At 72.6% G+C, this 57,671-nt stretch carries 37 protein-coding genes (1 of these 37 only partly in view); 22 read left to right on the top strand and 15 right to left on the bottom strand.

The window, feature by feature from the left end:
* Both AB8A24_RS14620 and AB8A24_RS14615 read right to left on the bottom strand, forming a co-directional pair.
* A protein-coding gene (locus AB8A24_RS14620) for an aminotransferase class I/II-fold pyridoxal phosphate-dependent enzyme (RefSeq protein WP_369475965.1) crosses the window boundary here: on the bottom strand, positions 1-4,395 show its 5' portion. 474 nt of this gene lie to the left of the window's left edge; only the first 4,395 of its 4,869 coding nucleotides appear in the window; it begins with the start codon at positions 4,393-4,395; its stop codon lies beyond the left edge, outside the window.
* Positions 4,396-4,474: 79 nt separating this feature from the next.
* Positions 4,475-6,760: an MMPL family transporter gene (locus tag AB8A24_RS14615; RefSeq protein WP_369475963.1), complete on the bottom strand. Its 2,286-nt coding sequence runs from the start codon at positions 6,758-6,760 to the stop codon at positions 4,475-4,477.
* Positions 6,761-7,047: 287 nt separating this feature from the next.
* On the opposite strand from AB8A24_RS14615, the gene AB8A24_RS14610 reads away from it, so the two are divergent.
* The 8 genes from AB8A24_RS14610 to AB8A24_RS14575 all read left to right on the top strand — a co-directional run bounded on the left by AB8A24_RS14610 (position 7,048) and on the right by AB8A24_RS14575 (position 26,317).
* On the top strand, positions 7,048-7,323 hold the full coding sequence (locus AB8A24_RS14610) for an isoamylase early set domain-containing protein (RefSeq protein ID WP_030384091.1): 276 nt from the start codon (positions 7,048-7,050) through the stop codon (positions 7,321-7,323).
* A 297-nt stretch (positions 7,324-7,620) separates the two neighbouring features.
* Entirely contained in the window at positions 7,621-8,679 is a 1,059-nt protein-coding gene (locus tag AB8A24_RS14605; protein ID WP_369475961.1) for a FecCD family ABC transporter permease, read from the top strand.
* A complete protein-coding gene (locus tag AB8A24_RS14600) occupies positions 8,676-9,737 on the top strand; it encodes an iron chelate uptake ABC transporter family permease subunit (protein ID WP_328964372.1) in 1,062 nt (353 codons plus the stop codon). Before AB8A24_RS14605 ends, AB8A24_RS14600 begins: the two co-directional genes overlap by 4 nt.
* A 46-nt stretch (positions 9,738-9,783) precedes the next feature.
* Positions 9,784-10,623, top strand: a complete 840-nt coding sequence (locus AB8A24_RS14595) for an ABC transporter ATP-binding protein (protein ID WP_266388445.1) — start codon at positions 9,784-9,786, stop codon at positions 10,621-10,623.
* Positions 10,624-10,736: 113 nt separating this feature from the next.
* The gene (locus tag AB8A24_RS14590) at positions 10,737-11,798 is read left to right on the top strand and encodes an iron-siderophore ABC transporter substrate-binding protein (protein WP_328964373.1); all 1,062 of its coding nucleotides are present in this window, start codon (positions 10,737-10,739) and stop codon (positions 11,796-11,798) included.
* Complete coding sequence (locus tag AB8A24_RS14585) at positions 11,795-13,588, top strand: ABC transporter ATP-binding protein (RefSeq protein ID WP_369475958.1); 1,794 nt, start codon at positions 11,795-11,797, stop codon at positions 13,586-13,588. Before AB8A24_RS14590 ends, AB8A24_RS14585 begins: the two co-directional genes overlap by 4 nt.
* A 56-nt stretch (positions 13,589-13,644) precedes the next feature.
* The gene (locus AB8A24_RS14580; protein WP_369475956.1) at positions 13,645-24,630 is read left to right on the top strand and encodes an amino acid adenylation domain-containing protein; all 10,986 of its coding nucleotides are present in this window, start codon (positions 13,645-13,647) and stop codon (positions 24,628-24,630) included.
* A complete protein-coding gene (locus AB8A24_RS14575; RefSeq protein WP_369475955.1) occupies positions 24,617-26,317 on the top strand; it encodes an ABC transporter ATP-binding protein in 1,701 nt (566 codons plus the stop codon). The genes AB8A24_RS14580 and AB8A24_RS14575 overlap by 14 nt, the downstream gene beginning before the upstream one ends.
* A gap of 36 nt (positions 26,318-26,353) precedes the next feature.
* On the opposite strand, the gene AB8A24_RS14570 is transcribed toward AB8A24_RS14575, so the two are convergent.
* Genes AB8A24_RS14570 through AB8A24_RS14545 form a run of 6 tightly spaced genes read right to left on the bottom strand, consistent with a single transcriptional unit; the run spans position 26,354 to position 32,708 of the window.
* Complete coding sequence (locus tag AB8A24_RS14570) at positions 26,354-27,445, bottom strand: alpha/beta hydrolase-fold protein (protein WP_328964377.1); 1,092 nt, start codon at positions 27,443-27,445, stop codon at positions 26,354-26,356.
* 40 nt (positions 27,446-27,485) lie between these two features.
* Entirely contained in the window at positions 27,486-28,388 is a 903-nt protein-coding gene (locus AB8A24_RS14565) for an STM4011 family radical SAM protein (protein ID WP_328964378.1), read from the bottom strand.
* A gap of 5 nt (positions 28,389-28,393) precedes the next feature.
* Positions 28,394-29,770, bottom strand: coding sequence for an STM4012 family radical SAM protein (locus AB8A24_RS14560; RefSeq protein WP_328964379.1), 1,377 nt, complete (start codon positions 29,768-29,770; stop codon positions 28,394-28,396).
* Positions 29,767-30,573, bottom strand: a complete 807-nt coding sequence (locus AB8A24_RS14555; RefSeq protein WP_328966067.1) for an STM4013/SEN3800 family hydrolase — start codon at positions 30,571-30,573, stop codon at positions 29,767-29,769. The genes AB8A24_RS14560 and AB8A24_RS14555 overlap by 4 nt, the downstream gene beginning before the upstream one ends.
* A gap of 37 nt (positions 30,574-30,610) precedes the next feature.
* Complete coding sequence (locus tag AB8A24_RS14550; protein WP_328964380.1) at positions 30,611-31,735, bottom strand: STM4014 family protein; 1,125 nt, start codon at positions 31,733-31,735, stop codon at positions 30,611-30,613.
* Between the two features lie 13 nt (positions 31,736-31,748).
* Complete coding sequence (locus AB8A24_RS14545) at positions 31,749-32,708, bottom strand: STM4015 family protein (protein ID WP_328964381.1); 960 nt, start codon at positions 32,706-32,708, stop codon at positions 31,749-31,751.
* A 198-nt stretch (positions 32,709-32,906) separates the two neighbouring features.
* Here AB8A24_RS14545 and AB8A24_RS14540 point away from each other — a divergent pair, with 198 nt between their 5' ends.
* From AB8A24_RS14540 to AB8A24_RS14490, 11 genes are all read left to right on the top strand, one after another.
* Positions 32,907-33,233 carry a hypothetical protein gene (locus tag AB8A24_RS14540; protein ID WP_328964382.1) on the top strand — a complete coding sequence of 109 codons (327 nt, stop codon included), beginning with the start codon at positions 32,907-32,909 and terminating at the stop codon, positions 33,231-33,233.
* Between the two features lie 34 nt (positions 33,234-33,267).
* A complete protein-coding gene (locus AB8A24_RS14535; protein WP_328966068.1) occupies positions 33,268-34,302 on the top strand; it encodes a DUF6745 domain-containing protein in 1,035 nt (344 codons plus the stop codon).
* 1,203 nt (positions 34,303-35,505) lie between these two features.
* The gene (locus tag AB8A24_RS14530; RefSeq protein WP_369476002.1) at positions 35,506-37,008 is read left to right on the top strand and encodes an aldehyde dehydrogenase family protein; all 1,503 of its coding nucleotides are present in this window, start codon (positions 35,506-35,508) and stop codon (positions 37,006-37,008) included.
* A gap of 2 nt (positions 37,009-37,010) precedes the next feature.
* Complete coding sequence (locus AB8A24_RS14525; protein ID WP_369475951.1) at positions 37,011-38,567, top strand: GMC family oxidoreductase; 1,557 nt, start codon at positions 37,011-37,013, stop codon at positions 38,565-38,567.
* Positions 38,564-39,679, top strand: coding sequence for a glycine betaine/L-proline ABC transporter ATP-binding protein (locus AB8A24_RS14520; protein ID WP_328964383.1), 1,116 nt, complete (start codon positions 38,564-38,566; stop codon positions 39,677-39,679). Before AB8A24_RS14525 ends, AB8A24_RS14520 begins: the two co-directional genes overlap by 4 nt.
* An 82-nt stretch (positions 39,680-39,761) precedes the next feature.
* Complete coding sequence (locus AB8A24_RS14515) at positions 39,762-41,759, top strand: ABC transporter permease subunit (protein WP_328964384.1); 1,998 nt, start codon at positions 39,762-39,764, stop codon at positions 41,757-41,759.
* 1 nt (position 41,760) lies between these two features.
* Complete coding sequence (locus AB8A24_RS14510; RefSeq protein WP_328964385.1) at positions 41,761-42,735, top strand: ABC transporter substrate-binding protein; 975 nt, start codon at positions 41,761-41,763, stop codon at positions 42,733-42,735.
* Positions 42,736-42,910: 175 nt separating this feature from the next.
* The gene (locus tag AB8A24_RS14505; protein ID WP_328964386.1) at positions 42,911-43,447 is read left to right on the top strand and encodes a hypothetical protein; all 537 of its coding nucleotides are present in this window, start codon (positions 42,911-42,913) and stop codon (positions 43,445-43,447) included.
* Positions 43,375-44,985, top strand: coding sequence for an alpha/beta fold hydrolase (locus AB8A24_RS14500; RefSeq protein WP_369475947.1), 1,611 nt, complete (start codon positions 43,375-43,377; stop codon positions 44,983-44,985). Before AB8A24_RS14505 ends, AB8A24_RS14500 begins: the two co-directional genes overlap by 73 nt.
* Positions 44,986-45,101: 116 nt before the next feature.
* Positions 45,102-45,932, top strand: coding sequence for a PP2C family protein-serine/threonine phosphatase (locus AB8A24_RS14495; RefSeq protein ID WP_328964388.1), 831 nt, complete (start codon positions 45,102-45,104; stop codon positions 45,930-45,932).
* Positions 45,933-45,993: 61 nt separating this feature from the next.
* Complete coding sequence (locus AB8A24_RS14490; RefSeq protein WP_328964389.1) at positions 45,994-46,977, top strand: MASE1 domain-containing protein; 984 nt, start codon at positions 45,994-45,996, stop codon at positions 46,975-46,977.
* 129 nt (positions 46,978-47,106) lie between these two features.
* On the opposite strand, the gene AB8A24_RS14485 is transcribed toward AB8A24_RS14490, so the two are convergent.
* The 5 genes from AB8A24_RS14485 to AB8A24_RS14465 form a co-directional block, all read right to left on the bottom strand.
* Positions 47,107-47,361, bottom strand: coding sequence for a hypothetical protein (locus AB8A24_RS14485; protein ID WP_328964390.1), 255 nt, complete (start codon positions 47,359-47,361; stop codon positions 47,107-47,109).
* A 586-nt stretch (positions 47,362-47,947) separates the two neighbouring features.
* Positions 47,948-49,135, bottom strand: a complete 1,188-nt coding sequence (locus AB8A24_RS14480; protein ID WP_369475944.1) for a cytochrome P450 — start codon at positions 49,133-49,135, stop codon at positions 47,948-47,950.
* Positions 49,132-50,205, bottom strand: a complete 1,074-nt coding sequence (locus AB8A24_RS14475) for an MAB_1171c family putative transporter (RefSeq protein ID WP_369475942.1) — start codon at positions 50,203-50,205, stop codon at positions 49,132-49,134. Before AB8A24_RS14475 ends, AB8A24_RS14480 begins: the two co-directional genes overlap by 4 nt.
* Positions 50,202-50,324 (bottom strand): hypothetical protein, encoded by a 123-nt coding sequence (locus AB8A24_RS14470; protein ID WP_328964393.1) that lies wholly within the window; start codon positions 50,322-50,324, stop codon positions 50,202-50,204. The genes AB8A24_RS14475 and AB8A24_RS14470 overlap by 4 nt, the downstream gene beginning before the upstream one ends.
* 254 nt (positions 50,325-50,578) lie before the next feature.
* The gene (locus AB8A24_RS14465; protein ID WP_328964394.1) at positions 50,579-50,956 is read right to left on the bottom strand and encodes an FKBP-type peptidyl-prolyl cis-trans isomerase; all 378 of its coding nucleotides are present in this window, start codon (positions 50,954-50,956) and stop codon (positions 50,579-50,581) included.
* A gap of 462 nt (positions 50,957-51,418) precedes the next feature.
* On the opposite strand from AB8A24_RS14465, the gene AB8A24_RS14460 reads away from it, so the two are divergent.
* The gene (locus AB8A24_RS14460; protein WP_369475939.1) at positions 51,419-52,810 is read left to right on the top strand and encodes a DUF5685 family protein; all 1,392 of its coding nucleotides are present in this window, start codon (positions 51,419-51,421) and stop codon (positions 52,808-52,810) included.
* A gap of 441 nt (positions 52,811-53,251) precedes the next feature.
* Entirely contained in the window at positions 53,252-54,751 is a 1,500-nt protein-coding gene (locus tag AB8A24_RS14455) for a DHA2 family efflux MFS transporter permease subunit (RefSeq protein ID WP_369475937.1), read from the top strand.
* 356 nt (positions 54,752-55,107) lie between these two features.
* On the opposite strand, the gene AB8A24_RS14450 is transcribed toward AB8A24_RS14455, so the two are convergent.
* Positions 55,108-56,166, bottom strand: a complete 1,059-nt coding sequence (locus AB8A24_RS14450) for a tetratricopeptide repeat protein (protein ID WP_328964397.1) — start codon at positions 56,164-56,166, stop codon at positions 55,108-55,110.
* Positions 56,163-57,422, bottom strand: a complete 1,260-nt coding sequence (locus tag AB8A24_RS14445; RefSeq protein WP_369475935.1) for a 26S protease regulatory subunit — start codon at positions 57,420-57,422, stop codon at positions 56,163-56,165. The genes AB8A24_RS14450 and AB8A24_RS14445 overlap by 4 nt, the downstream gene beginning before the upstream one ends.
* 62 nt (positions 57,423-57,484) lie before the next feature.
* On the opposite strand from AB8A24_RS14445, the gene AB8A24_RS14440 reads away from it, so the two are divergent.
* The coding region (locus AB8A24_RS14440; RefSeq protein WP_369475933.1) for a hypothetical protein at positions 57,485-57,671 on the top strand (187 nt) is incomplete at its 3' end.

Below are 57,671 nucleotides of genomic sequence, written 5' to 3'. Positions count from 1 at the left end.
GGACAGGGTGCCCGACCACAGGTCGACGGCCGAGCGGTCGATGCCGTAGTACTCGCCGATGCCGCGCCCGGTCCGCCCGATCGTCCCGATGCTGTGCGCCTCGTCGATCATCAGCAGCGCGCCGTGCCGGCGCTTGACGTCGACGAGGGCGGGCAGGTCGGCGACGTCCCCGTCCATGCTGTAGACGCCTTCCACGACGACGAGGACCCGCCGGTACTGGTCGCGGACCTGCGTCAGCAGGGCGTCGAGGGCGTTGGCGTCGTTGTGGGGGAAGGGCCGCCGGGTCGCGCCGGAGAGCCTGCACCCCTGCAGGATGCTGTCGTGGGCGAGGGCGTCGTGGACGATGAGGTCCCCGGGCCCGACGAGGTGGCCGATCACGGTGACGTTGGTGGCGTGGCCGTTGGCCAGGGTGATCGCCGCTTCGCAGCCGAGCAGGTCGGCGAGCTCGCTCTCGAGTTCCAGATGGAGCCGTCGGCTGCCGGAGAGCAGCCGGCTGGCGGAGACCGAGGTGCCGCAGCGCTCTATCGCCTCGTGGGCCGCCTCGTTCACCTGCGGGTGGGTCGCCATGCCCAGGTAGTTGTAGCTGGAGAAGGAGAGGAGTTCCCGGCCGTCGATCACGGTGGTGTCCGTCAGCGCGCCCTCGTGGACGAGGAAGTACGGATTGGGCAGCCCCAGCTCGGAGAGCGTCGCGACGCGCTCGGTGTGGGCGGTGACCTCCGGGAAGCACTCGATCCGGGTGTGTTCCTCGGGGAGCGGGGTGGCGACCGGGTCCGTGGCCGCCGGAAGGTCGACGGGCGGAGCGGCGGGCGGCGCGGAGACCGCGTCGACGGGCGGCGGTGCCGCAGCCTCGTCGGCTCCGGAGCGCTGCTCGGGGACGGGGCCGGGGACGAGGGCCGGCACGGTGTCGCCGCAGCCGCTCGCGATCATTGCGGCGATCCCGGCGATGGTCGGCCGGTCGGTGGCCGTTTCGTCGCGCGTCCACCGGGGCCACTGCCGCTTGAGCGAGGTGAACAGGTCGGTCAGCATCAGCGAGTCGAAACCGAGGTCGTCGATCAGCAGCTGGTCGTCGTGCAGATGAGCCACGGGGAAGGCGCTGACCCGGGCCACGTGCGCGAGCACGGACTCCCGGACGGTGGTGACGTCGTCCCCCGGCCGTGCCGGTTCCTCGTCGACGGGCGCGTCCGGCACGGCCGGGGCGTCCGGCGCGACCGAAGCCGCAGGGGCCACCGGCGTGGTGTCGGCCGTCGCCGGGGCGACGGCCTCAGCGGGCCGGTTCCGCTCGGGGAGCTCGGGGAGCTCGGGGAGCTCGGGGAGCTCGGGGAGCTCGGGGAGCTCGGGGAGCTCGGGGAGCTCGGGCAGAGTCTCGGCGAGGCGGGCCGGCAACGTCGCCTCCGTGGCCGCGTTCGGCCGGGGAAGCGTTTCGGCGAGGCGGGCGAGCAGCGCCGTCTGCTGCTGGACCAGCCGGCGCAGCTCGTCCATCGGCTGGAGCGGCGAGTCGTTCATCGTGATCTCCTCGGGGGATACGGACGGGGCCCGGGACCGGACCCGGTGGGCGGGCGCGGGGACGGGGTCGCCCGTCTTCCCCGGGCGCCGTCGGGGGACCCAGTAGGACTGGGTGGCGAGCTTGGCCACCGGCAGGTCGAGCAGTCGGCGCTCCTCCTGGGGGACCAGCGCGCGCGGGTCGACCGGGGCGCCCAGGACCGCGAGCCGGGCGAGGGCCCGGACGAGGCCCCGCCCGCCGTCCGGCGCCACCCCGGCGACGGGGACGACGTGGACGTCGCCGTGGTCGGCGAGGTTGCGGCGGACCGAGGTGAGCAGCGAGTTGCCGCCGGTCACCTGGAGGAAGACGCGGGCCCCCTGGTCGTAGGCGGTGCGCACGGCGTCGCCGAACAGGACCGGCGCGGACGCGTGCCGGGCCCACAGCTCGCGCAGCCGCTCGGGGTCGGTGCAGACGGCCGCGTTCACGGACGAGACGAACGGCACGACGGGGCTGCCGACTTGGCGGTCGGCGAGGTCCGCGCGCATGGTCTCGTCGGCGGTGGCGAGCCGCGGCGAGTGGAAGGCGTTCGACACGTCGAGAGCCACCGTGACGACCCCGGCCTCCGCGCAGGCCTGCCGCATGGCGTCGAGACCGTGCGGCGTACCGCTGACCACGACCTGACGCGGCTGGTTGAAGCAGGCGAGCCACACGTCGTCGATGCCGTTCACCAGCCGGCGGCAGGTCTCCTTGTCGGTCTGTACGGCGAGCATCCCGCCGCGCAGGCAGCTCTCGGCCTCCCGGAGGGTCGCGCCCCGGTGCACCAGCAGCCGTACCGTGTCCTCGTCGGTGAGGGCGCCGCCCGCCGCGGCCGCGGCGAACTCCCCGACGCTGTGGCCGAGGACCAGGTCGGGGGCGATGCCGAAGCCGGCGAGGAGCCGGGTGGCGGCGATCTGGACGGTCCCGAGCAGCGGCTGGCACACCTCGGTGGAGGCGAGCCGGCGCCCGATCTCCCCGGCGTCGTCGCTGTCGCTGTCGCCGTCGGTGGTCGCCGGCCCGCCGTACAGCAGGTCGCCGATGTCGGGGCCGGCGTCCTCGCGGGCCGCGGCGCCGAGGCCGTCGACGGTCCCTCGGAAACCGGGGAACCGCTCGTAGAGGTCCCGCATCATGCCCGGCCGCTGACTGCCCTGACCGGGGTAGACGAAGGCGAGGCGGCGCTGCTCGGCCGGCAGCGGGGCGTCGGCGGCGTAGGCCCCGTCGCCGAGGTCGCCCCGCCCACCCTCGACGAGCTGCCGGCGGGCGTGGCGCAGCCGCTCGACGAACGCCTTCGTGTCGTCGGCGACGATCGCGAGCCGGGCCGTCAGCGGCCGGCGGGAGCCGAGGGTGTGGGCCACGGCTCCCAGCGGGGCGGGGTCCGCCGTGTCGAGTGCGTCGAGAACGTCGCCGATGTACCGGTCCAGCTCGGGACCGCCGGCCGAGAGCAGGACGAGCTGAGGGCCGGCGTCCGGGGTGTCCCCGCCGGGAGCCGGGGCGGGGGCGGCGGCGGGCCGCTCCTCCAGGACCACGTGGACGTTCGTCCCGCCGAAGCCGAACGAACTGACGGCGGCCCGGCGCGCAGTACCGGAGTCCGGAAAGGGCCGCGCCGTGTCGGCGAGCCGCAGGCCCGCGGCGTCGATGCCCAGACCCGGGTGCGGGGCGGTCTTCGGCTGCGGCACGATCGTCCGGTGGTGGACCACCAGGGCCGTCTTGATCAGTCCGGCGATGCCCGCGGCGGACAGCGAGTGTCCGATGAGGGCCTTGCCCGCGCCGACGTAGCACAGCGAAGGGTCGTCGTCGGGGTACTCGGTACGTAGTCGGCGCAGCGCCTCGACCTCGGCGCGGTCGCCGGTCGCGGTACCGGTGCCGTGGGCCTCCAGGAAGCCCACCGAGGACGGGGCGACCCCGGCGTCGTCGTAGGCCCGGCGCATGGCGCGCAGCTGGCCTTCGGGAGCGGGCGCCAGCGGCCCGGGGGACGCGCCGTCGTTGGCCGAGCCGATGCCCTTGATCACCGCGTAGACCCGGTCGCCCGCCGCGAGCGCGTCGGCGAGCGGCCGTACGACGACGGCGCCGGCGCCCTCGCCGAGGACGAAACCGTCGGCCGCCTCGTCGAAGGGGCGGCACATCCCGGTGGCGGAGAGCGCCCGGAGCGTGGAGAAGCCGATCAGGCTGTCGGGGGTGAGGTTGAGGTACACGCCACCGACGACGGCGATGCGGCAGCTGCCCTGGCGCAGCTGGGCCAGGGCCTGGTCCAGGGCGACGAGCGAGCCGGAGCAGGCGGCGTCGACGGCGAAGCTTGGCCCGCCGAGGTCGAAGTGCCGGCTGACGGTGCCGGGGGCCATGTTGAGCAGGCTGCCCGGCAGGCTGAAGGCCTGGACGGTGCCGAGCGATCCCGCGTGGTCCTTGACGGCGTCGAGGAGGTCGCCGGGGTCCGCCGCGGCCTGCTGGGCGTCCTCGGCCAGGGCGATGGCCCGGATGGGGGCCGACATGAGGTCCTTGTAGTCGGACACCGACATGCCGCAGAAGACCCCGGTGTTCTCCCGGTCGAAGTCGCCCCGGCCCAGCCCCGCGTCGTCGAGGGCCTCGCGGGTGACGTCCAGCAGCAGCCGGTGCTGCGGGTCCATGGCCCGGGCGCGGGCGGGCGGTACGCCGTAGTGCAGGGCGTCGAAGCGGTCCACGTCGTCCAGGAAGGCGACCTGGTCGGTGTACGCGGCATGGGGGGCCGACGGATTGCCGGGCTCGTGGAAGGTCTCATGGTTCCAGCGCTCCTTCGGCACGGCGGAGAACTGTCGTTCCCCGCTCAGCAGGAGCTTCCAGTAGGCGCTGATGTCGGGAGCGCCGGGGAAGCGGCAGCCGAGTCCGGTGATGGCGATGTCGGTCATGGGAGTTCTTCCTTGCCGTGAGGGTCGTGCGGGACGTGGACGGTCGTACGGGGGACGGGGTACGGGTACGGAGCGGTGGTCAGTGGCGGGCGCGGGCGCGGGCCGGGGTGCGCGGGGCGGGCCGGGCCGCGGGACACCTGCGGACAGGGGCCGGCGGCGGACGGGACGCCCGCAGCGGCTCCTTGAGCCGGATGGGACGCGGCGCCCACCAGTTCAGGCCGCCCGCCAGGCGCATCAGCGCGGGTACGAGGACACCCCGGACGAGCGTGGCGTCGAGGAGGACGCCGAGGCCCGCACCGATCCCGAAGAACTGCAGGAGGGACACCTGCGAGGTGCCGAAGCTCAGGAGCGTGAAGGCGAGCAGGGCGCCGGCGGTGGTGACGATGCCGCCCGTGCGGGCCATGCCCGTGACGATCGAGCGGGCGTTGTCCTCCCCGGCGTCGTGCGCCTCCTTGATACGGGCGAGGACGAACACCTCGTAGTCCACCGAGAGCCCGAAGACGATGCAGAACAGCAGGACCGGCATGGTCGTACTGAGCGGTCCCGGAGTGAAGCCGAGCAGCTGGTGCAGATGGCCCGACTGGAAGACCCAGACCATGGCGCCGAGGACGGCCGCGAGACTCAGCGCGTTCAGCACGATGGCCTTCAGCGGGAGCAGCAGGCTGCGCGTGAAGCCCAGCAGCAGTACGAAGGTGGTGACGGAGATCAGCGCGAGCGCCAAGGGGATCCGGTCGCCCACGGTGGCTTTGGCGTCGACCAGGACGGCGCTCGGTCCGCCGACGAGGACCTCGGCGCCCGCCGGGCCGGGGAGCGCGCGGATGTCGTGGACGAGCTGCTGGGCGGCGTGCGACCGGGGGTCGACCAGCGGTACCACGGAGAGCCGCACCGGGCCCCGGGCGGCGGGCCCGGCGGGCCGGACACCCGCTCCGGCCGAGCTGGCGACGGCCGAACCGGCGACCGCCGTGGTGGCCCGCTCGCCGTACCGGAAGCCGCCGTCGGGTCCCACGACCTGGGCGACCTGCGGGAACGCGGACAGGCGGCGGGCGTACTGCGCCCGCTCCCCCGGGGAGACGCCGCCCGTGGTGACGACCGTCAGCGCGCTCGCGCCCTTCATGTCGAAGCGGTCGCGCACCAGGTCACCGGTCTGTCGGGCGGCCGCGCCGACCGGCAGCGCCCGGTCGTCGGGCGTGGCGAAATCGGCGTGCGCGAAGGGCGCGGCGAGCAGCGTCAGCAGTCCGATCACCGGCAGCGCCGCGATCAGCGGGCGGCGTACGACGATCCGCGCCAGCCCCTCCCAGAACCCGGACCGGGAGCCGGAGCGGACCGAGCGGCGCCACGGCACGGACCAGGCGTTCACCCGCTTCCCGAGCAGGGCGAGCAGGGCGGGCAGTACGGTCACGGCGCTCACCGCCGCGATCGCCACCACGGCGATCCCCGCGTAGGCGAAGGAGCGCAGGAAGTAGGGCGGGAACACCAGCAGCGTGGCGAGCGCGGCGGAGACCGTCGCGGCGCTGAACGCGATGGTGTGACCGGCGGTGCGCACGGTCCGTACGGCGGCGGTCCGCGGGAGGAACCCGGCGGCCAGCTCCTCGCGGAACCGGGAGACGACCAGCAGCCCGTAGTCGATGCCGAGCCCCAGGCCGAGGGCCGTGGTGAGGTTCAGCGCGAACACGGACACGTCGGTGACACTGCCGAGAACGCTCAGGACCAGCAGCGTCCCGGCGATGGCGAGGACCCCGATCAGCAGGGGCAGGGCGGCGGCGACCACGCTGCCGAACACCAGGACCAGCAGGATCAGGGTGCCCGGCAGGACGACGGACTCGGCCCGCTTCAGGTCGGACTCCGAGATGTTCTGGAGCTCGGCGTCGACCAGGGCGCTCCCTCCGACGTGCACCGTCAGGGGCTTCCCGGCGTCGGCCGGGGCGGCCAGCTCCGCGCGCAGCCGCTCGGCCCGCGCCGCGAGCTCCTTCCCCTCGCCGTCCACGTGCGCGACCAGCATCGCCGCGTGGCCGTCGCGGCTGCGCAGCTCCGCCGCGCGGTCGGTCCAGTACGAGGTCACGGCGCTCACGTGCGGCTGCGCGGCGAGCCTGCCGGTCAGCTCCTCGCCCGCGCCGCGGGCGGCCGGGTCGTCCACGGAACCGCCGCCGCTCCGAGCGACGAGGACCAGGTTGGGGGAGGCGCCCAGGCGTTCGCCCGCCAGTCGAGCGGCGCGGCTGGACTCGGACCGCGGATCGTCGTATCCCTGCGTCTTCAGCCGGCCGGCCGCATCCATGCCGAACACGACGGACAGGACGAGGAAGAGGAGCGCGCCGACGAGGACGAGTCGGGGGTGACGGGTCACGAAGGCCCCTGCGCGGCGGAACATGGATGCCTCCGGTACGGACGGCGATTCGTTCCTGCTCTTGCGCAGGAAGGTCGTTATCCACCGTGCCCGGGGGCGGGACGAGGCCGTAGTCCCGGCCATTCGTACCTTGACAGGAGCGGAGGGGGACGCCCCCCGAGGGCGCCGACACGCAGGGTGACATCGCGTGCCCGCGAGTCACTCGATGTGGTGGGTCCGTGGTGGGAGTGGCGGCGCCGGGGTGCGTCCGGTGCGTCCGCCGCCGACTATGGGCGGCGTACCACCCCCACTGCCGTTGTCAGGAGCTCACCATGCTGGAGCGCAAACTGCGCAAGGACCGCACCGAGGTCACCTTCATCCTGCCCGTCGACACCCCGCCGGGACCGGTCAGTGTGGTCGGCGACTTCAACGACTGGCAGCCCGGGGTCCACACCCTGGCCCGCAGGAAGGACGGCAAGCGCGCCGTGACCGTCGAGCTGCCCAGCAAGAGCACCCATTCCTTCCGGTACCTGGCGGCCGGCGACTACTGGTTCAACGACGAGAGCGCCGGCGACCAGGACGGCCCGAACAGCCGTCTGCACACCTGACGGGCCGGACTCCTCGCGGACCCGGAGCGCGCCCCGGCCATGGGCCGCGTTTGCGTGCCGCCACCCAGGCCAAGTAAGGTTAGGATTACCTAATCGCTCAACAGTGCATATTTGAGGGCGAGTTGGTTGTTCGCCACCCCCTCCTGACCGTTTTGTCTATCGACAGCGTGCCATGGAATCAGCTTAGCTTTGCCTAAGTTTCGGTCGCGGCTGCGTCGGCGTGCCGACCCGATCGGGCGGTGGCGGGTGCCACCGGCCGTGCCACCCCGGTGGATCGAAGGGATGACGTAGAGCGACATGGGCACGATCGCAGTGGAACGCCCCGTGCCCGGGGGCGTGACGGAAGCCCGTCGGCGGCGGGTCGTGGGCTCGGTCGCCCTGGTGCTGGTCCTCCTGGCCGCCATGGTGGTGTCGCTGGCCGTCGGCGCGCGGGCGCTGACCCCCGCCGAGGTGTGGCGCGGGTTGTCGGCGGCGCCGGACCCCGACCAGCGGCTCACCGAGATACGGCTCATCGTGCGGACCGTACGGGTGCCGCGCACGGTGCTCGCGGTCGTGGCGGGCGTGGCCCTGGGGGTCGGCGGAGCGCTGATCCAGGGGTACACGCGCAATCCGATCGCCGACACGGGCCTGTTGGGCGTGAACTCCGGCGCCTCCTTCGCCGTGGTGCTGGTGATCGCCCTGTTCGGGTTCGCGAACCCGTTCCAGTACGTCTGGTTCGCCTTCCTGGGCGCCGCGGTCGCCGGCGTCGTCGTCTTCGGACTGGCGAGCATCGGCCGGGGGGCCGGTAACCCGCTGACCCTCGCGCTGGCCGGACAAGGGGTGACGGTGTTCCTCGCCGCGATGACCACGGCGGTCGCGCTGTCCGACAAGGCCTCGCTGAACGCCCTGCGGTTCTGGAACGCGGGCTCCGTGGCCGGTGTCGGGTTCGACGTCATCTGGCCGGTGATCGCGTTCATCGCCGTCGGGCTGGTGCTCGCGCTGATCACGCTGCCCGCCCTCAACCTGCTCAACCTCGGCGACGACGTCGCGCGGGGGCTGGGGGTGAACATCGTGCTGAGCCGGACCCTCGGCATCGCCGCCATCACCCTGCTCGCGGGAGCCGCCACGGCGGCGTGCGGCCCCATCGCCTTCCTCGGTCTGATGGTGGCCCACACGGCCCGGTACCTGACCGGGCCGGACTACCGCTGGCTGGTGCCGTACGCGGGCCTGCTCGGCGCCATCGTCCTGCTGGTCTGCGACATGGCGGGGCGCCTGCTGGTGCGGCCCGGGGAGTTGGACGCGGGGGTCGTCGTGGCCCTCCTCGGGGCCCCGTTCTTCGCGGCCCTGGTGTGGCGCGGAAAGTTCAAGAGCGCATGACCGGGACCGAGGTGAAGGCATCGGTGACGCCGGGCGTGCGGCTCGGCCCGGTCTCGTTCGTCTGGCGGCCGTGGGTCGTGTGCGCCACGCTGCTGTTGGCGGCGGCGACCTTCCTCGTGTTCTGCGTGTCCATCGGCGTCGGGGACTTCCCCATCGGCCTGTCCCGCGTGATCGCCACGGTCGTGGGCGGGGGCGAGCAGGTCGACCGGTTCGTGATCATGGACCTGCGGATGCCGCGGGCCCTGGCCGGTCTGGTGGTGGGCGTCGCGCTCGGGGTCTCGGGGGCCATCACCCAGTCGATCGCGCGTAATCCGCTGGCCAGCCCGGACATCCTGGGGATCACCGGGGGCGCCGGCGCGGTCGCGGTGTTCCTGGTGACGGTGTCGGGCGGGACCGCCGCGGCGGTCGTCAACTCCGTGGGCCTGTCCGGGGCGGCGCTCGCGGGCGGGCTCGGCACGGGACTGCTCGTCTACTTCCTGGCGTGGCGGCGCGGGATCGACGGCTTCCGGCTCATTCTCATCGGCATCTCGGTGAGCGCCGTGATGGAGGCGATCACGACCTGGTTGCTGGTCACCGCCGACATCAGGGACGTCGCCCGGGCCCAGGCCTGGCTGGTCGGCTCGCTCGACAACCGGTCGTGGGACGACGTGGGCGTGGCGCTGTGGTGCACCCTCGCCCTGATGGTCGTCGTGACGGTGGTCGCGTTCCAGTTCAAGCCGCTGCACCTCGGCGACGACGTGGCCGCGGGCCTCGGTGTCCGGTACACGAGGGTGCGCGCGGTGCTGCTGCTGTGCGCCGTGTTGCTGGCCGGCGTGGCGGTGAGCGCGGCCGGCCCGGTCCCGTTCGTCGCGCTGGTGGCGCCCCAGGTGGCGATGCGGCTGGCGAAGTGCCCGACACCGCCGATGGCGGCCTCCGGGACGGTCGGGGCCCTGCTGCTGATCGGCGCGGACCTGGTCGCCCGTACGGCACTGCCGATCACCCTCCCGGTGGGCGTGGTGACCGCCGTGATCGGCGGCCCCTTCCTCATCCATCTGCTGGTGCGGGCCAACCTGCGCTAGCCGAGGGTTCGATGCCTCTTCAGACATGCCTACCTCAGGGGGAGTTGTGGCTGTATCGCAGATCGCCGGAATCGAGTCTGACGGGGACGAGGCCGTACGGCTGGCGGCCAGAGGGGTCACGGTCGGGTACGGCGGGCGGGTCGTCATCGACGACCTCCACGTGTCGATCCCGCCACGGGTGATCACCACGATCATCGGCTCCAACGGATGCGGGAAGTCCACCCTGTTGCGGACCCTGTCCCGGCTGCTCAAACCGAGCAGCGGATCGGTCGTGCTCGACGGCGAGGACATCGGCCGGCTCAGGACCCGGGACGTGGCCAAGAAGCTCGGCCTGCTCCCACAGGCTCCGGTGGCGCCGGAGGGGCTCACGGTGTCCGACCTGGTCGCCAGGGGACGCCATCCGCACCAGAGTTGGCTACGACAGTGGTCCTCCGACGACGCCGAGGTCGTGGCGCGGGCCCTGGCCATGACCGGGGTCTCCGACCTGGCCGACCGCCCGGTCGACGCGCTGTCCGGCGGTCAGCGGCAGCGGGTCTGGATCTCGATGACGCTGGCCCAGGGCACCGACCTGCTGCTGCTGGACGAGCCGACCACGTATCTGGACCTGGCGCACGCGATCGACGTGCTCGACCTCGTGGACGACCTCCACGAGTCGGGATGCACCGTGGTCCTGGTGCTGCACGACCTCAATCTGGCCACGCGCTACAGCGACAACCTCATCGTGATGAAGGCCGGTTCGATCCTCGCGCAGGGGCATCCCCGTGACGTGATCACCGCTGAGTTGTTGTACGAGGCGTTCGGCCTGCGCGCCAAGGTGATCGACGATCCGGTCGGGGACCGGCCGCTCATCGTGCCCATCGGCCGCGCCCACGTGCACACCCCATAGATCAAACAAAGTTACGCCGCAAGTAAGGCTAGGCTAGCCTCACTTAGGCGCGGTAGGGTTTGGCTGCCCCCGGGCGGAACTGCAATGGACGGCACGAAAGCAAGGGATTTCGGATGCTTTTCCATCGATCGACACGTAGGAAGCCCTGGCAGCGGTTGGCGGCCGGAGTCTCCGCCGCGACCCTCGGTGTCGGCCTCCTGGCCGGATGCGGGTCCGATTCGGCGGACCAGGCCGACAAGAAGAGCGACAACTCCCCGGCCGCCGGCGGCGCCTTCCCGGTCACCGTGGAGCACGCCTTCGGATCGACCAAGGTGGAGAAGGCCCCCAAGCGGGTCGTCTCGGTCGGCTACACGGACGACCAGGCCATCCTGGCGTTCGGCATCAAGCCGGTCGGCATGGTCGACCAGTACCCGAACCCGCCGGGCACCTCCCCCGACATCAACACCCAGTGGCCGTGGGTGAAGGAGAAGTGGGGCGACACCCGCCCCGAGGTCATCATGAACAACGGTGATGCCGGCCCGAACTACGAGAAGATCGCGGCCCTGCGGCCGGACCTGATCATCGCGGTGTACTCCGAGATCGACCAGGCCGGCTACGAGAAGCTCTCCAAGATCGCCCCCACCGTGGGCCGTACCAAGGCCGAGAAGGAGCCGTTCAGCGCCCCCTGGCAGGACAACGCCGTCCACATCGGCAAGGCGCTCGGCCAGGAGGCCAAGGGCACCGAGCTGGTGAAGGGCATCCAGGACAAGCTCGACGCGGCCAAGAAGGCGCACCCCGAGTTCGCGAACCAGACGGCCGTCCCGCTGTCCTGGTACAAGGACTCGGTGGCGCCCTTCACCACCACCGACGTGCGCGGCCGACTGGTGACGGGCATCGGCTACAAGGGCCAGGCCGAGATCGACAAGATCGCGGACGGCAAGTTCTACACCACGCTCTCCCCGGAGCGCATGGACCTCGTCGACGTCGACCGCATCTTCGTCATCGCCGACAAGGCGGACCAGGAAGCCCTGAAGAAGTTCCAGCTGTTCACCAACCTGAACGCGGTCAAGAACGGCAAGGTCTCCTACCTCCTCGACAGCGAGGGCCCGGCCGTCGGCGCGGCCATGTCCCAGGGCACCCTGCTCTCCCTGCCGTACGCCATCGACGAACTCGTCAAGTCGGTCGGTCAGGTGTGAGCATCACCGCCACGCGCGTCGCCCCGTCGACCCTGCGCACGACGAGCGGACGCGAGGCCACCCGCTGGGTCGTGGCGCACTGCCGCGAGGTGCCGTGGCTGACCTTCGCCACCGTGTTCACCACGGTGGCGGGGGCGGCCCTCCAAGTGCTCCCGCTGCTCCTGCTCGGCCGGGTCGTCGACGGGGTGGTCGCGGGCGGACCGCGCTCGATCCTGGTCACCACCGGGGTGTTGATGGTGGCCGCCGCGCTGCTCGGCGCGGCGGGCACCGCCCTGTCGACCTACCTCATCGGGCGGCTCGGCGCGGACCTGCTCGCCCGGCTGCGCGAAGGCGCGGTCCGGGCGGTGCTCGGGATGCCGAGCGCCCGGATCGAGCAGGTCGGCCGGGGAGACGTGCTCTCCCGGGTCGGCGACGACGTGGCCGTGCTCTCCAAGGGCATCAGGACGGCCGTCCCCACCGTGTTCTCGGCGGGCGTGCTGGTCTTCATCGCCACGCTCGGCATGTTCGGCCTGGACTGGCGGCTCGGACTGGCCGGCGCCTGCGCGCTGCCCGCGTACGGCCTGGCCCTGCGCTGGTACCTGCCCCGCTCCGCCCCGCTCTACCAGAAGCAGCGGGCGGCCCAGGCCGACCGGGCGCAGGCCCTGATCAGCGGACTGAACGGGATCGACACGGTCCGGGCGTACCGCCTCGAAGGCGCCGTCCGCGAGAAGGTCACCCAGGAGTCCTGGCGGGTACGCGACCTCGGCGTCGAGGTCTTCCGGCTCTTCGGCCGGTTCGTCGGCCGGGAGAACCGCGCCGAGTTCATCGGCCTCACCTTGATCATCGTGGTCGGGTACGCGCTGCTGGAGGCCGACGCGGCCACCCTCGGCGAGGTCTCCGCGGCCCCGCTGCTCTTCCACCGCCTCTTCACCCCGCTGGGCTCCATCATGTTCACCTTCGACGAGGCGCAGAAGTCGGGCGCGAGCCTGACCCGCCTGGTCGGAGTGCTGGAGGAGGAGGCGGAGGACCGGCTGGTGGGCGCCCTGGCCGTGGCGGGCGCCACGGACGCGCCGCAGCCGGTGGCCATCGAGGTCGCGGGGCTGACGTTCCGCTACCCCGACTCCGAGGAGCCGGTCGTCCGCGACGTCGACCTCACCATCCCGGCCGGCACCTCGCTCGCCCTCGTCGGGGCGACGGGCGCCGGCAAGTCCACCCTGGCCGCACTGATCGCGGGCATCGGCACCCCGCAGAGCGGATCGGTGCGCATAGGGTCCACCGACCTCGCCGGCCTCGACGAGGCCGGGGCGCGCGCCCTGGTCAGCATCCTGACCCAGGAGACGCACGTCTTCTCCGGTCCGCTCGCCGAGGACCTGCGCCTGGCCGCGCCGGAGGCGACCGACGCCCAGCTGATGGACGCCCTGCGCACGATCGGCGCCGACGGATGGGTCGACGCGCTGCCCGAGGGGCTGAACACCCCGGTCGGCGAGGGCGGCGAACGCCTCGACGTCACCAAGGTCGCCCATGTCGCCCTGGCCCGGCTGGTGCTGGGCCGCACCCCCGTGGTGGTGCTCGACGAGTCCACGGCGGAGGCGGGCAGCGAGGGCGCGGCCGAGCTGGAACGGGCCGTGCTCGCCGCGTGCGCGGGCCGGACCACGCTGTTCGTGGCACACCGGCTGACCCAGGCGATGGCGGCGGACCGGATCGCCGTACTGGACGCGGGTCGCGTCGTGGAGCAGGGGACGCACGAGGAACTGGTGGCCCAGGGCGGCCGCTACGCACGACTGTGGCGGGCCTGGCGCGAAGGCAGCTAGCCCCCCTTGTTCCGTTTGGGCCGACATATCGATCTGGAAAGGGCGTTGAGCCTCCGATGACGGAATCGACCGATCGTCTCGTGCTGCTTTCTCCCACCCGCCTGGCCGACGTGCGCCGGCGGGCCGGCGACTACGGTGACACGACCATCGCCCGGGCGTGCGCCATCGGACTGGCCTACTGGGCGACGGGCCGGAGCCCCGACGGCCTGGAACTCACCCCCGGCACCCTGTTCGCCGACGTCCTCGGCTGGGCGGACAGCGGCGGAGCCGGGGCGGCCGGCTGGGAGGTCGGGACCGAGGGCCGGCACGGCCCGGACGGCCGCGGCATCACCCTCCCGGAAGGTGTCGTACGGGCCGACGCACAGCTCGCCCTGGACGACCTGGCCGACTTCCCGGACCGGCCCCTGTCCACCATCGGCCCGTCCGGTGTCGCGGAGCGGCTCGCGACCCTGGCCCGGTGGAACGACACCGCGGCGGACCGGATCCGCCCGACCATCGTCGAGATGTTCCGCGAGCAGGCACGCCTGCGGCCGGACGCCGTCGCCGTCGTCGACGAACACCGCTCACTGACCTACCGTCAGGCGGCCGAGCTCTCCGCCCAGCTGGCCCACCACCTGATCGACCGCGGAACCACCGCCGAACAGGTCGTCGCCATCTCCCTGGACCGCTCCGCCGCCATGGTGATCGGCCTGCTCGGCGTGCTCCAGGCGGGCGCCGCGTTCGTACCGCTCGACCCGCAGTGGCCCGCCGCCCGCCGCTCCGTCGTCATCGCCGACGCACGCGTCGCCTTGCAGCTCAACGACTCGGGCGAGCACGCCCCGGACGAACCGGAAGCCGTGCCGGTCGACCTCGCCGACTGGCGGTTCGGCTCCTACCCCGGCACGGCGACCGGGGTCACCGTCCCCGGCGACGCCCTCGCCTATGTGATCTTCACGTCCGGTTCGACCGGCCGCCCCAAGGGCGCGATGATCCGCCACGAGGCCATCAGCGAGCGCCTGCTGTGGCAGGTCGACGAGATCCTGGGCTTCGGCCACGACGACGCCTCGCTGTTCAAGGCACCGTTGTCCTTCGACATCTCCATCAACGAGATCTTCCTGCCACTGGTGTGCGGCGGCCGGCTCGTGGTCCTGCGGCCCGGCGGCGAACGCGACCCGCACCACCTGCTGAGCGTGATCGCCGAGCAGCGCGTCACCTTCACCTACCTCGTGTCGTCCATGCTGGACGTCCTGCTGGAGATCGCGGGCGACTCCGGACGGCTCGACAGCCTGCGCCACGTGTGGTGCGGCGGCGAGGTACTGACCCCGGAGCTGTACGAACGCTTCCGCACCCGGCTCGACATACCCATGTACCACGGCTACGGCCCGGCCGAGACGACGATCGGCGTCTCGCACGTCGTCTACCGGGGCGCCGCCGAACGCCTGTCGACGTCGATCGGCAGGCCCAACCCCAACACCCAGCTGTACGTGCTGGACGACGAGCTGCGCCCGGTCCCGATCGGGGTCGGCGGCGAGCTGTACGTAGGGGGCTTCCTGCTGGGGCGCGGATACGTGGGCGCGCCCGGCCTGACGGCCTCCCGCTTCGTCGCCAACCCCTTCGCCACGGACGGATCCCGGCTGTACCGCACCGGTGACCTCGCCCGCTTCGCCCCCGACGGGTCCCTGGACTTCCTCGGCCGCGCCGACAACCAGATCAAGATCCGCGGCATGCGGCTGGAGATCGAGGACGTCGAGGTCGGCCTCGCCGAGCACCCCGGCGTGCGCCACACCTGCGTCGTCGCGAAGAAGAACACGGCCGGCGGCACCTACCTCGTCGGCTACGTCATCCCCGCCACCGGGAGCGAGGGCCTGAGCGCCGACGAGGTCAAGGAGTGGGCCACCGGGCACATGGTGGAGTACATGGTGCCCGCCCACATCGTCGTGATGAAGGAGTTCCCGCTCACCGCGAACGGCAAGCTCGACCGGGGCGCCCTGCCGGAGCCCGCGACCGCGGCCGGCGCCCTCGCCCCGCCCGTCACCGAGAACGAGCGCCTGGTGTGCGCGGCGGTCGCGACGGTGCTGCGGCGCGAAGCGGTCGGCGTCGACCAGGACTTCTTCCAACTCGGTGGAGACAGCATCCTGGCGATCTCCCTGCTGAGCGCCCTGCGCGAAGCGGGCCTCCACGTCACGGCCCGCCAGATCTTCACCCACAGCGTCGTGGGCGCGCTGGCGGCCGTCGCGGACCGCGAGGCCGCCGCCGTGGACCACGGCGACGTCGCCACCGGTACGGTCGTGGGATCGCCGATCGTGCAGTGGCTCGGCGAGACCACGGACGCCGTCGACGGCTTCGTGCAGTCGGTGGTGCTGAACACCCCGACGGACCTGACGGCCGACGCGCTCGACGCCGTCCTCACCGCCGTGGTCGCACGGCACGACATGCTGCGCGCCAGGCTGGTCCGCGGCGAGCGCTGGAGCTTCGAGATCCCGGAGCCGGACCGCGCCACGGCCGGATGGCAGGAGAGCGACCGGCCGCTCGACGAGTGCGTCGCGCTCGCCACCGCCGGGCTCGACCCGGAGAACGGCGTGATGCTGCGCGCCGTCTGGCGCCGCGCGGCGCGCCAACTGGTCCTGGTCGCCCACCACGTGGTGATCGACGGCGTGTCCTGGCGGATCCTGATGGAGGACCTCTCCACGGCGTGGCGCTGGCACGTCTCTGGCGCGCCGATCGACCTGCCCCCGGTGGGCACCTCCTTCCGGCGCTGGACACAGCTGCTGGAGCGCGCGGCGTTCGACGCCGACCGCGCCTACTTCCGGCGCGCCCTGCCGGGGGAGGACGCCCCGCTGGGCCGGCGCGCGGCGGCCCCGACCGACACCGTCGCCCGAGAACGCACGACGACCCTCTCGGTTCGCCCCGAGATCACGGCCGCCCTGCTGGGCGAGATCCCCGCGAAGTTCCACGCCGGGGTCAACGACGTGCTGCTGACCGCCCTCGCCGTCACCCTCGCCCGGTGGCGCCGCGACCTCGGCCAGGACCAGGCGTTCGCGCACATCGAGCTGGAGGGCCACGGCCGCGAAGGACGCCATGTGGCGGACTCCGCCGGCTTCGAGCCGGAACTCTCCCGGACCGTGGGCTGGTTCACCACCCTCTTCCCGGTGACCGTCGACCCCGGCGCGGCCACCGACCTCACGGCCCCCGCCTACCTGGTCGCCGCCCTCAAGGCGGTCAAGGAGGACCTCGCCCGGGTGCCGAGCAACGGCCTCTCCTACGGAGTCCTGCGCTACCTGGCCGACACCGCGTTCGACGCGCCCGCACCCCAGGTGCTGTTCAACTACCTGGGCCGGTTCGACGCCGGATCCGCCGCCGACTGGGAACTCGCGCACACCACAGGGCAGTTGGGCGAGAAGCGCGACCCCGGCATGCGGCTTCCGCGCGCCCTGGAGTTCAACGCGATCGCCGAACCCGTCTCGGCCGGCGGCGCGTACGGACTGGTCACCACCCTCTCCTGGCCCGACGGGCTGTTCACCGACCAGGACATCGAGACCATCGGCGGGTACTTCCGGGAGGCCCTGGCCGGGCTCGCCGCACTGGCCACCCTCGACCTGGCCGCCCTCGGCCTGGGCGGCCACTCGCCCGTCGACTTCGCCGTGCCGGCGCTCACCCAGGCCGACGTCGACGATCTGGACGGCCCGGCGCTGCGGGACATCCTGCCGCTGACCCCGCTGCAGGAGGGTCTCTACTTCCACTCGGTCTTCGACGACGACTCCACGGGCAGCTACGTCGAGCAGCAGCTCCTGACCCTGGAGGGAGAGGTGGACGCCGACCGGCTCGCGGCGGCGGCCACCCGCCTGCTCACGCTCTTCCCCAACCTGGCCGCACGGTTCACGGCCCTCGCCGACGGCCGCGTGGTCTCCGTACTGGAGGCCGGGGTCCAGGCCCCCTTCACCACGCTGGACCGCCCCGGCATCACCGACGAGGAGATCCGCGAGCTCGCCGAACGCGACCGCCGCGCCGGGTTCGACCTGGCGCGCGGCCCGCTGATGCGGTACACGCTGATCCGCACGGGCGCAGGCCGCGGCGTCCTGGTGCAGACCGTGCACCACATCATCGCCGACGGCTGGTCGGTGCCGCCGATGCTCCGCGCGCTGCTGACCGAGTACCACGCGCCGGGTTCCGTCCACCCGCTCGGCGGCTTCGGAGACTACGTGCGCCGGCTCGCCGCACTCGACGAGGACGAGAGCGACCGGGTGTGGCGCGAACAGCTCGCCGGACTGCCCGGCCCCTCGCTGGTCGCCGAGGGACACACACCGTCCGACCGGTTCGCCGACACCGCCACCTCGCCCGACGGCGACATCGACGAGGCCGCCCGGTCCGCCGGCGTCCCGCTCAGCGTGGCCGTGCACAGCGCCTGGGCGGCGACGCTCGGTGGCCTCCTGCGCGGCAAGGACGTCGTCTTCGGCTCCACGGTGTCCGGACGCGACGCGGACGTGCCCGGCATCGAGGACATGGTGGGTCTGTTCATCAACACGATCCCCGTACGCGCCCGATGGGCCGCCACCACCACGGCGCGCGACCTGCTCGCCTCGGTACGGGACCACCAGAGCGCGGTGCTCGCGCACCAGCACGTCTCGCTGGCCCGCATCAGCCGGCTGCGCGGCGCCGGCCCGCTCTTCGACACCCTGGTGGTGTTCGACGTGGCGACCGACGTGGCCGCCCTGCGCGGACCCGAGGACACCCTCGTCATCGGCGACATCGTGAACGAGGGCGCCCCGCACTACCCGTTGACCCTCGTGGTGGAGCGCTCGCTCGACGGCCGTCCGCGCTTCAACCTGATCCACGACGGCGCGCTCGTGCGGGAGTCGACCGCCCGGACGGTCCTCGCGACCTTCACCCGCACCCTCACGGGCCTGCTCACCCGACCCGACGACCTCGTCGACGACCTGGCGGCCACGGGCACCCGGCCCCCCGCACGGATCACCCCGACGACACTGGGCGCGCTGTTCGACGCCGCCGCGCACCGCGATCCCGCCGCCACCGCCGTCACCCAGTGCGCCCTCGACGGCGGCACCCGATCACTGACCTACGGTGAACTGGCCGCCGCGAAGGACGAGCTGGCCTCGGCCCTGCGCGCCGTCGGGGTCCGGCCGGGCGAGCGGGTCGCCGTGGCCGTCCCGCGCTCCCTCGAACAGGTCGTCGCCCTCGTCGCGATCGTCACCGCGGGCGGTGCGTACGTACCGCTGGACCTCGCCCACCCGGACGGACGGCTGGAGTACATCCTCGCCGACGCGGCCCCGCAGGTGGTGCTCGTGGACCCGGAGCACAGGGACCGCTTCACGCGGCTGCTGGACCGGGCGGGCGTACCGGCCCGGGTGCTCGTACCAGGGGAGCAGCCGCCACCGGACGCCCAGGTCACCCAGGTCACCCAGGATCACGCAGACGGGCCCGGGGCCGACTGGCGCGATGCCGCGTACGTGATCTACACGTCCGGGTCGACCGGCACGCCCAAGGGTGTCGTCGTCCCGCACTCCGCCGTGGTGACCCTGCTCGCGAACACGCGGCCGGACATGGACTTCGGACCGCACGACGTGTGGGTCCAGTTCCACTCGTACTCCTTCGACTTCGCGGTGTGGGAGCTGTGGGGCGCGCTCGCCCACGGCGCCGAACTGCTCGTGCCGGACTACGGACTGACCCGCTCACCCGTCGACTTCCACCGCCTGGTGCGCGAGCGCCGGGTGACCGTCCTCAACCAGACCCCGTCGGCCTTCTACCAGTTCATCGAGGCCGATCGGCACGCCGACCGGCCCGCCACCGCCCTGCGCCGCGTCATCTTCGGGGGCGAGGCGCTGGACCTCGGGCGGCTGCGCGGCTGGGTCGAGCGGCACGGGACGGCCTCGCCCGAGCTCGTCAACATGTACGGCATCACCGAGACCACCGTGCACGTCACCCACCGGGTCCTGACCGACGAGGACTTCCGCCCCGGCGACGACGTCAGCCCGATCGGGGGCCCGATCCCCGGACTGGTCACCTACCTGCTCGACGACCGGCTCCGACCCGTCCCGCCGGGCCGGGTGGGCGCCATCTACGTCGCCGGCGACCAGGTCTCCCTCGGCTACCTCGGCCGGCCGGCCCTCACCGCGGGCCGGTTCGTCGCGGACCCGTTCGCGGGCGACGGCTCCCGGATGTACCACACGGGCGACCTCGCCCGCCGTACGCTCGACGGCGAACTGGAGTTCACCGGCCGCGCGGACGACCAGGTACAGCTCAAGGGCTTCCGCATCGAGCTCGGTGAGGTGGAGTCCGCGATCCGGGAACTCGACGGTGTGGTCGACGTGGCCGTCACCGTCGCCGACAGCGCGGACCACCTGGTCGCGCACGTCGTGGGCGGGGTCCCCTTCGACATCGCCGACCTCGCCGGACTGCTGGCCCCGAAGCTGCCCGTCCACATGGTGCCCGGACTGGTCCTGCCCGTCGACGCCCTGCCGCTGACCGTCAACGGCAAACTGGACCGCAAGGCCCTGACCGCCCGCGCCGCGTCGTACCCCGTAGCGCACGCCGTCCCGGTGGCCGTGACCGGCGCCGCGCTCACCGCGCTGGTCGACATCTTCACCGAGACCCTGCCCGGCACCACCGTCGACGGCGACAGCGACTTCTTCCGGGCCGGCGGCGACAGCATCCTCGCCATCACCGTCGTCAACCGGGCCAGGACACTGGGCCTCACGATCGCCCCCCGGGACGTGTTCCTGCTCAGGACCCCGCGCGCACTCGCCGAGCACCTGGCGACGAGCCCCCCGCCGGCCGCGGCGCCCGCCGCACCCGCCCCCCGCGAGGACGGCCCCCTGACACCGACCCCGATCATCCTGCGCCGACGCGAACTCGGCGGCTCCCTCGCCCGGTTCGCCCAGGCCCGGACCCTGGTCGCGCCCGAGGGCATCGGCCTCGCCGACGTGGAACGCGCCGCGCACGCCGTCGTCGCCGCCCACCCCGCCCTGCGCCTACGGCTGCGTACCGAGCACGGCGTGTGGGCCCTGCGCACCGAACCCGCCGGCGCGGTCACCGTCGTACGCAGCGCCGCGCCCGACGCGACGGCCGCGGCGGACGAGGCCGCCGGACGGCTCGACCCCGGGTCCGGGGAGGTCATCGCGTTCTCCTGGCTGGAGGCGACCCGGACCCTCGTGGTCACCGTGCACCACCTCGCCGTCGACGCCGTCTCCTGGCTGATCCTGCTGGACGACCTCGCCGCCGCCCTGCGCGGGACTCCGCTCGCCCCGCCCACCACCTCCTACGCCGCGTACGCGCAGGCCCTGGTCGACACCTCCGCCCACGAGACCGACGCCCTCGGGCACTGGATCACCACCCTCCAGGCACCCCCGCTGCTGACCGTGGCCGAGCGGCCGCGCGAGACCGCGGTCGTCCTCGCACCCGAGGTCAGCGACCACGTGACGCGCACCGCGCCCACCGCACTCGGCGTCGGCCTCACCGAACTGCTGTGCGGCGCGCTGCGCACCGCGCTGACCCACGTCCAGCCCACGCCCACCGATCTCGCGATCGAGGTGGAGCGGCACGGCCGGGTCCCGGCCTCGCCGCACCACGACTACACCCGTACGGTCGGCTGGTTCACCGCCATCGCCCCGGTGCGGCTCACGGCGCACACCGACCCCGTCGCCGCGGCCCGCGAGGTCGCCGCACGCCGGCCGGACGAGCACGCGCACGTCGCGTACGGCGGCCTGCGGTACCTCAACCCGCAGACGGCCCCGCTGCTGACCGCCCGCCCGCAGGTGCTGTTCAACTACCTCGGCCGGGGCGACGAGTCACAGGCCCTCCACCTCACGGACGTCGACGAGGGCCGCCCGTACGCCGTCGAGGTCAACGCCTGGACCGACGCGGCCACCGGAAGCCTGCACGCGGTCTTCACCCTCGCCGAGGGCATACCCGACGAGATCACCGAACACTGGCTCGCCGCCCTGGAGCACATCGCGGTCGCCGCCACGACCGCCGAGCGCACCGCGCCGGTCACCCCGCTCCAGCGTGGCCTGTTCTTCCAGGCGCAGCTGGCCGGCCCGGCCGGGCACTACGTCGCGCAGAGCTGGTTCACCTTCGACCGGCGCCTGGACATCGACGCGCTGGCCGAGGCCATGGCCTGGGTGATCGCCAGGCACCCGGTCGTGGGCGCCGGCTTCACCACCGACGACGACGGCACGGCCGTCCAGGTCCTCGGCGCGGGCCGGCGGGTGGCCGTCCGTACGGTCGACCTCGCGACGGACACCGAGATCGATGCCCTCCTCGCCCGCGACCGCGACACCGGATTCGACCCCGGCGAGCCGCCGCTGATCCGCCTGACCGTGGTGCGGTTGCCCGGCGACCGCGACGGCCTGCTGCTGAGCTACCACCTGCTGCTGTGGGACGGCTGGTCCCGCGAGATCGTGCTGCGCGACCTGTTCGACGCCTACGAGGCGGCCGTCGCGGGCCGGTTGACACCCGCGGCCCCGGCGACACCCGCCTTCGAGGACTACGCCCGGGCGCTCGCCGCCAAGGACCCGGCCGTCTCGGAACGCTTCTGGGCCCAGCATCTGACCGGACTCCCCGGCCCGACGCTGCTCGCCGGACCGGCGCCGGCCCTGGTCGACGACCTGCCCCGAACCCTCGTACACATCCTCGCCGCCGAGGAGTCGCAGCTGCTGCGGGACCTCGCCCGCACGCACGGCGTCACCCTCAACTCCGTACTGACCGGCGCGTTCGGCCTCCTGCTCGGCGCCCGCACGGGCCGCGCCGACGCCGTGTTCGGCGTGACCGTCTCCGGCCGCGAGGGCGAGAACCTCTCCGAGGTCGTCGGCGTGCTGCTCAACACCGTGCCCATGTGGACGCGGGCCCGCCCGGACGACACCGTCCGGGACTACCTGACGGCCGTACAGGCGGCCCGGGTCGAGGCGATGGAGCACGAGCACCTCGGACTCGGCGAGATCCAACGGGCCGGCGGCCACGACACCCTCTTCGACAACCTGTTCGTGCTCCAGAACTTCCTGGACATGGACGCGTTCGCCGAGATGAACAACCGGCACGGCATCACCGCGGTACGGGCCGACGACTCCACGCACTACCCGTACACCTGGGTCGTCACCCCCGGCGACCGGCTCACCGTCAAGCTGGAGTACCGCGACCACGACACCGCGGCCGCCCGCGCGCTCCTCGACGACTACCTGCGGGTGCTCGCGGACCTGGCCCGCTCCACCGGGCCGGTGGGCGCGCTGCCGGGCGCGGGGCCGGCGCCGCTGCCCGCCGCCCGCACGGAGGTCGGCACGGACACCGTCGTCGACCGGTTCGACCGGGCGGCCGACCGTGATCCGGGGCGGGTCGCGCTCGTCGCCCACGGCCGGACCATGACCTTCGGCCTGCTCCGCGACCGCAGCCGCGAGCTCGCGGGCGTGCTCGCCGCACGCGGGATCGGACCCGAGACGACGGTGGCCCTCGCCATCCCGCGTTCCCTCGACTCGATCGTCGCGCTGTTCGCCGTCCTGCGCGTGGGCGCCGCGTACGTGCCGCTGGAGCTGGACCACCCGGACGAGCGGATCGCCGCCATCGTCGCGGACGCCCGCCCGGACGTGACCCTCACCGTGAGCGCCGTGTCGCCCCGACTGACCGGAGACCTCATCGAACTGGACCGGCCCCTCCCCGAGGCCGAGCCGTTCGTGACCTTCGCACCCGACGACCCGTACCGCCTGCGCCACCCCGCGTACACGATCTACACCTCCGGCTCCACCGGCCGGCCGAAGGGGGTGGTGACCGAGTACGCCGGGCTCACCAACATGCTGATCAACCACCAGCGCCGGATCTTCGAGCCCGTGCTGGCCGAGCACGACCACCGCCTCTTCCGCATCGCCCACACCGTGTCCTTCGCCTTCGACATGTCGTGGGAGGAACTGCTCTGGCTCGCCGACGGCCACGAGGTGCACATCTGCGACGAGGAACTGCGCCGCGACGCCCCCCGGCTGGTCGAGTACTGCCTGGAGCACGGGATCGACGTCATCAACGTGACCCCGACCTACGCGCAGCAGCTGGTGGCCGAGGGCCTGCTCGACCGTCCCGAGCGGCGGCCGGCGCTGGTGCTGCTGGGCGGCGAGGCCGTCACCCCGACCCTGTGGCAGCGGCTCGCCGAGACCGAGGGCACGGCCGGCTACAACCTGTACGGACCCACCGAGTACACCATCAACACCCTGGGCGTCGGCACCTTCGAATGCCAGGACCCGGTGGTGGGCGTGGCCATCGACAACACGGACGTGTACGTCCTGGACCCGTGGCTGCGGCCGCTGCCCGACGGAGTCCCCGGCGAGCTGTACGTGGCGGGCATCGGCATCGCGCGCGGTTACCTCGGGCAGCCCGCCCAGACCGCGGACCGGTTCGTCGCCTGCCCGTTCGGCGCACCCGGCGAACGCATGTACCGCACCGGGGACCTGGTGGCCCGGCGGCCCGACGGGAACCTGATGTACCTGGGCCGCACCGACCAGCAGGTCAAGATCCGCGGCCACCGCGTGGAACCGGGCGAGGTCGAGGCCGCGTTCGCCGCGCACCCGGCGGTCCGGTTCGTCGCCGCGGTCGCCCAGCCCGACCCGCAGGTCGACGGCGCGTACCGACTGGCCGCCTACCTCGTACTCGGCGGCCCGGACGGCTGCGACCTGGCGGCGGTCGCCGCCGAGGTGGGCGCGGCGCTGCCGGACTTCCTGCGCCCGACGCACTACGCCCAGGTCGACCGCATCCCGCTGACCGTGAACGGGAAGGCGGACACCAAGGCCTTGCCGGAGGCCAGGCCGCTCGGCACGCTGACCACGGCGGGGGAGCGCGGCCCGCGGACGCGGACCGAGACCGTGGTGTGCGAGTTCTTCGCCGAAGCACTCGACCTGGACGACGACGAGGTGAGCGCGTTGAGCGATTTCGTGTCCCTGGGAGGGCACTCCATGCTGGCGGTGCGGCTGATCGGCCTCCTCCGCCGGGAGTACGGTCCTGTGATCACGGTCCGTGATCTGTTCACCCTGCGAACCCCCGAGACGATTGCCCACCACCTCGATGAAAACTCCTGACACGCAGCGGCCCCGACCGGGGTCCGACATCCTTCGGACGGCCCTGCGCCGCAACATCGGCGCCATGACCTGGGGCACGATCCTCATGGGCCTGTACCAGGCCGGTGAGACCGCCTTCCCCATCGCGCTCGGCCTGATCGTCGAGCACACGATGCAGGACCGCGGCCCCGGTGCGCTCGCCCTGTCGATCGGCGCCCTGGCCGTGATCATCACGACCGTGTCGCTGTCGTGGCGCTTCGGCATGCGCATCCTGCAGAAGGCCAACACGACCGAGGCGCACCGCTGGCGCGTGCGGGTCGCGGACTGCGGGCTGGAGCCGGTCGCCCGGGACGCCGGACTCAAGTCCGGTGAGGTGCTGACCATCGCCACCGAGGACGCCGACCAGACGGCCGACATCATCGAGGTGGTGCCGCTGCTGATCAGCTCACTCGTCGCGGTGCTGATCGCGGCGGTCGCGCTGGGGCTGGCCGACATCCGGCTCGGCCTGCTGGTGATCGTGGGCACCGCCCTGATCCTGTCCATCCTGAGCGTGATGTCCAAGCGGATCGGCTCCAGTACCCGTGAACAGCAGGCCCGGGTGGCCAGGGCGGGCGCGAAGGTGGCCGACCTGATCACCGGCCTGCGCCCGCTGCACGGCTTCGGCGGCAACCACGCGGCCTTCCGCTCCTACCGCAAGGTCAGCACGGAGGCCAAGCACCAGGCGATCACCGTGGCCGGGGTCAACGGCGCCTACGCGGGCACCGCGACGGCCCTCAACGCGGCGCTCGCCGCCGGCGTGACCCTGACGGCGGGCGGGCTCGCCTTCAACGGCGACATCACCGTCGGGGAACTCGTCATGGCGGTGGGGCTCGCCCAATTCATCATGGAACCGCTGAAGCTGTTCTCGGACATGCCCAAGTACGTGATGATGGCCCGCGCGTCCGCCGAACGGATGGCACTGGTACTGGTCGCGCCCCCGGTGGCGGCCCATGGGCCGGAGCGCCCGGCCGCCGGCGGGGGCCTGGAGATCGACTGCGTCCGGTACGGGGCCCTGCGCGACCTGAAGTTCCAGGTGCCGGCGGGCGAGTTCGTGGCGATCGCCGTCTACCAGCCGCGTGCGGCGGCCGACCTCGCCGCGATCCTGGCCGTGCAGGTCCCGCCGCACGCGTACGAGGGAGCCGTGCGGGTCGGCGGGGAGGAGCTCGCCGCCCTGTCCATCGAGGCGGTCCGCGAGCACATGCTGGTGAACCCGTACGACGGGGAGATCTTCGCGGGCACCCTCCGCACCAACATCGACCCCTCGGGCACCAGCCGCACGGTCGCCGAGGCCGTCGAGGCGTCCATGCTGACCGACGTCGTCGCCCTGCACCGCGAAGGACTCGACCACGGTGTCCGCGACCGCGGCGCCAACCTCTCCGGCGGACAGCGCCAACGGCTCTCCCTGGCCCGCGCCCTGGCCGCCGACTGCGACATCCTCGTCCTGCACGATCCGACCACGGCCGTCGACGCGGTCACCGAGCAGCTCATCGCCCGCAACATCGCGAAGCTGCGCCGTGGCCGCACCACCGTCGTGATCACCAGCAGCCCGGCCCTCCTGGACGCCGCCGACCGTGTACTCGTCCTGGACGACGGGGTCATCACGGCCGAGGACACGCACCGCAACCTCCTCGCCGGGGACGAGGAGTACTGCCTGGCGGTGGCCCGTTGACCCCTTGATCCGCCCCTCGATCCGCCCGGACCGTGCTCAGCCGAGGGCCCAGGCCACGTCCCGGAGCAGGGCCTGGCGCCAGCCCGCACGGTCGTGGGCGGACGCCGACCGGGAGGTCCGCACGGTCGCTCCGGCCCGCTCGGTCAGGGACTCGACCAGCTCGCAGTGGGGAAGCATCCGCGTCTCGTGTTCTCCCACGTCGAAGGCGATCCGCAGGCCGGACAGGTCGGGGCGCTCCCGTAGCCGTGCGGCGACGGAGCCGCCGACCGGACCGCCCAGCGGGTCCGCCGACTTCACGGCCTCGGGTGTCCACCACAGCGACGCCGACTGGCAGGCGACCCGGGACACCAGGTCGGGGAACTCCAGCGCCGCGTAGACCGCGCTGAGCCCGCCGAGGCTCTGCCCGGCGACCACGAGACGGCCCCCGTCCGCGGGTACCCCGGACTCCGCGACCAGCGGCAGCAGTTCGTCCCGGACCGCCTCCCACAGCTCCGGCCGACACCCGAACTCGGCCTCCCGGTCCCTCGTCGGCAGGAAGACGAGGGTGACGGGGGGCATCTCGCCGGCCGCGACGGCGGAGTCGAAGGCGGTCATGGCCGGGTGCAGATACAGCCAGTCGTCCCCGTCCAGCAGCAGCACCACCGGTCCGCCGCCGCCCGCCGGGTGGACCCGTACGGTCCGCCGCCCGCCGAGCCGCTCGCTCGCCCAGCGGATCCGGGCCCGCGGGAGGGGCAGTACAGCGTCGGCGCCCGCTGCGACGGCGGCCCAGTGCGGCTGGTCCGGGGCGTCCGGGGTGGCGGCGACGGACCGGTCACCGCCCGCCCCGGCCGGGTTGAACGGGTCGGCGTACGCGGTGTCGTCCACGAGGAACTGGTAGGTCACCCGCAGCCGCGCGGGCATCCGGACCTCGGCGTACCAGCAGTCCGTGTCGTGCCAGCGGCGCAGGGGTACGTCCCGCGACCAGCTCTCGAAGCCGATGCGGGCCGCGGGGCCCCGCCACAGGAACAGGGTCACCCAACCGCCCCCGTCGGCGGGCACCGACGCGGGAGCTCCCGCCGCTGCCCAGAACTCCTCGGAACCTGGTTCGCCGGGCAGCCCGAATGCGGCGAAGGCGTGCTCCACGGGCATGAACTCTCCTAGCGACCAAGACAGTTAGGTGAGCCTAAGTTTATAGCGTTCCCGTGGGGTCCGGGAGATCTACGCCAGGACGGCCGACCGGGCGGGACACGGCCGCCGGTACGCGTTCCAGGACGCCGCCCGCGAAGACGTCGTAGAGCGGCAGCGTCTCCAGGTGGACGTAGCCGATGTGGCAGTCGCAGGTGGTCAGCGGGCACGGACGGGGGCCGAGCGCGGTCCGGTAGGAGCCGTCGTACAGATTGCCCAGCTCGGCACGGACGAAATGGCAGCGGCGCACCGTGCCGTCGCCGTCCACCGAGATCACCGACTCGCCCGTGCGGCACGGCAGTCCGGCCGAGCGGTGCGGGTGCCGGCTGTACGGGAACAGCGGGTCGAGGGCGGTCCACATGTCGGCCTCGGCGTCGCCGTAGGTGTGGCCGTCGGCCGCGTTCACCCACAGGTAGACGTGGGAGGGCAGGGCGGCGCGCAGCCGGCGGGCGTGCTCCAGGTTCTCGGGGAGGCCGACGATGCCGACGCTGTGGCGGATGCCCCGGTCGGCTAGGTCGCGCAGCTTGGCCAGGAAGCGGTCGTACGGAGTCTGCCCCGGATGGTAGGTGCACCACAGGGCGAGCGTGGCGGGGTCGGCCTCCGCGAGCCAGTCCGTGCGGCAACTCAGGTTGGTCTGGACGGCGACGCGCTCGACGTGGGGCCGGTGCGAGAGGTCGACGAGGGCGCGGCGGTACCAGGAGCGGACGAGCCCCTCGCCCCACGGGGTGAACAGGAGGGAGAGCCGGTCCTCCCCGGACCGGGAGCGCGCCCAGTCGGTGAACCGTTCGAGGGCGGCCCGGTCGGCGCGCAGTTGGGCCGTGGTGTCGCGCCGCTTGGCGAAGGGGCAGTACGGGCAGTCGTAGTCGCAGGAGGCCAGCGGGCCGCGGTAGAGCAGGGTCAGGTCCACGGCGGCTACTTGGTCTCGTAGACGGCCATCGCGGCCCGTACGGCCGGTGAGAACAGCTCGGGGCCGAGCGCGTCGGAGTGGGCGAGGCCCTCGGGGGACAGGCGCAGCAGCGGACCCGTGCCGTCCTCGTCGAGCCAGCCGCGGGCGGCGAACGCGGCCAGTTCGGCGGGGAAGTGCTCGTGCGGGTCGGCGCCGAACCGCTCCCGGTAGTCGGCGACCGGCATGCCCTGCGCCTGGAGCAGCGACTGGAGCAGGTGGCGGCGGCGCGCCTCGTCGCCGTCGGTGGGCCGGCCGTGGACGGCGCGGGTGAAGTCGTCGGTGGCGGTGTAGTCGTCGATGATCCCGCGGATCTCGCCCATGTCGACCGCGTAGTCGAACGAGTAGTGCAGCGCGGAGGTGTAGGAACGGGCTCCGCAGCCCAGGCCGATCATGCCGTCGGTCTGGCAGGCGTGGTCGTCCGGGCCCTGCGGCGCCGTACCGGCCAGCCGGAACATGCGCATCGACACCTGCTCGTAGCCGTGCGCGAGGAGGTGGTCGCGGCCCTGCCGGTAGAGGTTCAGGCGCTGCTCGTCCCAGGCCCGGTCGGTCAGGGCGGTGCGCCGGGCGAGCCCGGTGAGGGGGCGCACGTACAGGGGGTACAGGTACAGCTCCTCGGGGCGCCAGGCCAGGGCGGCGTCCAGGGAGGTGCGCCAGGTGGCGGGGGTCTGGCCGTCGATGCCGTAGATGAGGTCGATGTTGAGGACGGGGACGCGGGCGTCTCGGATGCGGCCGAGCGCCGCCTCGACATCGGCGCGGCGCTGCGGGCGTACGGCGGCCCGGGCCTCGTCGGGGAGGAAGCTCTGGACGCCGATGCTGACGCGGGTGGCGCCGCGCTCGGCCAGGACGGCGAGCCGGTCGGCGGTGGCGGTGGCGGGGGAGGTCTCGACGGACAGCGGGACGGCGCGCAGGTCGGCGCCCATGCGCCGCTCGGCGATGTCGCAGAGCCGTTCCAGTTCGAGCGCCGTCAGGAAGGTCGGCGTCCCGCCGCCGAAGGCCGCGTTGGCGAAGGAGACCGGCCCGTCGTCGCCGAGGGCTTCGCGGACGGCCACGGCCTGGCGCTCCAGGGCGTCGAGGTAGCGGCCGGTGAGCCCGTCGGGGGCGCCGATGCGGGTGAAGAGGTTGCAGAAGCCGCAGCGGATCTCGCAGAAGGGTATGTGGAGGTAGAGCGAGAGGGCGTCCTTGCGTTCGCCGTGCCACAGGTCGCGCAGCGCCGGCCGCTCGGGCAGCGGACGGTAGGCGGTCTTGTGGGGGTAGGCATACACGTAGGCGTTGTACGGGCGGAGCTCGGGCGGTGCGGTGGCCGGGATCGGGGCGGGCGGGGCGGCGGGCGCGAGGGCGGTCATGCGGACGGCTCCAGGAAGAAGTGGGCGTACGGCACGGTCCAGACGGCCTGATGGGCGAGGCGGTGGCCGGTGTAGCCGTCGTCGCCGTAAGTGGTGCCGTGGTCGGAGCAGACGATGGCGAAGCAGCGGCGGCGGGAGCTCATGGCGGTGAGGAGCCGGCCGATGTGCCGGTCGATGTATTCGAGGGCGGCGGCGTGCGTGGCACGCGTGTCGCCCGCTTCGGCGGTGGCGCCGTGCAGGTGGAACCAGTTGGGCTGGTGCAGCGCGGAGGCGTTGACGAAGAGGAACAGCCGCTGTTCGGTGGGGAGCGCGGCGAGGACCTCTTCGGCCCGCTCGACCTGGGCCTCGAAGGAGGTGGGGGACGCGACGCCGAAGGCAGGCTCCCAGTGGCTCTCCTGGAACATGCCCGGGAGTACGTCGCCCAGCGCACCCTGCTTGTTGAAGAAGCCGACGCCACCGACGCACACCGTGCGGTACCCGGCCGAGGCGAGGCCGGAGATCAGGTCGGGGGTGTCGAAGACATAGGTGCGGCCGGCGGTGGTCTCGCTGCCGGCGAACCGGGCGGCGAACAGCCGCGGGTGCGGACCGGGCCGGGCGGGAGTCGGAAGGAAACCGGCGAACATCGCCTGGTGCGAGGCATAGGTGAAGCTGCCGGGGGCGTGCCGCTCCTCCCAGACGCCCCCGGGCAGGTGCCGGGCCAGGTTCGGAATGCGCCCGGCGGCGGCCAGTTCGACGGCGACGTCGTGACGCAAGGTGTCCAGGGTGAGCAGGAGCAGGTCGTCGCGGCCGACGACCTCGTTCATGTCGGGGAGCGGGAGCGGGAGCGCAGGGGTCGGGGTCTCAGGCGGGTGCACGGTGGTTCCTCGTGGGGTGGTGCTGCACGTGTCTTCGGATGGCGGCCGCCACTTGCGCGGCATAGGTGTCCTGGCCCTCGGCACCGCTGCCGGGCAGCCCGGTCAGGCCCGGCAGGAGATCACCGAAGGCATTGACCTCGGCGACGGCGAACCGACGCCAGCCGACGGCGGGCAGCAGGTCGACACCGACGCACAGGGTGCCCGGGAAACAGGCGGCGGCCCGCTCGCAGGTCCGCAGGGCCTCGGCCCAGGCGGGGCCCGCCGCCCGGACCGCGGCGGCGAGGTCGCCGCGCCGGCCCCCGAGATGGAGGTTCGTCATGGGGGTGCGGCTGGTGCGCACCACGGCGTGGGTGGCCCGCCCGGCCACGACGACCACGCGCAGATCGGCCGCCCCGTCCCCGAGGGAGGCCTTGGGCCACCAGCGCTCGACGTGGAGTCCGTCGGGGGCGAGGGCGTCGACCAGCGCGGCGACCTCCGGCTCGCGGGTGAGGCGCCTCACCCGCAGGGAGTTGTGCAGCCGGCCGTCCTGCGCGCTCTCCACGGAGGTGGTCGCCCGGATCCGGCCCCCGCCGGCCGTCTCGACGGCGACGACACCCGAGGCCGAGGACCCGTGGGCGGGCTTCAGGAACACCCGCGGCATGCCATGGCCGGCCATCAGGGTCCGCACGTCGTCCCAGCCGCGCACCGGAGCGCCGCCGCCGGAGGTCGGAGACCGCGGCACGGGGACCCCGGCGCGCGCGAGGGCCTCGTGGCAGAGCCGCTTGTCGAAGAGGACGGCCAGCTCGTCGGGGTCGTCGAGGCGCCGGCCGCCGGTCAGCGTCCGGACGGCCGCCAGGAAGGCGGCGTACCAGTGGGCCCCGCCCTCCACCCGGGTGGGGTCACCCGCGCCGCGCAGCAACCGGTCCACCTCCGCGTTCTCCCCGGGCGACTCGATCCGTACGATCTCGTCGGCGGCGAAGGCCGCGCCGCCGCCCCGCAGGACCTCCGTCCAGGGCACGACACGCGGCGCGGGCAGCCCGGCGTCGCGCAGCGCCCCGGAGAACAGGGCGACGCGCCGGTTCTCCGGGTTTCCGACGACCGCCCAGCGTGGCGGTGGTGCGTGGTCCGTCATGGCAGGCGGCGCGCTACTCGCCGACGGCGACGTAGCGCCAGATCCGGCCGTCGTAGTCGTCCTCGTCGGCGTGGCCGCGGTTCAGCTCGAGGGTGACGCCGGTGGCTCCGAGAACCTCCTGGAAGCGTTCGAGCAGGGCCGCACCGAGGTAGTTGTGGTGCAGGTCCAGCTTCTTGAGGTGCGTGAGGGGCTGGCCGGCGAGCAGGGCGGCGCCACCCTGCTCGGTGAGGACGCCCATGGACAGGTCGAGGGTCTCCAGACGGGCGACGACCGGAGCGGACGCGACGGCCGTGGCGATCTCGTCCTGGATGTCGCTGTTGCGCAGGCCCAGGTGACGCAGGCGCGGCAGACGGTCGCCGTCGAGGATCGGCGCCACGTCGGTGATCGCCGCGTCCCCGCCGTAGTTGCTCGTGCCGAGCCACAGGTCGAGGTGTTCCAGGGCGGGCAGGTCACTCCCGGCCACGCCACGCACCGACTCGGCGGGCATGCCGCCGGTCTCGACGGTCAGGGAGCGCAGCGTGCGGTGCGTGACGGCGGGGAAGACCAGCCCGGAGCCGCCGCGCACGCCGAACTCCACCAGCTCCGGGAAGCCTTCGAGGAGCGGGCCGATGTCGCCCTGGGTGATCCAGGAGATCTCGCACTGCTCGGACTCCATGTCCCCGAGGAACAGGCCGCGCAGCGCGGGCAGGCGCGGGCGTGCGTCGAGGAGGGCACCGATGATCTCCTCGGGCCCGGTCTCGTAAGCCTCTTCCCAGGAACCCACCACGATCGCGCGGACCAGGGTGGTGTCGACCGCGGCGGTGAACCGGGCGAACGCCTCGGTCCAGCTCTCCTCGCTGTCGTAGCTGTCGCAGGAGATCCGCCACGCGACGGCGTCCGCCGGGGGCAGGGGGGTGGTCTCCGCGTCCTCCGGGGTCGGGAAGTCGAAGACGGGCAGCCCGCACGATTCCGTCAGGTGTCTCGGGTAACTCATGGGGTGCCCGCCGTTCCTCGCCTGTCGCGTCCGATGTGCTGCAAGTTGTACCAAGGGGCACTGACAGAGGCCGAGGCAGGGGCCGGTGCACAGGGGTGCGGGGCGGGTGCGGGCGGCCGGCGGGCCGTTGTCAGACCCGCCCCCTACCTTCGGAGAAGAACGCGGCGCACCGGGCGGCGCGGGGGGAAGGGGATACCCATGTACCGGCAGGGGGACGTGCTCATCGTGCCGCTCGACGAGTCGGCGGTACCGCCGCACGCGGCCGACGTGGACCAGGAGCCGCGGGACGCGCGGGGCCGGATGGTCCTCGCGCTCGGCGAGGTCACCGGACACGCGCACGCCGTGCTCGGGCCCGGCCGGCTCGTCCGCGAACCGGGAGACTTCGGCCCGCTGCTGCTGCACCTGCCGGACGGCGGGCGGGTGGTGCACGAGGAGCACGCCGCGATACCCCTGCCCAAGGGCTGGTACCGGGTCGTGCGGCAGCGGGAGTACATCCCCGGAGCGGTACGGATCGTGGCGGACTGACAGCGTGTCGGACAGTGGGGGGATCGGGATCGTGTTGACGGACATCGACGTGTGGAGGGCCGCCGCGGCGGCCACCGGGCCGGCCGATCGCGCGGCCGCGGAGGCCGGAGCGCGCCTCGCGTACCGGGCCGCGGGCCTGGCGGAGCCGGAGCGGATCGTCTGGGCGGACTCGCCCCGGGCCGCGGTGCGTCTGCTCGGAGCGGACGACGGGACGTACGGGCCGGCGGCGCGCGGGCGCGGCGTACGGGAGGCGGTGCGCACCGCGCCGTGGGCCGCCGAGCGGGACCGGGCGCAGCGGCGGCTCGGCCCGCAGGGCTGGGGCCGGCACTGGGGAGCGACGGGCGGTCGCCTGTGGGAGCACACGGAACGCCTGGCGGAACGGGTCCGCAGCGGTCTCGTCGAGGAGTTGACGGCCGGATCCGCCGCCCCCGCAGCCGCGGAGCGCTCGCTGCGCCTGCTGCTCCTGGACGCGGTGCTCGGGCAGCAGGACGCGGCCTGGCTGTGCGCTTTCGACACACAGGAGGGCACACCCCTGCACGGACTCGGCGTCCTGGCCCGCTCGGCCGGCTGGTGGTGGCCCTACGAACGGCTGGCCGTGCTGTGCGAGCGCCCGGTGGAGCTGCACCGCGACGAGGCGGGCAGGCTGGACCGCGGGGACGGCCCGGCACTGGCGTTCCCCGACGGGTTCGCGCTGCACGCCTGGCGGGGCATGCCCGTTCCGGCCGAATTCCTGGCGGGCCTGGGCACGTTGACGCCGGAGCGGATCCGGGCGGAGGAGAACGCCGAACTGCGCCGGGTGATGCTGGAGTTCTACGGGTACGACCGCTATCTACGGGAGTCGGGGGCGACCCCCGTGCACCAGGACGAGACGGGTGTCCTGTGGCGCATACCCATGCCGGACGACGAGCCCGTCGTGATGGTGGAGGTCGTCAACTCGACACCGGAGCCGGACGGTACCAGCCGCACCTACTGGCTGCGGGTGCCGCCGACGACCCGGACGGCCCGCCAAGGAGTGGCCTGGACGTTCGGCCTCGGGGTCGAGGCGTACGCACCCCTTCGGCAGACGTGATCCGACACCGGCCGGCGAACGGTCCGCGCGGTACGTGATTGCCCGTCAGCAACCGCTGTCGCAGCGGCAATTCGGGTGTGCGAGGCTGGGGAAACGGCGTTCGAATTCGAAGAGGAGTGGACGCGGGCGAAGGGGGGGAGGCGGCGATGCGCCTCGCCTCCGCCGAACCGTCGCCCGGACCGACTCCGACCCCGTTCGCGGGGAAGCAGGATCTCGGCTTCGTCGTCGGACCCGTGCATTCCCAGACGTCCGGCATCCGTACGGCGAACGCGGAGGCGCGGGGCAGGTCCACGCTCGACGACGCCGAAGCGGTGACGCGGTGGCCGTGGCGAAGGAGTGCGACGGCCTCGCCACGTACGAACGCCAGGACGTCGCCCGCACGGTCAGCCGGTGCTGGACCGGCGAGTCCGGCCGCGCCGCCACGAACGGTTCGTGAAGCACGCCGACGACTACGAGACGTCCGGGCCGGCCCTGCGCGCGATGGCCAAGGTCTATGACGGCCTGGCCGAGGCGATCACGGGGGCGCAACGGGACCTGAACAGGGCCCTGGACCACGCCCGCATGTGCGACCTGAAGGTCGACGACAGCGGCCGCGTCCAACTGTCGCACCCCGTCATGGTTCCTGCGGGCAGCACCGAGCACCTCGAACCGGTCAACCACGCGCAGGGGATCATCGTCGACGCGCTGCGCAAGGCCACCCAGGCCGACGTGGACGCGGTACGCGCCCTGCGCACGATCGAGGGACTGACCGCCATCTCCGATCCGGCGCCGGCAGTGGCGGTTGTCGACGAGGCCGAAGAGGTGGTGGGCGGCCAGGGCCGCCTGCCGCTCCACGGGTGCTCATCCACCGGGGCGGCGAAGGCGGCCCCGGCGGACGTGCTGTCCTTCCGTCTCCGGAATCACCTCTGCGCCGTTCCGCCGCCACCGCCGCCGCCACCGCCACCGCAGGCCATCCGCCCCGCCGCGCCGCGGGCGACGTACGCCGAACGGGTGAGCCCACGGCGTCTACCGCCCCGGGCCGCCCGGCACGCCGACCTGCACCGGAGATTTGTGCCACATGTCCGCATTTGGTGCGCTTTCGAGAGTGAACCAGAACACTCTCCGCAATGCATTGCGCATGGGTTCCGGGAGTCGGGGCAGGCGGCCGGATCAAGTCGGTCTGACCGACAGGGGGACTCAAAGGAACGAAAGGCAATACGTACCGTGACGGCAGCACAGCAGACCATCCACGTGGGCGGAGAGTGGCGCGCAGCCCTGTCCGGGGCCACGCGCGAGATCATCGACCCCGTCGACGCGACCCCCTTCGAGGTCGTGGCGGAGGGCGGTGTCCTGGACACCGACGACGCCGTGGCCGCGGCGCGGGCCGCCTTCGACGCCGGTGCCTGGCCGCGTACGCCCGTCGCCGAGCGGGCCGCCCTGCTGCGTCGGGTCGCCGAACTGCTGGAGCGCGACCGCGAGCGGATCGGCGCCCTGGAGAGCCGGGACGCGGGCAAGACCCTGGAAGAGGGCCGCGTCGACGTCGACTGCGTCCGCGACGCGTTCCTCTACTTCGCCGACCTCGTGGAGAAGGAGGACGGCGGGCGGATCGTCGACGCCGGTTCGGCCGAGATCCGCAGTGTCGTCGTGCACGAGCCGGTCGGGGTCTGCGCGCTGATCACGCCGTGGAACTACCCGCTGCTCCAGGCGAGCTGGAAGATCGCTCCCGCCCTCGCGGCCGGCAACACCTTCGTGATCAAGCCCAGTGAGATCACCCCGCTGACCACCGTCGTGCTGATCGAGCTGCTGCTGGAGGCCGGACTCCCGCTCGGTGCGGCCAACGTCGTCACCGGTCCCGGCGACACGGTCGGCGCCCGGCTCGCCGCGCACCCCGACGTCGACCTCGTCTCCTTCACCGGCGGTCTCCTCAGCGGCACCAAGGTCGCCCGGGCCGCTGCCGACAGCGTGAAGAAGGTCGCTCTCGAACTGGGCGGCAAGAACCCCAACGTCGTCTTCGCCGACGCGTGCTCGACGCCCGAGGGCTTCGACACCGCCGTCGACCAGGCACTCAACGCCGCCTTCATCCACAGCGGCCAGGTCTGCTCCGCCGGCTCCCGCCTCATCATCGAGGAACCGCTGCGCGACCGGTTCGTCGCCGAGCTCGCCCGCCGGGCCGAACTGATCCGGCTGGGACGCGGAACCGACCAGGGCGTCGAGTGCGGTCCGCTCGTCTCCGCGGCCCAGCTGGCACGGACCGAGGCGTACGTGGCCTCCGCCCTCGCCCAGGGCGCGGTCCTGCGCGCGGGTGGCGGGAGGCCGGCCGGCCCCGGCTACTTCTTCCGGCCCACGGTCCTCGACCGGTGCCACCGCGGCATGCGCGTCGTCCGCGAGGAGGTCTTCGGCCCCGTCCTCACCGTCGAGACCTTCCGCACCGAGGAGGAGGCCGTCGCCCTCGCCAACGACACCGAGTACGGCCTCGCCGGAGCGGTCTGGACCTCCGACGAACAGCGGGCCCGGCGGGTCGCCGGCCTGCTGCGGCACGGCACGGTCTGGATCAACGACTTCCACCCCTACCTCCCGCAGGCGGAGTGGGGCGGCTTCGGGAAGTCCGGCATCGGCCGCGAGCTGGGCCCCGGTGGCTTCGCCGAATACCGCGAGGCCAAGCACATCTACCAGAACCTCGCTCCGCGCCCCGTGCGCTGGTTCGCGGGCGCGACGGCGAAGGGCTGAACATGAACGACCGGCACATGAACGACCCGCACGTGAACGATCCGCACGTGTACGACTACGTCGTCGTCGGCGGCGGCACCGCCGGATCCGTCATCGCCTCCCGGCTGACCGAGGACCCGGACATCAGCGTCGCCGTCATCGAGGGCGGCCCCAGCGACGTCGGCCGCGACGACGTCCTCACCCTGCGCCGCTGGATGGGCCTGCTCGGTGGTGAGCTCGACTACGACTACCCCACCACCGAGCAGCCCCGCGGCAACTCGCACATCCGCCACAGCCGCGCGCGGGTGCTGGGCGGCTGTTCCTCGCACAACACCCTCATCGCCTTCAAGCCCCTTCCCTCCGACTGGGACGAATGGGCCGAGGCCGGTGCCGACGGGTGGGACGCGGCGGCCATGGATCCCTACTTCGCCCGGCTGCGCAACAACATCGTCCCCGTCGGCGAGGCGGACCGGAACGCCATCGCCCGGGACTTCGTCGACGCGGCGCAGACCGCACTCGGTGTGCCGCGGGTCGAGGGCTTCAACAAACGCCCCTTCGACGAAGGCGTCGGCTTCTTCGACCTCGCCTACCACCCGGAGAACAACAAGCGGTCCTCCGCCTCCGTCGCCTATCTGCACCCGTTCCTGGACCGGCCGAACCTGCACATCGCCCTGGAGACCTGGGCGTTCCAGCTGGAACTGGACGGCACCCGCGCCACCGGCGTGCACATCCGTACCAAGGAGGGCGCGGAGCACCTCGTACGCGCCCGGCGCGAGGTCCTGGTCTGTGCCGGGGCCGTGGACACCCCGCGCCTGCTGCTGCACTCCGGCATTGGGCCGCGCGCCGACTTGGAGAAGCTCGGCATCCCCGTCGTGCACGACCTGCCGGGAGTCGGCGAGAACCTGCTCGACCACCCCGAGTCGGTCATCGTGTGGGAGACGCACGGGCCCATCCCGGAGAACTCCGCGATGGACTCCGATGCCGGACTGTTCGTCCGCCGGGACCCGCAGGCCGAGGGCCCGGACCTGATGTTCCACTTCTACCAGATCCCCTTCACCGACAATCCGGAGCGCCTGGGCTACGAACGCCCCGCTCACGGCGTGTCGATGACCCCGAACATCCCCAAGCCGCGCAGCCGCGGCCGGCTCTACCTGACGAGCGCCGACCCCGAGGTCAAGCCCGCGCTCGACTTCCGGTACTTCACCGACGAGGACGACTACGACGGCCGGACCCTCGTCGACGGGATCCGCATCGCCCGACAGATCGCGGCGAGCGAACCGCTGGCCGGCTGGCTCAAGCGCGAGGTGTGCCCGGGCCCCGAGGTGACCTCCGACGAGGAACTCAGCGCGTACGCCCGCCAGGTCGCCCACACCGTCTACCATCCGGCCGGCACCTGCCGCATGGGGGCCGACGACGACGAACTCGCCGTCGTCGCACCCGACCTGAAGATCCGGGGCCTCGACGGCATCCGGATAGCCGACGCGTCCGTATTCCCCACCATGACCGCCGTCAACCCCATGATCGGCGTGCTCATGGTCGGCGAGAAATGCGCCGACCTGCTGGGAGGAACCACCCGATGAACCAGCCCACGACCCCCCTGACGAACCCCCCGACGAACCCCCCGAGCAAAACGCCGGACACTGACGCGGAGGCCGTCTTCTCCGTACGCGACCTGTGGAAGGTCTTCGGCCCGAAGGCGGACCGTGTGCCCGCCGACCCGGAGCTCGGGGCCCTCGACGCCGCCGAGCTGCGCGAACGTACCGGCTGCACCGCCGCCGTCCGCGATGTCTCCTTCGACGTCCGCAAGGGCGAGGTCTTCGTCGTCATGGGCCTGTCGGGCTCCGGCAAGTCGACGCTCGTACGCTGCCTCACCCGGCTCATCGAACCGACCTCGGGCACGATCTCCATCGACGGCGAGGACGTGCTGTCCATGGACACCGGCCGGCTCCGCGAGCTGCGCCGACACCGGGCGGCCATGGTCTTCCAGCACTTCGGACTGCTCCCGCACCGGACGGTGCTCGACAACATCGCCTACGGGCTGGAAATCCAGGGCGTGGGACGCGGCGAACGGCGCGAACGCGCGGCCGAGTTCGTCGCCAAGGTCGGCCTGGACGGCATGGAGCACCGCAGGCCGAGCCAGCTGTCCGGCGGCCAGCAGCAACGCGTGGGCCTGGCCCGCGCACTCGCCGTGGACCCCGAAGTCCTGCTGTTCGACGAGCCGTTCAGCGCACTGGACCCGCTCATCCGCCGGGACATGCAGGAAGAGGTCGTACGCCTGCACCGGGAGGAGGGACGCACGATGGTCTTCATCACGCACGACCTGAACGAGGCGCTGAAGCTCGGCGACCGCATCGCGCTGATGCGCGACGGCCGGATCGTGCAGCTCGGCACGCCAGAGGAGATCGTCGGCGCCCCCGCCGACGACTACGTCAGGGACTTCGTCCGCGACGTGCCGCGCGAGCAGGTGCTGACCGTGCGCTCGGCCATGCGCCCCGCTCTGATCGGCGAGTCCGAGGCCGGCCCCGCGCTCGCCCCGGGCGCCACCGTCCACGAGGCCATCGAGGCCGTCGCCCGGACGGGCGAGAACGCGCGGGTCGTCGAGGACGGCCGGTGCGTCGGTGTGGTCGACCACGCGGGACTGCTCGGTGTCGTCGCCGGGGTCCCGGCCGCGACCGGGAAGGCGGTGGCCTGATGTACGACCATACGACCTGGCCGCCGCCGTGCGGCACGACCGGCGCCGCCACGGCCGCGACCCACGCCGGGCGGTGCGGCCGATGACCACCACCGTCACCCCCGCCCCGCCGGACTCCACGACCACGACCACGACCGCCCCCACGCCCCCCACCGCCACCGGACCCGGTGTGCTGCGCACGCTCACCCGCCACCGCGGCCGGCTGATCGTCGCCTGCGCGGCCGTCGCGTTCGTCCTCGGCTGGGTACTCCTGGGCGCCGGGAACTGGCCGGCCTCGCTCACCGTCGACCTGTCCGGACCGCTCGAACGCACCAGCGACTGGATCATCGACAACCGCGACGGCCACCCGCTCTTCCTCTACTTCCTCGGACACGTCAGCAACGTCGTCGTCGTGTCCGTCCGCGCCGTGTACCTGGTGCTGCTCGCTCTCGGCTGGGCCGGCGTCACCGCCGCCGCCGCTCTATTGGCCTGGCGCGTCGCCGGCGTCCGGCTCGCGCTGACCTCCGTCGCCGCCTTCGCCGTGTGCGGACTGCTCGGCATGTGGGTGCCCACCATGCAGACCCTCGCCCTGATGGTGGTCGCCGTCGCCGCGTCCGTGCTGCTCGGAGGCCTCCTCGGGCTGGCCGCCGGCCTGTCCGACCGTATGCACCGGATCCTGCGGCCCGTACTGGACACCATGCAGGTGCTGCCGGCCTTCGCGTACCTCCTGCCCGTCGTCCTGGTCTTCGGCATCGGCGTGCCCGCCGCCGTCCTCGCGACCGTCGTCTACGCGGCCCCGCCCATGGCCCGCCTGACCGCGCTCGGGCTGCGCGACGCGGACGCCGGGGTCGTGGAGGCCGCCACCTCCCTCGGCGCCACCGGCCGGCAGCGGCTGCTGACCGCCCGACTGCCGCTGGCCCGCAAGGAACTCCTGCTCGGCGTCAACCAGACGATCATGATGGCGCTCGGCATGGCCGTGATCGCTTCCGTCATCGGCGCGGGCGGTCTCGGCGACCGCGTCTACCAGGCGCTGGCCTCCGTCGACGTCGGCGCCGCGCTCGCCGCCGGCGTACCGATCGTGCTGCTCGCCGTCGTCCTGGACCGGGTCACCGCCGCGGCCGGCCGGCGGATCGGCGAAGCCCCGGCCGACCGGTCCCGGCTCCGCTGGGCCCTCGCCGCCCTGGTGACCGCCGTCGTCGCCGTCGGAGCGCGCCTCCTCGACCGGCTCTCCTGGCCCGACGCGTGGACGGTGGACATCGCCGAGCCCGTCAACGGGGCGGTCGACTGGATGACCGCCCACCTCTACTCCGGCGTGCCCCTCGTCGGCGGTACCGCGGACTGGGCGGGGCACTTCACCACGTGGGTGCTGAACCCCCTGCGCGGCGGACTGCAGTGGCTGCCCTGGTGGGCGGTCCTGCTGACCGTCGGTGTCCTCGCCCTGCTCATCGGCACCTGGCGCACCGCCGCGACCGCCGTCCTCGCGATGGCCGCGATCGGTGTCCTCGGCGTCTGGGACCCGGCGCTCGACACGCTGTCCCAGGTCCTGGCCGCCGTCACCGTGACCCTCCTGCTCGGCTTCGCGCTGGGCGTCGCCGCGGCCCGCAGCACCCGCCTGGGGCACGCCCTGCGTCCGGTGCTCGACGTCTTCCAGACGATGCCGCAGTTCGTCTACCTGATCCCCGTCGTCGCCCTGTTCGGTGTGGGCCGCGCCCCGGCCGCCGCGGCCGCCGTGGTCTACGCGCTGCCCGCGGTCGTGCGCATCACGGCCCAGGGCGTGCGCGCGGTGGACCCGGCCGCGCTGGAGTCCGCACGTTCGATGGGCGCGACCGGTCGACAGCAACTGCTCCAGGTGCAGCTGCCGTTGGCCCGGCCCGCGCTGCTGCTGGCCGTCAACCAGGGCGTGGTGCTGGTCCTCGCCGTGGTCGTCATCGGCGGCCTCGTGGGCGGCGGCGCGCTCGGCTACGACGCGGTATTCGGCCTCGCCCAGGGCGACCTGGCGACCGGTCTGGTCGCCGGCGCGGCGATCGTCTGCCTCGGCCTGATGCTCGACCGCGTCACCCAGCCCACAGGGCGCCGCGACCTCACCGGAAAGGGGGCCTGACATGGCTCGCACCACACGCTCCGCCGTCCTCGCGGCAGCAGCCGCCGTCTCCGTCGCCCTCACGGCCCTCACGGGCTGCGGCGCCGCCGACATGACCCGCCAGGCCTCCCCGTACGCCGACGCGAAGGGCTCCCGCACGGTGACGCTGTCCGTGCAGTCGTGGGTCGGCGCGCAGGCCAACGTCGCCGTCGCCCAGTACCTGCTGGAGCACGAACTCGGCTACCGGGTCGACACCGTCCAGATCGACGAGGTGCCCGCCTGGGACGCCCTCAGCCAGGGCCGGGTGGACGCCATCCTGGAGGACTGGGGCCACCCGGAGCAGGAGAAGCGGTACATCGACGAGAAGGCGACGATCGAGCGGGGCGGCGACCTCGGGGTGACCGGCCACATCGGCTGGTTCGTGCCGACGTACTTCGCCGAGCAGCACCCGGACGTCACCGACTGGAAGAACCTGAACAAGTACGCCGACCAGCTCCGTACCGCGGAGAGCGGCGGCAAGGGCCAGTTGCTGGACGGCTCCCCGTCCTACGTGACGAACGACAAGGCCCTCGTGAAGAACCTGGACCTCGACTACCAGGTCGTGTTCGCGGGCTCCGAGGCGGCGCAGATCACGCAGATCAAGCAGTTCGCCAAGGAGAAGAAGCCGTTCCTGAGCTACTGGTACAAGCCCCAGTGGCTGTTCGAGCGGGTCCCGATGACGGAGGTGAAGCTCCCCGCCTACGAGGAGGGCTGCGACACCGACCCGCAGAAGGTCGCCTGCGCGTACCCGCACACGCCGCTGCAGAAGTTCCTCAACGCCCGCTTCGCGGCCGGCGGCGGTGACGCCGCGGCCTTCCTGAAGAAGTTCCGGTGGACGACCGAGATGCAGAACGACGTGGCCCTGATGATCGCCGAGGAGAAGCTGTCGCCCCAGGAAGCGGCGGCCCGCTGGGCGAAGCGGAACGAGGCCACCTGGCGGCAGTGGCTTCCGTCGTGACGCGCGGGCCCGGAGGGCGCCCCCTCCCTCCGGGCCCGCGCGGCGTGGGGCGCCGACTCGCTCCGCATGCGCGCGTACGGTCCAGCCGGTAGCGTCGAGAGCGAGCGTTCCGTCCGAACCGCTGCCGCCTGGACCGGCGGGGCAGCCGTTGCTGTCGGCAGAGGAACGAGATCACATGCCACAGCACGCCGCCCGCTCCGACCCCGGCGGCGACACGTTCGACGACATCGCGTTCCTCGTCGAGTCCGGCCTGAACAAGGACCGCGACCAGATCGCCCTGGGCCGGCACGGCAACCTCTACGACCTGCCGAACCTCGCCTGCCCGCAACTCGACCTGAGCGCCTGCAACACCAGCGAGAACGCCGCCGACTTCGCCGACCTCCAGCGGGTGGCCACGGCCGGCCCGGGCCCGGCACCCATCGTCTCCGGCGCGTTCGACGTGACGACGGGGTCGAGTGGGGCGAAGGACGTGGCCCGCGACCCGTCCCGCCCGACCGCCGTGCAGATCCCCGGGATCGGCCACGGGTGGTCCCGCAGTCGCGGTGCGCACGACGTGAGTCCCACCGCGCCCGACACCGACTGCGTCGACGGCCTCGAACCGAACCGTTCAGGATCATCCCGAAATGACCAGGAGGGCAGATGGCACTCCACCCTGCACCCCGTCGGCGCCGCACCGCACGACGGCTCCTGGCCACGTCGTCCGGCCTGGTGACCGGTCTCCTCGTCACCGGCCTGCTCGCGGCCCCCGCTCAGGCACAGTCCTGGACCGACACCAGCCCGAGCCCCGACGCGCCGATCGGCACGGTCGCCCGGACCGTGGGTGACGCCCGCTTCGAACCGGGCCCCTGCCCGAAGACGCCGGAACCGATCGAGGCCCTCGACGAGGCCCGCTGCGGAACGCTCACCGTGCCCGAGAACCGCGCCGAACCGAGCGGCCGGACGATAGAACTCGGCGTCGCGATCGTGCCCGCCGCGACCGACAAGCCGAAACCCGACCCCATCGTGTGGCTCGCGGGCGGCCCCGGCGACGACGCCGTGGGCGAGGCGAAGATGGCGATCGACGGCGGCCTGAACCGCGACCGTGACGTCGTCTTCATGTCCCAGCGCGGTACGTACTCGGCCGAACCCAACCTCCTCTGCCCCAACATCGACGAGTTCAACGCACGCTCCGTCGGCCTCGTCTACGACGCCCCGTCCACCGGACGACTGCACGTCGAGGCGACGAAGGCCTGCCGCGACCGACTGGCGGCCCGCGGGATCGACCTCAGCGCATACAACGACACCGAGAGCGCCGCCGACTACGAGGACCTGCGCAAGGCCCTCGGCATTGAGCAGTGGAACCTGTACGGGATCTCCTACGGCACCCACCTGGCGCTGGTCTACATGCGCCTGCACCCCGAGGGGCTCCGCTCGGTGGGCATCGACGGCATCCTGCCGCCCTCCAAGGCCGGGTCGGCGGCGACCTGGAGCAGCGCCCGGCAGGGCTTCGACGGGCTGTTCAAGGCCTGCGCGGAGCAGCCGGCGTGCAACAAGCGTTATCCGAACCTGTCGGCCACCTTCGACCGACTCGTCCGCGAACTCGAAGCCCATCCCGTCACCACCACCGTCACCCTCCCCGGCAGCGACAAGCCGGTGAAGGTCGTCCTGGACGGCGGGGCCCTGGTGAACTGGATGACCTCGGCCACGCACGTGGCGCCCCAGGTACCCGCCGCGCTCGACGAGCTGGCGCACGGCAAGCCGCAACGCATCGCCCAACAGTGGGCGGGCGGCAAGCTCAGCCCCCAAGCCATGGGAAGGGTCGCGCACGGTCTCGTCTACGGCGTCTTCTGCAGCGAGTGGACCCCGTACGAGAGCGAGCAGGCGGCGCTCCGGGGCGGACAGGCGACGTTCCCGTCCTTCCCTCGCTCGGTGCAGGCCCAGGCCCCGCAGCTCACCTTCCTCCACCCCGACTGCGACGCCTGGAACGTCCCCGCGGCGGCGCCCTCCATCCGGGACGTCACGCGCGGTGACATCCCGACCCTCGCCCTGTCCGGCGGATTCGACTCCCAGACCGGGGCCGACAACGGACCGTACGTCGCCGACACGCTGAGCAAGGCCAAGGTCGTCACGGTCCCGTACGAGCCGCACGTCGTCTTCGCCACCTCCAAGTGCGCCCAGGAGATCGCCGTCTCCTTCTTCGACAACCCGGCCGCGCCGAAGACCGCATGCCTGGACAGCCTCCGGGCGCCCGAGTTCGAGATCGGTTCCTGAGCCCACCCGGCCCGCCGGTCCACCGCCGGTTCACCCCTGCCGGTTCACCCCTGTGGAGGCGCACGGGAGCAGCGGCTACGGTGAGGTGGGGGCGCTGCGGAGAGCCAGGAGCCGTGATGCGCGGACACCGTCCCGAGCAGCCCGACAACGTGCAGGAACTTCTGGTCGCACTCGGACAGCTCGTCGATCAGGCCCTGGACCGGATCGAGTACCAGCGGGCCAGGGTCGAACTGGCCCAGGCTCTGCAACGCCACATGCTCCCACCCGGGCTGCCCGAACTGCCCGGGCTGCGACTGGCCGCCAGGTACGCGCCCTCCCGAGGCGGTCTGGAGGTGGGCGGCGACTGGTACGACGCCTTCGTCATGCACGACGGGTCACTCGGGCTCACGGTCGGCGACGTGCAGGGCCACGATGTGGAGGCCATCGCCTTCATGGGGCAGGTACGCACCAGCCTGCGCGCCCTCGCACAGACGACCAGCGACACCCAAGAGGTACTGGGCCGCGCCAACGATCTGCTGATCGCCATGGGGCGCGGCCTCTTCGCGACGTGCTGTTTCCTGCGTTTCGACCCGGCCAGCCGCGATCTGACGGTCTCCCGGGCCGGCCATGTGCCCATGGTCTGGGCCACGGCCGGCGGCCGTCACGGCATCGCACTCGACCTCGGCGGCCCGCCGCTGGGCATCGTGCCCGGGGAGCGGTACCCGGTGACCCACCGGCGTCTGACCGAGGCAGGGGTGCTCGTCCTGCTCACCGACGGAGTGGTGGAGGGCCCGCACTACCCGATGGAGTCCGGTCTGGCCGAGGTGGAGAAGCTGGTGCGCGCGGGGTTCGACGCCGATCCCGACGTGCTGGCCTCCGCCGTCGTCAAGGTCGCCGACCTGACGGGACACCGCGACGACGCCGCGGTCCTCGTCGTCCGCTACGACGGCCCGCAGGAGCCGGACTGACCGATGGCGGTCGCCGGTCCCTGGGGTCGCCGGTGCCGGGATCTGAGCGCAGACTGCTGTCGTGGGCAGCGCGGAGATGGGTCGTATCGGGTCCACCGCGCTGCGCATCCTCGCCGTCGCCGCCGTCTACTACGGGGCCGCGCAGGTCGGCCTCCTCCAGCAGCTGGTGCGCGACCAGGTCACCCCCCTGTGGCCGCCCACGGGCGTCGCCCTGGCCGCGCTGCTCATGATGGGGTTGCGCGTCTGGCCGGGCATCGCGCTCGGCGCGTTCCTGGTCAACGTGTCCCTCGGGCCGTCGCTGATCTCCGTACTGGCCATCACCGCGGGCAACACACTCGCTCCGGTCTGCGCCTGTCTGATGCTGCGCAGAGCCGGGTTCAGGAACGAACTGGACCGCCTGCGGGACGTACTGGCATTGGTCTTCCTCGGCGCGTTCGCCGGGATGTCGATCAGTTCGACCATCGGCAGCGGCGTACTGGTTCTCTCCGGAGCACTGGACGCGGGCGACTTCTGGCCGACGTGGTCGGTGTGGTGGACCGGTGACGCGATGGGAATCCTCGTCGTCACGCCCTTCCTGCTGGTGCTGCGCAAGGCCCGGTGGCCGGTGCGGGCCCGAATCGGCCGATGGTTCGAGGCGGTGGCGCTGGCGCTCGGTACGGTTTTCGTCACGCTCCTGGCGACGCGGACGCGCGACTCGAACCTGCTCTTCCTCGTCTCGCCGTTCTTGATCTGGGCGGCCTTCCGCTTCCGACTGGCCGGGGCGGCGCCGTGCGCGCTCGTCGTGGTGACGCTGGCGATCCTGGCCGCCGACGGCGACCGAGGCCCGTTCGTCGGCGAGGACGTCGTCGCCGGCATGGTCACGCTGCAGGCCTTCAACGGCACGACCGCGCTGACGGCTCTCCTGATCGCGGCCGTCATCACCGAGCGCGACAGAACGCATGAGGAGATCAAACAGCTCTGCGCGCGGCTCGCGGAGGTGGTGTCCCGGATGGAGCCGCGGCCCGACTCGTACCGGCACCCGCCTCAGGACCGTCCGCCGCCGTGACACCCCGGTGGGGCACCCGGCGGCCGAACCGGCCCGCTACGCCCCTGGTCTCACCGGCCTCCCGCGCACGGAAGGGCCGGCGCGGGTGTGCCCGCGCCGGTCCGTCCGTCCGTGCCGAAAGCTGCGCGATCAGCAGTCGCCGTCGTCCCAGCCTCCGCCCCAGTCGTCATCGTCGTCGTAGTAGCCGTGGCCGTGGCCGCCGTAACCGTGGTGGCCGCCGTACCCGTGGTCGTCGTCGTCCCAGCTGCCGCCGCTGACGTACGTGACCGAGTGCGTGGGGGCCGCTGCCGAGGCCGTACCTGCGGCTCCGAGGGCGGCGCCGCCTGCCATCAGGACACCGATGGCGGACACGGCGAAGAGCCGCTTCACTCTCAGTGCTTGCATGATTCCGAACCCTTCTTGTCGTTGACGTGCCACGCACTTCGGGACGCTGAAGAACGCCCTCCCGCGCAAAGGGGTGGAGCGCGGGTGCGTGGATGACCGCATGGCTGCGACGCGCGATTCCCCTGTCAACGCCGCCTGTTGGGGCGGCGGACCTCCAGGCCGACACGCGATTCCTCAAGCAAGGTGCTTGGGCGCGCTCCTGCGGGCTGAGTGTTCCCCGCAGTTGCGGTTCTCACTTAGTGACGCTAGTCCCATATCCGCCGCACGGCATCTCGGGATGAGGGGATCGGGTCCGGACGATCGTGCTCGGGTCCGCACGATCGTCGCCGACCGCGCCGGTCGGCCGGCCGCAGCCGCAGGGCTGACGCGGCGCGGCCGGGCCCTCTCCCGAATCCTGCATTCGGGGCAAGCCGGGAGGGGCCGCAGCGCGCGGAACACGCTGCGTGTTCAGGTTAGAACCGCATCGATGCGCCATGCACGAAAAAGGACCCGGTCAGCCCATCGGGTGACATCCGAAGCGAACGGATGACTCGAACCACCCTCGCGGCCAGGGCAGTTGTGTACGGGGCGGGAGAGGGTCAGAGGGTCAGAGGGTCAGTGGGAGGGTGGTCAGGCCGCGGGTGAGGCGGGTTCGGCGCCAGGTCAGGGATTCCGCGGGGACGGCCAGGTGGATGTCCGGGAAGCGGGTCACCAGGGTGCGCAGGGCGATCTCCGCCTCGGCGCGGGCCAGGGGGGCGCCCGGGCAGCGGTGGATGCCGTGGCCGAAGGAGAGGTGGCCGCCGGCGTCGCGGTCGAGGTCGAGGCGGTGCGGGTCGGGGAACGCCGCGGGGTCCCGGTTCGCGGCTCCGGGGGCGATGAGCACCGGGAAGCCCGCCGGGATGTCGACCCCGCCGACCCGCAGGTCCTGCGTGCTGTGGCGGAAGGTGGCCACGCTCACCGGGGAGTCGAAGCGGAGCAGCTCGTCCAGGGCGCCGGGGATCAGGTCCGGGTCCCGGCGCAGGCGGTCGAAGGCCTCGGGGTGGCGGAGCAGGGCCAGGACGGCGTTGCCGATGAAGTGGGTGGTGGTCTCGTGCCCGGCGACCAGGATGAGGGCGGCCAGGGAGACGATCTCGTCCCGGTCGAGGCCGCCCGCGTCGCAGTCGCGCAGGAGGGAAGGGAGCGGGCCGTCGCCGGGGGTGGCGCGGGCTGTGTCGATCAGGTGGGTGAGGTGGTCGCCGATCCGGTGCGACGCGGCGTCGACGCGGTCGGTGTCGGTCGCGTCGAAGAGGTCGTGGGACCAGCCGGCGAGCGTGGCACGGTCGGACTCCGGCACCCCCAGCAGCTCGCAGACGACGGTGACCGGCAGGGGTACCGCCAGGTCCGCCACCAGGTCGATGTCCGTACCCGGTCGCCACGCGGCCACGAGGTCGTCGACGACCCGGGTGATGTACGGGCGCAGCTCCCGGACGCGTCCGGTGGTGAACAGGGGCGTCGCCACCCGCCGGTGGCGGGTGTGCGCGGGTGGGTCGCTCGCCAGCATGTTGCGGGAGATCGCCGGGTGCAGGTCGCGGTTCGAGGGCCGGTCGGCGAAGAAGCGGGCCGTGTCCTTGGACAGACGGGGGTCGGTGAACGCCTCGCGGGCCTCGGCGTGGCCGGTGATCAGGTACGCGTGGTGCCCGCCGGAGCCGGTGGGGACGCGTCGCACCGGGCAGCCCTCGCGCAGCCGGTCGTACGTGGGGTAGGGGTCGGTGAAGAAGCGCGGGTCGCGCAGGGGGTCCTGCCGCGGGGCGGTCATGAGGCCGCGCCCGTGTGTGCGCCTGCGTGCTCGCGTGCCGGGCGGCGCGTGTACGCGCCCGCCACGAGCAGCAGCCACGCGGTCTCCGCCGGGAGATCGCCCTTGCGGGAGCGGGTACCGGCGGCTGGCGGGGCCTCTTCGCCGACGAGGGGGAGCCCGGAGCGCTTCGCGTCGACGGCCGCCGCGATGACCGCCGCCTCCACCTCGGCGTCGCACTCGGGGGTGTCGGCCCCTTTCTCGGCGTGGCCCGGGTCGGGCACGACCTCGGGGACCGCGGCGGTGACCTCCCGCCACAGGGGTTCCAGCGCGGTGAACGAGGTCCGTTCCCGGCGACGGCGGCGCAGTCGGCTGAGCGGCCACAGCAGGGCGGGGAGGGTGAGTCCGACGGTGATGAGGAGGACGGCGACGGCGGGCGCGGTCACGCTGAACGTGCAGCGCAAGGGGGTCAGCGGCGTCGAGCACCGGGCGTGGTCGGGTACGAGCCCCAGGCCGAGGCCGATGGAGACCAGGGCGAAGAGCTTGTACGCGGCGTGGACGAGCGCGAGACCACAGCCGACCGAGGTGGTGCGCAGGCCCCAGCGCTGACTGGGGCGGGTCGAGCGCTGGGACTGGGCCCAGGTCTGCAACAGGAATTCCTTGGCCGTGTACCCCAGGAAGGAGATGTGGACGAGCACGTAGCACGCGTGCAACACCGGGCTGCGGCCGGTGAGTTGTTCGGCGAGGAAGAAGGCCGTCATGCCTGCGACGCAGAGCGCGAGGGCGATGACGCGCAGTCGGATCTGCCGGTGGGCCCGCTCGCGCTCCAGGTTGAGCTGGAAGAGGAAGGCGAGGACCGAGGTGGCCGCCGTCAGGGTGAAGGTGTTGCTGAGGAGCCGGGCGACGTGAGGGACCACCGATTCGACCGCGCGCTCCACGGCGGGGGCGTAGGAGGCGAAGGCGAGGGCGAACGAGGTCAGCAGCGCCGCCATCGCCCAGGTGCCCGTGGGGCGGTGTCCGCCGCGCCCGCGCACCCAGTAGGCGGCGAAGCACAGCAGCACCACGGCCGTGCCGGTGAAGAGGATGTTGATCATTTCGGGCGACGCTTCTTCTTCCTGTGCGGCTCGGCGAACAGCGCGTCCCAGCTCTCGGCGCCACTGGCGGGCCGGCTGGAGGGGACCTCGCGTCCCCGGTACATGAGTTGTCGGATCACGCCGGCCATCACCTCGGCCTCGCGTTCGGGCCGGCGGCGCCGGCCGGGTCGGGGCCGAGCTTCACGGGGGTGGGTTCGGTCGACGTCCCGGAGCGCCGTGCCCATGACCGACGGCGAACACCGCGCCCGACCGCGGCGCGTGGGTCGATGCTTCCTCGGCTTGCTCCAGCGCACGGTGCCGTGGACGAGTGGCCCACCGGCCCCATCGATCAGCGGGCCGGCCGACAGGCGGGCCGGGGAGAAGCGGGCCTTCCTCAGACCACGGAGAGCAGGTCCACCACGAAGACGAGCGTGGAACCCGCCGGGATCAACGGCGAGGGGGACTGCTTGCCGTAGCCGAGGCGCGGGGGAATGATGATCTCGCGCCGACCCCCGACCTTCATCCCCCTGATTCCCCGGTCCCAGCCCTTGATGACCCGGCCGCCACCCACGGCGAACTTGAACGGCTCGCCCCGGTCCCAGGAGGCGTCGAACTCCACTCCGGACTCGAAGGTGACCCCGACGTAGTGAACCCGGACCACCCTGCCCGGCTTCGCCTCGGCCCCGTCCCCGACGACGATGTCCCGAACGGCCAGCTCCTGCGGAGCGTCACCCTCCGGAACTTCGATCTCGGGCTTCGTCAGTTCACTCATCGCAGCCTCATCACTCTTTGCCGGTCCCTCGAACAGACCGGCCGGGCGCATGGTCACTCCATGCAGCGGACGATCGCGCCACCGAGAACGCCGATCGACCCAAGTACATCAAACCCCACACAGCAGGTCTTGCGGCCGTCAGCCACCCGAGAGGAGGCGCTCGCGCTCGGCCGCCACGATCTGCGCGACGAGGGCGGCCCCATGAGAGGCTCGGGAGAACCCATCGACCGCCGGTGACGCTCGACGGGACCGCACCCGGTCCTGGTCGTTCGTCACGTAACGACCTCGGACGCTGTCGTACTCGACTCCGCGGACACCCCTCGGAAGGGACCATCTAGGATGTCGGCCGCGCGTCGATGTCACATGCGGTTGACGTCGCGCCGGGTCGTGCCTCATGTGCAGTCTTGCGTCCGTGAGCCGTGCGACCGGATGCGGGTAGCTGTTCCTAGGGGGAGAACTTCGGTGTTCGGAATCATCAGGCCATGCCGTCATCGCCTGGGCGAGGGCTTGCGTACCGAGTGGATGGCGCATCTGTGCGGGCTGTGCCTGGCTTTGCGCAGCGAATACGGGCAGTTCGCGAGGGTGGCCACCAACTACGACGGCCTGATCGTCTCGGTGCTGACCGAAGCGCAGTCGGAGCGTACCGGGGACTGGCGGCGGGGTGCCGGTCCGTGCCCGCTGCGCGGGATGCGGTCGGCGGACGTGGCGCAGGGTGAGGGTGCGCGGCTGGCGGCGACGGTGTCGCTGGTGCTGGCCGCAGCGAAGATGCGTGACCACGCGACCGATGGCGACGGCTTGCTGGGGCGCCGCCCGGTGGCGCTGGCGGCACGCCGGATCGCCCACAACTGGGACCGTGCGGGAGTCGCGGGCGGCGAACGACTCGGCTTCGACACCACGCTGCTGCTCGGAGCGGTCGAGCGCCAGCCGGACATCGAGCGGTCGACCGGCCCCGGTGGCTCGCTGCTGACGGTCACGGAGCCTGCGGAGACGGCGACCGCAGCCGCCTTCGCGTACACCGCAGTGCTCACGGACCGCCCGGGCAACGCCGAACCGCTGGCGGAAGCGGGCCGTCTGTTCGGTCGGCTGGCGCATCTGTTGGACGCGGTGGAGGACCTGGACGCGGACGTGGCGTCCGGCGCGTGGAACCCGATCGCCGTGACCGGCGCGGACCGCGCCGAGGTGCGCAGGCTCTGTGACGACGCCGTCCGTGGAATCCGATTCGCCCTGTCCGACGTCGTGTTCGTCGACGGGCGGCTGGTGTCGGTGCTTCTGGGAGGCGAGTTGGAGCGTGCCGTCGATCGAGTCTTCGACCCTCGGCATCGTCACCATCAGCACCGCCGCCAGGTGCGGGGCCCGCGCATGCTGCCCTGGCTGGGACGCCGTGCGGAGACGGAAACGCCCTCGGGGACCGGCACGGGCGCGGCCTGTGGCGTAGGGGAGCTTGCGGGCGTGGCCCCGGAAGGCGGGGTGATGTCGTCGGGCCGGTCGTCGCAGGGGCAGTGTCGGCGGTGTCGCGAGTGGGGCCGGTTGTGTGGCGGTTGCGGGTTGTGCTCCAGATGCTGCCGCTGCAACGAAGACTCCGGCCAGGATGACGGAGAGTCCTGGCAGTTCGGCGACGGCAACCGCAACGGCGCCTCGTCGAGCCGGGATGGTTCCGGCAGGGACGGTTCCGGAGGCGACGGCTGGTTCGGTGGCCAGGGCGGCGGCAACTCGGGTGGCTCCTCCAGCGGTTCGGGTGGCAGTCATGGGTCCGGTGGCTCTGGCGGTTCCGGTGGTGGCTCGGGCGACGGCTGCGGCGGTGGCGGCGGTGGCTGCTGCAATCCGTGCAAGTGCTGCTGCGACTGCTGCGACTGAACGACGGGGGAGCCTGGTTCCCCACTCGGCGGGGAACCAGGTGCCGCACTCCTCGTCCCTGTGCGTCGACGACGGCGTACGCCACCGGCCGTACCGCCCACCCCCGTGCGACGCGGTCGGTCGAGCGGCCATCCGTGGGGGAGAGGCCGACCACGGACTCGAAGAGGGGCCGGACCGTTCAGGCGCGGACCTCGGCCGGCGCGGCGGAAGACCCAGGCTCCAGGCGCCCGGGAAGGAAGGGTGTGCTTGGTGCCGGTCGTCCCGGAGCTCGGCGCCGGCCTGCCCCGGAACGCATGTCTCGGCCGTTGCCGGTCGGCAAAATGGTTTGAGCTCGGGCGGCGGCACCGGCAGGATCGGCGAAGACCGATGAGTTCTTCCCGGCGCCGCAGTCTGTCAGTGTGACCGCCACGCGCGGAGGACACTCACATGACGGAAGGCGCCATGCCCGCACCACACGAAACCCCCACCCTCTCGCCCGCCCGCGTCACCGCCGTGCTGCGGATTCTCGTGCTGTCCACGTTCGTCGTCCTCCTCAACGAGACGATCATGGTCAACGCGATCCCGCGACTCATGCGCGATTTCGAGGTCACCGCGGCAGCCGCAGGCTGGCTGTCCACGGCCTTCATGCTCACCATGGCTGTCGTCATCCCGGTGACGGGGTGGTTCCTGCAGCGCGTGACGACCCGGACCGCCTTCGGCCTCGCCATGGCGCTGTTCCTCGCCGGCACGGCCCTGGCCGCGGCCGCGCCCGCCTTCCCCGTACTGCTGGCCGCCCGCGTCGTCCAGGCGAGCGGCACCGCCGTCATGATGCCGCTGCTCATGACGACGCTGATGACCCTCGTACCCCCGCAGGACCGCGGCCGTGTCATGGGCAACATCACCCTCGTCATCTCCGTCGCACCCGCCCTCGGCCCCGCCGTCTCCGGTGTGCTGCTGCAGCTGGGGTCATGGCGCCTGCTGTTCTTGGCCGTGCTTCCCATCGCCGGAGCCATGGCCATATTCGGTCGGCGCAACCTGGTGAACATCGGCGAGCCGCAGGCCGCCCCGATCGACTGGTTGTCCGTCCCCCTGGCGGCAGCGGGCTTCGGCGCCCTGGTCTACGGTCTGAGTGGGCTCGGTGCCGAGAACGCGGCCCAGGCTCCCGTGCCCCCGGAGGTCATCACCCTGGTCGGCGCCGTGCTGGTGGGCCTGTTCGTATGGCGTCAGCTGGCACTGCAGCGCTCGTCCGCACCGCTGCTGGACCTGCGTGCACTGACGTTCCGTCACTTCTCCGTGGCGCTGGGTCTGATGTGCCTGTCCTTCATGGCCCTCATGGGTGCGTTCATCCTGCTGCCGATCTACCTGCAGGAGGTGTGCGGCCTGACCTCACTGCAGACCGGGCTGCTCCTCATCCCCGGCGGCCTGACCATGGGCCTGCTCGGACCACAGGTCGGCAAGCTCTACGACCGATTCGGCGCACCGCGCCTGGTCGTACCCGGAGCCGTGCTCACAGCGCTCTGCCTCGGCCTGTTCGCCCTCACGGGCGAACACACCTCGCCGTGGCTGGTGCTCGCCCTTCACGTGGCCCTGAGTGCGGGCATGGCGTTCGTCTTCACCCCCGTCTTCACCTCCGGTCTGTCCGTACTGCCGCCGCACCTCTACCCCCACGGCTCCGCCATCCTGGGCTCGCTCCAACAGGTCGCGGCGGCCGCCGGCACCGCCCTGGTCATCAGTGTCATGTCGGGACACGCCGCCACGGCAGCGGCCGAGGGCGCCGACACCACCAGCGCCCTCGCCACGGGCATCCGGTGGGGATTCGGCATCGGCGCCGTTCTCGGCGCCCTGGCCGTGCTGGTCGCGTTGCTGATCCGTACCCCACCCGCTCCGCAACCGCCCGCTGCGTCAAAGGCCCAGGACGAAGACGGCACCACGAAGAACGAAACCGCCCACACACCCACCTGACGTCCCGGCCGCCCGGGTTGGTCCGTGACCGGTCCGCAGCTGCCGGTCCGGAGTGGAAGGGGCGTGGGAGGAACCGGGCGGAACAGGAAAAAACCGATAGCCGCGTCGAGTGAATCGAGCAAACGGCGCCTGACGGGCAAAAGCCCAGGTCAGGCACCGTTCTTCGCGCTCCTGGAAGAAGCCGAGCCGCTTCGGCGAGTAGGAGATTCCTCGAGTGCCGGTGGTACCCGCGCCACACCGCTCCTGACCAGGCGGGTCGTCGGGGTCGCCGGCGAAGTGCTGGGCGGCGGGTGCGACGGCCTGCTCGTGGCGCCCCAGGTCGAAGAGGGCGTTGGCCTGTTGCAGGGCCCGGCCCTTCAGACCTTGTCCCGGTCGTGGCTGATGCTGAGCAGGTTCGGTACGAGTGCCAGCCAGAACAGGACCTGAGGGACGGTGCGCTCGCTCCACGGAAGAGCGACGAGCAGCAGCGCGCACAGGGTGGCCCAGGCGGCCTGGCCGAGCACGACCCTGGGCCAGAACGAGCGGCGCACGAGCGCGAACACGGTGAGCTGTGCCCCGGTCCGCAGCCGCCGGTAGCGGCGCCAGGCACCGAAGCCCCACACCACGGCCATCAGGGTGAGCGCCCACAGCCGGGTGCCGAGATGGACGGGCAGCTCCTTCGCCTCGCCCCCGGAGGGGAAGACGTCGACGGTGACGGCGGCCATGACCAGACAGAGCAGGGCGAGCCATCGGGTGCCGCGGAGCATCCGGTAGACGGCCCTGTCGAGGTCCTTGCGGAGCGCGTCGGAGTGCGGGGCGGCCGCGAGCCCACCCGCGTACAGTTCGGCGGCCCGGGCGGCGGAGGTGCCGGCCTTGGCGGCCTCGCGCTCGGTGGACACGGTGACGGCGAGGGTGTGCGTGGGGTCGACGCGGAGGATCTGCCGGATGGCCTCGTCGGCCAGCTCTGTCCGCTCGTGGAACGTGGCGACCTTGTGCATGGTCACCCACGTGTAGGTGTCCTCCGGGCCCTCCCGCACCGCGACCTCGGCGTGCTCGAGCGCCTCCTCCGGGCGGTCCGGGGCCAGTTCCAACATCAGCTCGGCGAGCTGCCGTCGGGGTCCCCAGGCACACGGATCGATGCGGATCGCCAAGCGCTGCGCCGCCTCGGCCTCCTCCAGCCGGCCCAGGTGGCGCAGGGCGTAGCCGCGGACGAAGTGCGCGTCGAGGAAGCCCGGTTCGAGCCGCAGGGACTCCAGCGCGGCGGCGAAGGCCTCGGAGTACTGGCCCAGGGTCAGCAGGCACTGGCCGAGCAGGCTCCACGCCTGGTGGTCGTCGGGGTTCTCGGCGAGGTGGCGGCCGACCGCTTCGCGCGCCTCCTCCGGGCGCATCATCTCGTAGAGCATCCGGGCCCGTTGGACCTGTGGGTGTGTCGTCACAGCTTGCGCTTCTTCTTCAGGTAGGTGACCAGGTCGTCGTAGATGCCGCCGTCGTTGGCGAACATGGCGACGTTGCGGGCGGAGGCGAACCAGGATTCGCTGGACGGCTTGATCTGCTTGGTCGCGTTCAGGAGGTCCCTGGTGCCGATCATGCGGACGGTGCCGGAACGGGCGGAGTCCAGGAGCGCGTACTCGGCCGCGCTCTCGCAGAGATGGGCGAGGTCGGCACCCGAGAAGTCCTCGGTGGCCTTGACGATCTTGCCGAGATCGACGGACTCGATGGGGCGATCGCGCAGGTGGTAGCGGAGGATCGACTCCCGGGCCGGGGCATCGGGCGGCAGCACGAGCAGGGTGCGGTCCAGGCGGCCGGGGCGGCGCAGGGCGAGGTCCACGTCCCAGGGGACGTTGGTCGCGGCGAGCACGAAGACGCCTTCGTTCTGTGCGGCGTTGATGCCGTCGAGTTCGGTGAGGAGCTGGTTGACGACGTTGCGCAGACCGCTGTGGTGCATGCGCGAGCGCTTGGCGCCGAGCGCGTCCAGCTCGTCGAGGAAGACCACGCAGGGCGCCTGGCGGCGGGCGGCCTCGAAGATGTCGTGGACGTTCCTCTCCGAGGTGCCGATGTACATGTCGAGGATGTCGGAGAGCGAGATCGACATGAAGCCGGCACCGAGTTCGCCGGCGACGGCCCGCGCGATGAACGTCTTGCCGCAGCCGGGCGGGCCGTAGAGGAGCAGGCCGCCGCGCAGCGACTTGCCGTACAGCTTGCGGAGTTCGGGGTTGCGCATCGGGGCGAGGAAGGCGGCTTCGAGCCGGTCCTTGACCTGCTGCATGCCGCCGACGTCGGCGAGGCTTACGTCGCCGGGGGCGTCGATGTTCCAGGCGGACGCATCGGCCGGGTCGCCGCTGCCGTCCGCGGTCAGGGGGGCCTCGGTGGCGTCGCCCGCGGCGGCGGGGTCAGCGGGGTCGGCGGCGAAGCGGGGGCCGACGACGCCGGCGACTTCCTGCTCGGCGGCGGCCCAGTCGAAGGCGGGGGGTCGCGTGCCGACCGCGGGCAGTTGCATGGCGCGGACCATCAGGTCCCGTACGGCTTCGTCGCCCGGCGCGTGCTGCAGCGCGACCGCGGCTTGCGCGACGGCCTCGTCGTGCCTCCCCTCCGCCAGGAGCAGTTCGGTGAAGTGCAGCCGCAGCGGCACGTCTTCGGGAGCGGCGGCGACAGCGGCCCGCAGGCTACGGATGAGAGGTGACTCGTCGGACATGGGGTCAGCCTAGAAAGCGGTCTGCGGCTCTCCTTCAGCGGGTGCCGTCAAGATCGACAGGCGTGGGGAGCGCGTTGGTCCGGCGGCGCGTAGCCGTTACTCGCGTCGACAGCGCCGAGACCACCATGGGGTACCACCGCGCCTCGCCCAAGGCGCCGCTCCGGTCCGAGGTTCTCGTCGACCTGCTGCCAGAGGTCGACCTCTCGGTGGACGGACGTGAGGATCGGCGCCCGAAGCGGCAGGGGCCCC

It is taken from the genome of Streptomyces sp. BF23-19, from assembly GCF_041106355.1.
Classification (GTDB): Bacteria; Actinomycetota; Actinomycetes; order Streptomycetales; family Streptomycetaceae; genus Streptomyces; species Streptomyces virginiae_A.
The sequence above is the reverse complement of the archived record's forward strand: the minus strand, read 5'-3'. Positions and strand labels throughout refer to the sequence as shown.

Bases quoted from the DNA above. Each gene is read 5' to 3' on its own strand.
- AB8A24_RS14540 (WP_328964382.1), top strand. From the start codon at position 32,907: ATGTACCGGCAGGGGGACGTGCTCATCGTGCCGCTCGACGAGTCGGCG.
- AB8A24_RS14615 (WP_369475963.1), bottom strand. From the start codon at position 6,760: ATGTTCCGCCGCGCAGGGGCCTTCGTGACCCGTCACCCCCGACTCGTC.
- AB8A24_RS14495 (WP_328964388.1), top strand. From the start codon at position 45,102: ATGCGCGGACACCGTCCCGAGCAGCCCGACAACGTGCAGGAACTTCTG.
- AB8A24_RS14465 (WP_328964394.1), bottom strand. From the start codon at position 50,956: ATGAGTGAACTGACGAAGCCCGAGATCGAAGTTCCGGAGGGTGACGCT.
- AB8A24_RS14570 (WP_328964377.1), bottom strand. From the start codon at position 27,445: ATGCCCGTGGAGCACGCCTTCGCCGCATTCGGGCTGCCCGGCGAACCA.
- AB8A24_RS14575 (WP_369475955.1), top strand. From the start codon at position 24,617: ATGAAAACTCCTGACACGCAGCGGCCCCGACCGGGGTCCGACATCCTT.
- AB8A24_RS14545 (WP_328964381.1), bottom strand. From the start codon at position 32,708: ATGAGTTACCCGAGACACCTGACGGAATCGTGCGGGCTGCCCGTCTTC.
- AB8A24_RS14550 (WP_328964380.1), bottom strand. From the start codon at position 31,735: ATGACGGACCACGCACCACCGCCACGCTGGGCGGTCGTCGGAAACCCG.
- AB8A24_RS14520 (WP_328964383.1), top strand. From the start codon at position 38,564: ATGAACCAGCCCACGACCCCCCTGACGAACCCCCCGACGAACCCCCCG.
- AB8A24_RS14555 (WP_328966067.1), bottom strand. From the start codon at position 30,573: ATGAACGAGGTCGTCGGCCGCGACGACCTGCTCCTGCTCACCCTGGAC.
- AB8A24_RS14445 (WP_369475935.1), bottom strand. From the start codon at position 57,422: ATGTCCGACGAGTCACCTCTCATCCGTAGCCTGCGGGCCGCTGTCGCC.
- AB8A24_RS14590 (WP_328964373.1), top strand. From the start codon at position 10,737: ATGCTTTTCCATCGATCGACACGTAGGAAGCCCTGGCAGCGGTTGGCG.
- AB8A24_RS14480 (WP_369475944.1), bottom strand. From the start codon at position 49,135: ATGACCGCCCCGCGGCAGGACCCCCTGCGCGACCCGCGCTTCTTCACC.
- AB8A24_RS14500 (WP_369475947.1), top strand. From the start codon at position 43,375: ATGGCACTCCACCCTGCACCCCGTCGGCGCCGCACCGCACGACGGCTC.
- AB8A24_RS14505 (WP_328964386.1), top strand. From the start codon at position 42,911: ATGCCACAGCACGCCGCCCGCTCCGACCCCGGCGGCGACACGTTCGAC.
- AB8A24_RS14455 (WP_369475937.1), top strand. From the start codon at position 53,252: ATGCCCGCACCACACGAAACCCCCACCCTCTCGCCCGCCCGCGTCACC.
- AB8A24_RS14580 (WP_369475956.1), top strand. From the start codon at position 13,645: ATGACGGAATCGACCGATCGTCTCGTGCTGCTTTCTCCCACCCGCCTG.
- AB8A24_RS14475 (WP_369475942.1), bottom strand. From the start codon at position 50,205: ATGATCAACATCCTCTTCACCGGCACGGCCGTGGTGCTGCTGTGCTTC.
- AB8A24_RS14485 (WP_328964390.1), bottom strand. From the start codon at position 47,361: ATGCAAGCACTGAGAGTGAAGCGGCTCTTCGCCGTGTCCGCCATCGGT.
- AB8A24_RS14515 (WP_328964384.1), top strand. From the start codon at position 39,762: ATGACCACCACCGTCACCCCCGCCCCGCCGGACTCCACGACCACGACC.
- AB8A24_RS14510 (WP_328964385.1), top strand. From the start codon at position 41,761: ATGGCTCGCACCACACGCTCCGCCGTCCTCGCGGCAGCAGCCGCCGTC.
- AB8A24_RS14610 (WP_030384091.1), top strand. From the start codon at position 7,048: ATGCTGGAGCGCAAACTGCGCAAGGACCGCACCGAGGTCACCTTCATC.
- AB8A24_RS14605 (WP_369475961.1), top strand. From the start codon at position 7,621: ATGGGCACGATCGCAGTGGAACGCCCCGTGCCCGGGGGCGTGACGGAA.
- AB8A24_RS14600 (WP_328964372.1), top strand. From the start codon at position 8,676: ATGACCGGGACCGAGGTGAAGGCATCGGTGACGCCGGGCGTGCGGCTC.
- AB8A24_RS14525 (WP_369475951.1), top strand. From the start codon at position 37,011: ATGAACGACCGGCACATGAACGACCCGCACGTGAACGATCCGCACGTG.
- AB8A24_RS14560 (WP_328964379.1), bottom strand. From the start codon at position 29,770: ATGACCGCCCTCGCGCCCGCCGCCCCGCCCGCCCCGATCCCGGCCACC.